The following is a 44,510-nucleotide window of genomic DNA, read 5'->3' as shown; positions in this document are numbered from 1 at the left end:
TTATATTTTTATTTAATTATATTAAATTTAATAATTATTTCTATAATTAATATAACTATTTTGAATATATAGTTCTGTATTTAATAAAAAACACCATAACAATAATAAAAGTTAAAACTTCTGTAATAGGCATAACATACCATATACTGTCTTTAACAAATATTAAAGGCATTATAAATATTAAAATACCGCTTATTACAAGTCCTCTTAATACAGCAATTATAAAAGAAGATGAAGGCTTCATTATCGCTTGGAAATAGTAAGTTGCATATACATTGAAAGGTAGTATTAGAAATGATATAAAGTAAGCTCTCATAATATTTTTTGATATAGACAAAGCTTCTTCCGAAGGCTTCATAAATGCTTTCATTAAAAAATCTGTATTAAAGTATGTAAATAAAGTATATACTATGCTAAGAACCAAAGCTGAAAATATACTGCATTTTACTGCTGATTTTATTCTGTCCATTTTACCGGCACCTAGATTCGTTGATATTATAGGCTGAGCAGCTTGTCCTATTGCATAAGCTGATGACTGAACTAATATATTAATATTTATTATTACAGAATAAACTGCCAAAGCTGATGTTCCGAAATATTTCATTATTTGCCTATTAAACATTAAAGCCAATATTCCCATTGCTATATCTATAAAGAATGTAGAAAAACCAATAGAAGCAACATTCCTTGACAATGAAAATAATTCTCTAACCTTTTGAAATTTTAAAGTATTTTTCTTACTAAATAAATGCGATATCAATATAGAAGCGGTAATAATTTGTCCTATAGCAGTTGCAAGTCCAGCACCAAATATACCCATGTCGCATACAAATACAAAGAAATAGTCACCGAATACATTGAAAACTCCTCCTGCCATAACTCCTAAAGTGGCTTTCATAGGTGCATTATCATTTCTAAGGAATGCGGCAAAAAACTGACTGAAAGCAAATAAAGGAAGAATAATTTTTATAGGAAGAAAATATCTTTTAGCTAAATTTAATAAAACTTCATCAGCACCAAAAAAATAAAGTATATTATCTTCAAATATTAATGATAAAATCCAAATTATAAATATTACTATTGATAAAGCAATAAATGATACAGTAAAGAAAGTATTTGATTTACCATATTCTCCAGAGCCTTTTGCCTTACTAAAAAGTACAGAACCTCCTATACCAAATAGTAAACCTATACCATATATTACATTCCATATTGGAGCAAATACGGCCAAAGCGGCAGCCCCATTATCACCCTCATATTGTCCTACCATAGCAACATCAACTATAGAATAAATGGCAGCTATCAAAGCACTTCCAAAACTAGCAGATAAATACTTAAAAAATATCTTTTTCATGTCTGTTTTAAGCATATCCATAAATAAAACTCCAATATTAAAAGTTTAAAAACAAAAAAGGCTGAATAAGAAATCTAATAATTAGACATCTTATCCAACCTTTGGTATTTTTATTTCCAATAAGTCCTCCGATGAACTTGGCTTGTATTATATCATATACGATTTATAAGTCAAATTTTGGACTAAAATTCTTTAAATTATTAAAATCTATTAAATAATTCAATTATTTATAATTTGAAATCAATATTTATTTATTGATATTTTTTAGATAATATATTATATTAGTATACATATTATTATATTATTATACATGTAGAAGATGTAATACTATGAAAAAGATTGTTTTTACATTTATTTTTATGTTGCTGCTGTCAGTATTTCTTTATTCTTTTCCGTATAAAATGTATACGGGAATGACAGGAGCTTTGCGTCTTGGCGGTACTCTTTACGTTAATAATGATAGGATAGGTGTTAAAGGAAAGTACACATTATCAAGTCCTATTATGATAAATTTTGGTATACTTAGAAATTTTGATATATTTGCGAGGGTTTTACCTATAACATATATTCCAGAACTTGGTGTTGGAGTGGAAGGTCAGCCTCAATTTTCTATAATGCCTAGATTCCAGTTTTTTAATGGATTCATAGGTGCTGTAGAAGTTCTTTTTCCAGGATCATCCAAACAGAAATTCGGACTTAATCCTCAGCTTCATTATTTGGTAGGATTTGGCGACTTTTTTACCATATTTTTAAATTTTGAAGTTCCAATGTATTTTAATGATCCGCACGGAGTAGTTGAGTCTGTTAGATTGAAAACTGCATTTGGTGTATATCCAGGTGCTTTATTTGGGTTTTCCCTTGCCGGCATATATTTAGAGTATCATATAGGGTATGATTTTTATAATAACGCATTTCTTTATTTAAATCATTTAGGTTTGGGAGCATATTTAGTATTGAACAGCGATGCTAGTCTTTCTCTTAACTTTACTCCGTATTTAGAGCAATTAGCAAGCGGATTCTATTTTGGTATAGGTGCTTATTTATCATATACTTTTGATTTTAATAGATTTATAAGGTAAGTTTTTTTATATTGACTTTTTTTTATTTTTTATATAATCTACATTAATGGTTAAATATTATATTTTTTTAATAATAATTATGACAAATGTACTATATCCTATAGTAATAGTTGAAGAGAAAGTAAATAAAAAGAGTATATATGAATGGCAGACTATAGAGTATTCTCTTTTATTTACTGGCGATGCGGGTAAATTCAAAGTTGAAGGTTTAAATGAAAATGCTATAAGTGATTTTGAGGTTGTTAATAAAAAAATAGAAAGCGAAACTATACATAAAGACAATGAAATTTCTACTATGAATTATAAAATAACATATACATTAAAACCAATTACTAAAGGCAAACTTAAGATACCGGAATTAGAAGCTAGATATTATAATATAGAACGCGGAAATAGTTTGGTTCCGGAAGAAGAGATTATAAAAGAGTATGATATAAGAGTTTTCAGTTCTTGGTTTATACTCATTATGATAGGACAATGGATTGTAATATTGCTTATTGCTTTTTTAATTTATAAATTTATAATAGACCAGCATAAACAAAATAAAAAATCTTTAAAAAACATATAAATAGAAACAATGAAGGAAAAGGAAATTGATACATGGTAGACAGTAATTCAAAAGATTTACAAGTAATTTCAGAAGCGTCAAAAATGGCACTCGATGTTGTTCAGGCTATAAAAGGTGAGATAAAGAAAGTTATAATCGGTCAGGAAAATATGATAGATAAACTTCTTTTAGGTATTATATGTGATGGGCATGTATTATTGGAAGGAGTACCTGGGCTGGCTAAAACATTAACTGTAAAATCATTGGCTAGTACAATAGATGCTACATATAAAAGGATACAGTTTACACCAGATTTACTTCCTGCAGATATTGTAGGAACAGAGATTTACGATATAAAAAATTCTGTATTCGTACCTAAGCAGGGTCCTATATTTTCTAATATAATACTTGCAGATGAGATAAACCGTTCTCCTGCTAAAGTTCAGTCAGCATTGCTTGAGGCTATGGGTGAACATCAAGTTACAATAGGTGATACTACATATCAATTACCAGATGTATTTTTAGTATTAGCTACACAAAACCCTATAGAACAAGAGGGTACATATCCTCTTCCGGAAGCACAGGTTGATAGATTTATGCTTAAAGTAATAGTTCAGTACCCTACAAAAAGCGAAGAAAAAACCATCATAAAAAATATGTCATCTTCAAAACCGGAAGAATTAAAATCTATAACAACTATAGAAACTATAGAAAAATTAAGAAAATTAGCTAATCAAATACATATAGAAGAAAGACTTATAGATTATATAGTAAATATTATAGATGCTACTAGAAATCCAAAAGAGTATAAACTTCAGTCAGAGTATATAGAATATGGTGCTTCCCCTAGAGCAGGCATATATTTAACTAAGGCAGCTAAAGCAAATGCTATGATGCAGGGCAGGGGATTTGTTATGCCTGAGGATATCAGAGCCGTTGCTTATGAGATATTAAGACATAGAATAAGCATAAGCTATGAAGCACAGGCTGAAAATGTTAATAGCGATATGATTATAGAAAATTTACTTTCAAATATCAATGTTCCTTGATTTGTTAATGTTAAAAAAAACAGCCTATATATAATTATATATAGGCTCGGTTTGAAAAGTTAGTAGAATTATTTTGTTTTATATACTTTTTCTATTTCTAAAAAACGCTGTATTCTAATTTTCTGTAATTCTGCAGATGATTGTGTTTTACTATCTATGGCTTTATTTATAATATTTTGATCTGGTGTTTCTTTGGCCATTTCTGATCTTATAGTATAAATTTGATTATGAATATCTAATTTTAGATCTTGTATTTGAGTATAATATTTATTTTTTATATCTTTTATTTGAGATATTTGTTCAACTGTTAATTGAACATCAGGAAGTCTTTTACCGTAAACACCCCTTCTGCAATAATCAAATTTTTTTTCGTATCCTCTAGCAAATAATGATATTGAGGATAACACCATAACAGCTGCAATTAATATTATTTTCTTATTAAACATATTCATAAACCTCCTTAATAAATATGGGATAAAGTTACTTTAAACGTATTGTTATAAAGTATCTTAAAATGAACCTCCAAAACATTTTAAGATAACTTAAATATTACCATAAACCTCTAAGTGTTCAAAGTAACTTTATTTATATAATATTAGACGTATCAATTTTAAAAAAGTTCCTGTATTACAAAATTAATTTTTATTTTTATAATTTTTTATTATAGATTTGTTAGAAGGATGTAACTTAAAAAGTTTTCAATTGAAAATTTTGGCTTGACAGTGTATGTGTGAAATATATAATGGTGTCCATAATATTTAAGGAGTATAATAAAATGGATAATAAGTTAAAGCCTATTTTTATATTAATATTTGTATTGATATTATCTATTTCATGTTCATCTTCAAAATCATCTGATGACAAAAATACAATAAATATAAATTTAGGTCCTCAGTAAAAACTATGGATCCTAGTTTAAGTTTAACATTAATAGGTTCATATTATATTTCTCATGCATTTGAAGGATTAACTAGAACTGATAAATCAGGCAATATAGTAGGCGGGGTTGCAGAAAGCTGGGAAGAGTTTGATAACGGCACTAGATATGTATTTCATTTAAGAACAAATGCTAAATGGAATGATGGTAAAATAGTTACAGCTAATGATTTTGTTTATACATGGAGAAGAGTTGTTGATCCTGTAACTGTAAGCGATTATAATTATTTAATGTCTCCTATAAAAAATGCTGATAAAATTATGTCCGGAGAATTAACACCTGATAATTTGGGAGTTAAGGCTATAGATGATTATACACTCGAAGTAATGCTTGAGCGTCCTACTGCATATTTCTTGGATTTAACAACATTCTCAGTATTCTTTCCAGTAAGAAAGGAGATTATAGAACAGTATGGAGATAAATGGAGTTTGGATGCAAAAACATATATAGGAAACGGGCCTTATACAACTATTGAAGTAAGTGCTGATGATAAAATAGTTATGGTAAAAAATACTAATTATTGGAACAGCGATTCTATTATAGCTGAAAAATTAAACTTTATTATAATGCAGAATGAAACAGCATCTGTTGCAGGAATTAAAGAAGGTTCTATAGATTTTTCTAAAATACTTCCTACACAGGATATTCCTACTTTACAAGATGAGGGTTTGCTTCAGATAAAACCTTCATTGGCTTCTTTCTTTTATTGTTTAAGCACAACTAATGAAGTGTTAAAAGATGTTAGAGTTCGTAAGGCTTTAGCTTTGGCTATTGATAGAGAGTATATAGTAAAACAAATAACAAAAGGCGGAGAGAAAGCGGCAAGTGTATTTGTACCTTATGGAGTAAAAGATGCAAACGGCGACTTTAGAGAGAACGGCGGAGAATATTTTGATGCAGGCAGTCAAAGTTATAAACAAAATGTAGAAGAAGCCAAAAAATTAATGGCTGAGGCAGGATATCCAAATGGCGATGGTTTTCCTGTATTTGAATTCAATTCTGATCCTGGAATAAATGTAGCAATTTTTGAGGCTGTTCAGCAGATGTGGAAAGAAAATTTAGGTATAGATACAAAAATAGTTCAAGAGGAGCTAGCAGTATTTTTAAGCAGAAGGTTTTCAAGAGATTTCACAATAGCAAGAGGCGGATGGTTTGCTGATTTTAATGACCCTATAAACTTCTTAGAATTATTTGCAAGTTATTCTCCTTATAATTTCTCATCTTTCAGTAATGCTCAATATGATGAGTATATAAAAACAGCTTTAAATACATCAGATCAAGCTGTAAGAATGGAGGCTATGCATAAGGCTGAGGCTATATTGATAGAGAATTTTGCTATAATACCTATGTATTTCTATTCTGAGCCTTTATTGGTTTCCCCTAAATTAAAAGATGTTATGTATGATCCTCTATCAGTACATAAATTCTATTATTCATATAAAGAATAAAATATTTTTATATATTAAATAAAAAAAGAGGGATTAATTCTCCCTCTTTTTTTATTGGTATTATTTTTATTTCAAATAATTAGATAATATCAAATAAGCCCCATACTCAAATCTGTTATCAGAATTTTTAAAATTAATCTTTATATTTGTTTCATCATTGTTGGCAGAACCGTAATACAGATTTGATACAGAAATATATATCAAAGCATTATTATATGAATCATGTATAAAATATCCTTCAATATATCCTCCGTCTCCTTCTTCCTTTTCCATTCCTAGTTTTTGTGCTGTATTTTTTATATTTCCTACAGTTACTTTTTTTGGAATCTTTGAAATTAATTCTTCTTTTGTATATTCTGATAATTGATTGAAAGGCTGTATTATATCATAATCTGAAAGCTGGTTTTTCCATTTTTCTATTAATTCTTTATTAATTTCTACAGGACTTACCAAACTTATTAAAGAATTATCATCTATTTTTATTTCCTCATCATCTATATTATTGAATGAACCGTCTTCCATATATCTGAATGTATTTAATAAATTATTGTTTTCATCATATATTCCCCAAATAAGTTTAACAGCAAATGCTTTCATAAGAGGATTTTCAAAAAATACTTCTTTCCATTCTGTGAGCGTCCATTTTCTAGCATCCATAAATACCAATAGCAGACGTTCTGTTTGTGTTTTTAATACTTTGTTTATTTCACTTTTAATTTTTGATAATTCTTTTTTTGCTTCTTCTGGAAAATCTTTTGGGAATGTTTTGAATTCTTTATTTTTTAATTCATCAAATATTGATATGGTAAAATCTGAATTTAATGTTATCCTAAATTTTTTACCATCGCTTTCTACAATTCTAATACCGTTTTTATTAAAATCAAAGTCAGGTATAATCTTATCAGCAAAAGCCTCTTTGCTTATTTTTAGTTTCTTAGTTATATTGTATAAAATCTCTGAACACGTGTTTCTTACGCTGTTTTGCTTGAATTTTCTTGATGCTTCATATACTAATCCTAAACCTTTCTTTGTACCGCTTAGAGCTATTGCCTCAAGCATGAAGCATGAGAGTTTAGCCCTGCTGCTTCCTATAGCTTTTGCTCTTTGATAGAGTTTATCAAGCTGAATATTATTTGCAAATATGCAGTATGGATAAAGTATAGATTTAGTTTTATTATCTTCATTCCAAATATTATATACATTTTCAAGGCATTCGCTTAAACTTTCACTGTCTAAAGAATATCCTATTAAATCGGCATTTCTTAGTCTGTATGCCTCTTTTATTTGTAAGTATTCTCCTAAAATATATTTTATAACTTTGCTTGGAACAGCTGTGTTTTTATCTTTTGTAAGAACATTTGATATAAGAGAATCATCTATGAATGAAGTAGTTTTATCAAATTTTTTATTATAGTTTTTTTCTGCCAAATTATTTATTTCTTCCAATGTTAATATATTATTGTCCATTTATAGTCCTAGAATATTGTTATTTATTTGTATTATAATTAACATCAAATTTTTTGTCTATATTATAAAAAACAAATTGACAAATAAAATAATTTCTATACAGTTTAAAAGGCTTTGAAAGTTTTAATGCTAAAAAAGAGGCATTAAAAAATAAATGATTTTATTAAATAAAAAGCCCAATACAATAATAGTACAGGGCTTTTAAAGATATATTAAAAATTTAGAAAATATAAATGATCATCTGATGTATCTTCTTCTTCAATTTCAGAAGTTAATACTAACTCTATAGTAACGTCTTTCTCTCTGGCAGTTTTAGCATTCAAGTCTAAGTTAGCTCTGCCTATAACTTTAGCAGGGGCATCAGTTATAACTATTATTAGTTTTTTATTATGAACAAAATTGAATTTTTCTAATGCCTCTTGTATAGCTTCATACATAGGTTCTGCTTTGTCTCCGCCTCCGGATGCAAAAAAGTAATTAACTTCTCTATTTATAAGGTTCATATTATCGCTGAAATCTATCATTTTTGTAAAATATGTATCTTTAACATCTCTGTAAAGCATGAAACCAATTCTAGCTTTTTTATGATTGTCAAATAACTGTCTTGCTATACCTCTGATTTCTTTTTTTATGCTTCTTATATAAGGATGCATACTTTCTGTTGTATCTAATACAATGACCAAATCTATAGTATCGAAATCTTTGTATCTATTAATAATATTTTTTAAATTATCAGGAAGTTTATTCTCATCATCAGCATAATTATTAGGTGTATGAAATACTTTGCTTGCATTATCCAAAGCATCCATAGCTTCTCCGTTATAAAAATTATTTTTTTTAAGATTATTATTAGCATTATCTGTAATTTTTATTACATCGATTTCTACATCATTTGATTTTACTGTTTCCTTAATCTCTTTTTTACTATTATTTTTCATAGGATTTTGCGAAAAACTAACAGGGTCATCTTTTTTTTCATTATCTATGCTGCCTATTATAATAGTATTTGTAGATGTTTCTATAACTTTATCTATAGGTCTTATAGGTACAGCTCCTTCATCTCCTCCGCTAGGCATTTGAGGAGGTATAACTTCAGGCTTCACATTAGTTGTTTCTATAACATAGTCTATAGGATAAGTGAAACTTTCTCCTCTTGTATTAAATACATTAAATGATAAATATCTGTCTTCCGGAAGCTGTTTAAAATATGCTTTAATGTATAATTTTTTTCCTAATACTCTGTTGTAAGTATTTTCTAGTATTATAGCACTATTATCAACATTTACTGTGCTTCCATAAGAAGTATTTATTAATTTATATGCTGTATTTGTTTTTCCTTCTCTTACATAGAAAGCATACTCTCCGTTATTTCCTCCTGAATAATACAAATAGAATGCATATAAATCGCCTTCTTTTTCAACATTTCTTAATGTTATAGTAGGTCTTGAAGTATTTGTATTATTTATTCTGAAAACAATTTCATTATCCAATAATTTATTTCCATTATTATCATAAGATTCTAATACTATATTAATATTATCACTTAATCTAAAAACAGAATTATTATTTCTGCTGTCTAAATATAATGTTTCAGGAATGAATACTTCAAATACTTCTCCAAGTCTGTTATGAAAATCAACATTCTTTATATTAACTATAGAATTAGAATTCCCTGTATTGTTAATATAAAGATAAGAGTTGTTTCCATTTGGAAGTTTTGAATATAATTTTAATCCGGCAGTATTGCCCTTTTTCTTTATATAAATTTGATAACCATTAGCCAATTTATCTATCAAAACATCTTCTTGATTAATACGTATAGCATAAGTATTTAGATTATTTTGACCATATAAATTTCCTAAAGTAGTTATTAATACTACCGATAAAATAACAAGCAAATATTTATATCTTATGTTTCTCATAGTTTATACCCTCTGCAAATTATTATCGGTTTTGTATGTTATAAATCTGCATTGTTATGTTAATTGAGCTGTAATATTTTTTCACTAATTATAATATTATCTCTGACTTTATTATTTCACTAGAGTTCATAAAATTATTTACTGTTAATAAATTTATATTTGTACCATCATTAGCTACAAAATAATAATTAATACCCTTTACAACTTGACTTGCAACATATAGCTCTCTGTTGTATTTTATATCTGTAACATTTTTAGCAGCATTATCGAATATTTTTATTATATCTTCTGCCTCTTTTGACTTAGAGGTATTTATTTTAGCTTCCTCATAGCTAGTGCATTTTATACCTCCGGCTGAATTCTGACTGCTTTCTATTATTTTTTCTATTTTTGATATAGATACTTTATTTTCATCTGATACATTACATATTATAATTTCATAATAAGGAAGTGCAGACGGAGTAAGTATTTGACTTCTGCAAATAAAAGCATAATTTGTTCTATTCTCAATTTGATTTCCTAAATAAAGCATTAGCTCTCTTTTTACTCCTAATAATTCTTTAGATGCATCAGTAAAAATTTTTTTTATATTTTCATCCATAGAATCAATTTGCTGAGTACTTATATTCCAAGAACCTTCTTTTGCGGCTGTTTGCTCAGGTTCGCTGTTTTTATTATTTGATTCTGATTTGCTGCTGCATGATATTAAAGATATTATCATAATAGAAATTACTGCAATTTTTTTTATCATGTTTATTCCCCATTTTTTATTATCAATAAATAGTTATAACAAAAAATATAAATAAATGAAATATTAAAAGATGCATATTTTTTAAATTTTAAAAAAATTATTTTTAGATTTTTATTTTTTTGATTAATTATTAAAATATTTTAAGTTGTTATCAAATAAATTATTGTTTTAATAAAATTATTTTAAATTTATATTTTTCTGAAAATCACTTTAAAATAGTAAAAATATGTACTAAAATTGTTAATTACAAAATATATTTTAAGAAAAAGAGTTTTTATATAAAAAATAAAATACTCTTTTTTCTTAAAGTCAAATATTAATGAACCTCTCCCCAGCTGTTTCCTTTATGTATATCAACAGTTATAGGTACATTAGCTTTAACGGAATGCTCCATTATCTCTTTCATTATAGTCATAGCCTTATCCGCCTCTTTTTCAGAAACTTCCACTACTAATTCGTCATGCACCTGCATAACTATTTTGGCAGTTTTAAAATGGTTTTTAAACTCTTTATGTATGGCAATCATAGCAACTTTTATCATATCAGCAGCACTTCCCTGAATAAGAGTATTTAAAGCCATTCTTTCAGCCTCATTTCTAGCCATAGCATTTGAAGAATTAATAGTCTTTGATAAATCTCTTATACGTCCGAGCATGGTGCGTACATAACCTTTACTTCTTACTTCCTCTACTACTTCCTCACAGAAAGGCTTTACTCTTGAATAAGTTGAAAAATATCCTTTTATAAAATCCTCAGCTTCTTTTCTTTTTATTCCAAGCTCTTTTGAAAGCCCGAATGCTGTTTTACCGTAAATGATAGAGAAGTTTATTATTTTTGCGATATTTCTCATAGAAGCAGTTACATGCTCTTTGCTAACAGAATATATTTTCATTGCTGTTTTTCTGTGAATATCATCATTATTTTTGAATGCTTCCACTAATGCAGGATCATTGCTGAAATGTGCCAATAATCTTAATTCTATTTGAGAATAGTCAGCAGCTATTAATAAATTTCCTTTTTCGGCTATGAATGTATTTCTTATGTCGCGTCCTTCTTCTCCTCTTACCGGAATATTTTGTAAATTAGGCTCTGATGAAGATAAGCGTCCTGTAGCTGTTACAGTTTGATTGAATGAAGCATGTATTCTTCCGGTTTTTTCATTTATTAAAGTTGGAAATACATCAAGATAAGTGTTTTTTAGTTTTGCATATTTTCTGTATGTAAGCATATACTCAGCAATTTTATACTTTTGTGATAATTCTGTTAAAACTTCCTCATCAGTAGAAAATCCTGTTTTAGTTTTTTTTGTCGGAGGTATTCCCATCTTATCAAACAATATATATTCCAACTGCTTAGGAGACTGAATATTAAACTCCTCTCCGGCCTCGGAATATATTTTTGATTTAGTTTTTTCCAATAAAATAGAATATTCATCGGATAATGCTTTCATTTTTTCACTGCTTATATATACGCCGTCGAATTCCATATCGGCAAGTACGCTTATAAGAGGCATTTCTATATTAAAAAATAGTTCTTCAAGATTATATGTTTTTAAAAGAGGAGCAAAGCATTCATAAAATCTGAAAGTTATATCAGCATCTTCGCATGCATACTCAACAACATCTTTTAAAGGTGCATCTAATAATGTCTTTTTAGCATTATCAGTTAAATCGCTGTATTTGATAGTATTGTATGAAAGATAGGCCATAGCTAAATCGTCCATATTATATCTTCCTCTTGTAGGATTAATCAAATATGCAGCAACCATAGTATCAAAATACATATTGCCTAAACTTTTGCCAATAGCTCTCATCATCTTGTATTCATATTTAAGATTATGCCCTATAACCTTTATATCTTCTTTAGCTAAAGTATCAAATACAAGATTCATACATTTATCTTTATCTATATTTGTTCTTCCGCTTACATCCAAATAAAATGCTTCATTTGATTTTATAGCAAAAGAAATTCCTATAATAGTATCTTTAAAAGTATCAAGTCCTGTAGTCTCAAAGTCAATACATACTAATTTTTTATTGTTAATATCATTTAGAAGGTTTTTAAGTTCTGTTTCATTTTCTATTAAATAATAGCTTGCATTATTGTTTTTAGCACTTAGTATAGGACTTTCATCTTTTTTATCTTCTGATGCATTATTTTCACTATTTGATATTTTTACTTTTTCTTCTTTTTTGGATGAAGCTCCGTATATATAAGAATTAATTTTATCTCTTATTTGCTTCAATTCAAGTTCATCTAATATTCTATTAACTTCATCAATATTGATTTTATTGCTTGCTATCTCATTGTAATCTAAATTAAAATCTTTTATATCTCTTTCAATAGTAGCAAGTTTATAACTCATATATGCCGTATCTTTTGATTCTAATAATTTTTCCTGAACTTTTCCTTTTATAGAATCAATATTTTTATATATTCCGTCTAAACTTTCATATTCTTCAAGAAGTTTTAAAGCAGTTTTTTCTCCTACTCCTTTAACACCCGGTATATTATCAGAAGCATCACCCATTAGGGCAAGTAAATCTATTATTTGATTCGGATATACGCCTCTTTTTTCTTTTACAGTTTCTCTGTCATATTCCATAAGCTCATTATCTTTATTGCTTGCAACTACTCTTACATCATCATCTACAAGCTGAAGTATATCCTTATCAGGAGAATAAATAATAGTTTTAATATTTTCTTTTTTATTTCTTTCGGCAATAGTGCCTACAATATCATCAGCCTCATAATTATCTAATACAATTCTCGATATTCCCAATGCATCTATAAGTTCATAAAGCATGGGAATCTGACTTCTTAAATCATCGGGCATGCTCTCTCTATTCTCTTTATACTCTTTATATATTTCATTTCTAAAAGTTTTTCTTGAACTATCCAAAGCTATGGCAACATATTCTGCAGGATATGTATTAATAAGCGAGAAATAAGTTCTCATAAAACCATTGATAGATGAAACATTCTGCCCTTTAGAGTTTAAAAGAGGTCTTTTCAAAAAAATAAAGTGGTATCTGTAAAGTATACCAAAAGCGTCAATAATAAGAAATGTCTTTTTCATAATATGTCATTATACTATTTTATAGAAATAAGTAAATATAGAATTATAGTTTATCTTAATTTTGCTGATACATTAATAAAATATTCTCTGCTTGATATAGGATATCCTTTTATATTTTCATATTTTACATCTAATATATTTTTGACTCCGAATTTTAATGATATATCTTTTTTGAAAACAAATGAGCTAATAATATCAAAAGTTGTGTATGCTCTATCAAGCTCTGTCTGAGTGGCATTATTATATTCATCTCCTATATACTGCACATTAAAAAGTATACTTGATTCTAAATCCGTTGTTTTACTATATATATATTCTAATGATGTATTAAATTGATGTTTAGGAAGTCCAGGAAGACTGTTATTTTGAACGCTTACATTATATAAGTTTTTTCCAACCAAATAAGAATAATTACCTTTTATTTTTATAGTAGAATGAATGTTTTTTATAGGTATGCTGAATGTTATGCTGGTTCTATTTCCCTGTGTTGTTAAATAAGTATTGTTAGTTGCATCTAATAAGTCTTTTTTGCTGCTTATGAAATATAATGCTTCTATTGTTATCATACTTATAGGTTTTATAGATAATCCTATGTTTCCGCCTTGATATATATTTTGATTTTTTATGCTATTAGTATAGCCTTTATTTAATAAAGCAATATCCGTCTGCATATTTACAAAATATTTACCTGTTAGGGTTATTTCTTTTATAGGATTAAGATTAAAGTTAACATCTCCGTTTATATAGGATCTAAAATCAGCAGATGTACTTTTCTTTCCGCTGAATCCTCTTTCTTCCCCAGATGTATTTAAGTTGAACTTTAGGGAACTGTTATTTTGATTTTTTATATTATATTCCAATAAACTCATCTTTCCAGAGGATTTGCTTGCATTAGTTTGTGTCTTTTTATATCCTATAGTTTTCAATGACTCTAATTGAACATCTCTTGATAGGTTTAAATATAATACTTCTTCTGATTTAGCATATTGTTTGCTTAAAATATTGTATACTATTCTTCCTGTTAATATATGATAATTTATATCTATAGAGTCTATATTATTTTTATCATATAAAAACAAATATATTTTTTTCTTTTCGTTATTTAGTATTTCACCATTTAATATAAATGTAGATTGAGAATATACAGTTTTATTTTTTATATCTATATTAGCATATTCTTTTATCAGTTCAGCGATATTTTTTGATTTTGACTCTTTTATGTCTTTTTTTCTTATAATTATCATGCTGTCAACTAATAATTGTTTTTTCTTATGCATCGCTTGCACATCTGTATTATCTTCATCTATTATATTTTCTATAATATCAGCGTCATCATATATTTCATAATCATTAGTATCCATATCATATTGGATGTTTGTATATTCTTTATTTGTATCAATATTTATAACATTGGTATAATCTTTATTTACATAAAGATATATAGTTGTGTTTGTATTATTTTCATTAGTATTAATATATAGATTATTGGTATTATTATTTTCGTTAGTGTCAATTTCTTCAGAAAGAAGTGAAGAATATGCAGATAACAATATAAATAATACTAATAAAAATCTCATATTTTATCTTCCTATTTCAACACCTTGCATAATTAAATAAAAACTCCCAACATATATTATAACATTAATATTGTTTTTTTCATTCATTAACGTAAAAAAATCTACATAAATTAAACCATACCAATATAAATATATAAAAATAATTGATGTTGTGTCAAATATAAAATTACAAAATGTATTATTTGTGTGATTAAATGTGTATTTTATGGTTTTGGCCCGAATCTAAATCCTATTTGTAAACCTATGTCAAAGCTGCTGAATCCGATAGTATTCTTATATTCATTTTTACCTTTTAATCCGAAATCATATAAAAAATATGCTCCTATATCTAATGCTAGAATATCTGTAAAAAATACATAATAATCTATACTAGCTTTTACATACCAAGAAAAAGAAGATGCAAAATAATTTTTCATACTAGATTGATTTATAACATGATTATTTACTATTGAGTTATTATTTTTTATTAAATAATTGACTTGAAGAGGAAATTTCATTCCTCCTCCTATACCTATAGAATATTGTTTTATATTGAATTTTGATAATAATCCCAATTGTATATTATGAGTTAAGCATGAAACTAATTCTGTAATATTATTTTCTTTTTTATATACAGAAAATGAGTCGTAATAATATCCTATTTCTCCTAATATGCTTATAGCAAAATTATCAACTACTGAAAACATATATCCTGTTTGAAAAAGTACTGTAGCATCTACATTAGGAGCCATTTGATATCCTAAGTTTTTTATATGTTCGTTTGGATATGATAATGTTATCCCAAAAGGAATATTTAACATAGCTTCAAAACCGCTTTTAGCAAATACAATGTTAAATGATATTATAAAAACTATTATATATAGTTTTAATTTATTAAAAAGTATCATAAGATATCCAACCAATTTAGTAAATAAACAATAATTTATGTAAAATATAGTGTCAATGTATTATATATAATATCAAAAAAAAATCAATAATTTCATATTATAAAATTTATGCTTAATAGTTTATTTTATGTTTTGCATTATTCTAATAAATAGGTATAAATTACTGTCATAGTTGTATGTGAAAGGCTCTGTATTTGGAAAAAGCATTATGAATCTTACTACATATACTGCTATAAATATTATTAATACAGTAATTGTAATAAAATTATTGTTGTATATGTAATTTGCTATTTTTGATTTATTTCTTAGCATTACAACTAAAAAAATTATACTCGGCAGCATGAATAGCGGATGATAATGAAATGCTTTTTTAAAATTTAATTTTAGAACTTCTATATGTGCTCTAGTCATTCCGCAGCTTGGACATGGAAATCCAGTGTTATTTCTTATAATACATAAATCATCTATTGGTATGCTATAAGCTGCTTTATGATTTTTATTATCATAATTTATAAATAATACCAATAATGCTATTAATATAATTTTTATGATTTTAAACATTAATTTATAATATATTTAAAATACATTTATTCAATAGCTTTATATATAATAAATTTTATAATTAATTATAAGTAAATAAAAAAGGAGCTGTAAAAACAGTCCCTTTTTCTGGTTAAAAAATAATTATTTTATTTTAAAGCTTTTGAAAATTCTGCGTATCCTCCATCTTTTAGATAATGCACATTTTTAAATCCATTATCAAGTAAATATTGAACACTTTTTCCTGAACGTCCGCCGCTTTTACAATAGAACATGTATTTTTTAGTTTTATCTAATGATAATATTTTTTTTGAATATCCTTCAGCTCTATAGTCAATATTAATAGCCCCTTTTATAATTCCTGTTTCTTTAATTTCTTTAGGTGTTCTTAGATCAACTAATATTATATTAGGATCAGATTTCCATAATGATATAAAATCATTAAGAGCCAAGCCGTTTTTACCCGCAGCTTTTACATTGTCAAGTTCGTATGCAGCTTCATTAGTTTTTGCTGTCTGAGCATTACATACAAATGCTGTTAATAATAGCGTAAAAATAACAAAAATATTTCTTTTCATAGGTGTACTCACTAGTAGTATATTTAATTTATTAGTTAGACGAATATTATTTTATGAAAGTTCCTCAAAATTTAATTTTTTATAGTTAATTAATATATTTAAATATTTTTATGAAGCTTATAATAAAAAAGGGCTGTAATAAACAGTCCCTTTTATTTTGAAATTCTAATTATTTATGCTTAAGAATTTTTATTTGTTTCCTTGATTTTCATAGTTATTTGAATTATCTGTTAATACCATATCGCTTAAATAGTTAAGCAGTCTATTAAAATTATTCATGGTTTCTTTATCTAATTCTCTATTAAGAATATTATTTTTAAATAATGAAGAAAGGCTTCCGCTTTTATTTTGTATCATTTCTATATACCTTTTTTTATCGTTATCACTAAATAGACTTTCTATTTGTTTGAAAGATGGATCTACTTCTTTTAATTGAAATACTGTCAATCTCTCTTTCATTAAAGAAGTTGATTCTGAAGCTTTTTTGAATAAATTTGCTCTCTCATCACTGTCTGTTAATATAATAGCCTCTCTAAACTGTACTAGATGTTCTAATTTCTTATTCATTTTTTCATCATCTTTTCCAAGTCCGCAAATAGGTAAGAATACTAAATTGATTTTTTTATTTTCTTTTTCCTCTTTTAATTTCTTGAAAGCTGTAAGGTAATTATAATCCATAAGTCCTTCAACAAATATTACTTTATTATTAGGATTGGTTATTATATCCCTATGAAGAATCCCAAAACCATTTATTATTTCATTTAATGTATCAACTTCATTTTCGGCTATAACAGAAAAATCATTCTGTATTTCAACACCTGTTTTATCTTTTTTGAATTTTACGATTCTAAGCTCATCTAAATAATCAACATCTATAAATGAAGGATTATGAGTAGTAACTATAAATGTTATGCCGTTATTTCTGGCAAATTTTTTGATAAAATTCCTTAAATCTCTTACAGCAGGCAAAGCTAAATGAGCATCAGGTTCATCTATTAAAACAATATCACCAGTATTTAATTTATTAGAATATAAAAAGTTAAAGAAGAAGTTAAAGAACCATTTAAATCCTACAGACTGATTTTGTAATGAAATTATATGTCCGTTTTTTTGTATGTATAAATAAATTTCATCTTTTTCAAATTTTATGTGAAAATTATATTCCTGTGTATTTAATCCCTGAAAATATAAATCATTAAATTTTTTACTAACTACTTTGTTTAGTTTTTCATTAATATTATTTTGGAATTGATCCTTATATCCTCTTATTTCTTTATCTTTTGCATAAGAAATTTCTACAGTGTCTACATCTTTATCTATGGCTTTAAATAGGGAATTAAAAAAACTAGAATTTTTAATGTTTTCGGGTGTAGTAATCAAATCACTATTTTTTAGTTCTTCTTCTTTGTAATAAATAATATTAGGTATAAAGTTAATATTATATTTTTCTTGATTCTTTTCTAATATTTGTTTATGATGTTCATCAGGGTCTAAATCTTTAAATGATATTTTAGAGAGATTTAGATTATATTTTTTTATACATTCATTATATTCATTATTTACTTTTTCTAATTTTTTTAATATCATTTTTATTTCATCTATTATATTAGAATGATTATTATTTAATATATTATCATAATTTTCCAATATATTATTAATTTTTAATTTATAGGTATTAATTATGTTTATATCTTGAGATAATTCTATATTATCTTCTAATAATGTAATATTTATTTCAAATTCTTTTTTAAGATATTCTAATTCTAAATATGATAATTCTTTAGGATTATTAAATTCATATTTAATATTTTTATTTTCATCTAAAAAATATTCTATTTTTGGGCTTTCGTTTTTATCAGCATAAATAAGTTTTATTCTAGGCTTTGCATCTTCATAGTCCATAAAGTCTGGAATATCTTTTTTTAAATCTATACTTTTTATGTTTTCTATAGGGCTTATTACATTAACAGCATCTAGTATATTTGATTTACCAACATTGTTTTCGCCTATAAGTATTATAAGCTCTCCAATTTCATCTTTATTCAAAGTGTTATTTAAATAAAGTGTTTGAAATTCTTCCAAGTTTTTTGTAACTCCTATATTTCTAAAGTTTTGAATTTTTAGAAATCTTCTGCTCATTTGCTGCTCCTTTTTTTATTAATTTTTATTTTAAAGCCTTGAGTTTTATATAGATTTTCTAAAGGTTTTATAAATTCGTATTCTTCATTAGTTATTTTTTTATCAGCTATATTTTTGCATTTTATTAAATAATCTAAAATAGGGTCAAAGAAATTATCTTCCGAAATAAGATATATGAAATCTTCTTTGGTTTTATTTTGATGCTTTAATAAATTTCTTATTTGAATTTTTTTCTTTTCTGTTTCGCTGATATTTTCTTCTATTTTTGATATATTTTCTAATATGAATTTTATAACATTAGTCTTGCCTATATTATCATTATTATCAATGTATTCAAAAACAGTTAAAATTTTTGATTCTATTTCATTGCGATGTCCTGTTTCGTACATTTCTATATACTTGTAAATAGTAGGTCTTGACATTTCCATATATTTGGCTAAGTCCATAATTCTAATATCAAGCTCTTTTATTTTTTCTCTTAATAGTTTGTTTTCCATTTTTATCTTTCTCTTTTATTAAAATAACAATGAATTTTCAATACATTTATAGTATAGTATATTTACAAAAAATGTAAAATTTTTAATTACAAAAAGTGTAAAGTGTGTTTTGTATAAAAAATGATTTGATAGTATAGATTTTTATATGCAATTATTATAGATTTAATATATAATAATATTAAAAGGATATAGTAAAATGACAGAGTTAAGAGAAAAGACATTAAATTTAATCAAAGAGCTACCGGAAGATAAACTTTTATCAGTAATAAATTTTATAAAAAGTGATTCAAATGAAAAAATAATAAATGATAAAAAACAGGCTTTAGAAAACTTAAATAAGTATCAAGGAAGACTGCCTGAAAATTTTGATTATAAAAAAGAGTTAGAAGAATATAGAAATGAAAAGAATTTTAATTGATACTAATATCATTTTAGACTATTTAATTAACCGTAAACCATTTTTTGACAATTCAAAAAAAATAATAGATTTATGTGTTAATAATACTATAGAATGTTATATAGCAGCACATACAATAACTAATTTATTTTATATACTTAGAAAATATTATTCATATGATGAAAGAAAAGAAATTATTTTAGAATTATCTAAAATATTTACTATTATACCTATAGATCATAAAAAAATTAATTTGGTGCTTATAGATAAAAGCTGTAAAGATATAGAAGATGGATTACAAATAGAATGTGCTAAAGAATATGGTTTAGATTATATAGTAACTAGAAATATATCAGATTTTTTAAATTCTAAAGTAAAAACATTACAGCCTGATGTATTTATAAATTTGATAATAAAAGAGTAAGATATTATAATATCATTTTTTATTATATGTTTGATATACTGTTATAATTAATAATATTTTAAAATAAAAACTATTAAGCAGTTTATTTATATATAGAGGAAATATGCCGGAAAATAAAACAGTAAGCAAAGAGAAAATAGCCAAATCATCATTAAAAATGTCATTGGTAACTACAGTAAGCAGAATATTCGGACTTGTAAGAGATCAAATACAGGCTGCTTTGCTTGGTACTACATTTATAGCTGATGCTTTTGCCATAGGATTTATACTTCCAAATCTTTTAAGGCGTTTATTTGCTGAAGGTAATATGGTAGCTAGTTTTATACCAGTATTCACTGAACTTGAAAAAGAAAAGGGTATAGAGGAATCAAAGAAATTTTTTAGAGCTGTATTTACTCTTCTTGGATTAATACTTATAGGTGTTGTAGGAATTGGAATAATAATATCTCCTTTGCTTGTAAAAATACTTTATAAATCAGCACATAATAATATAGAAGCACTTAATCTTGCTGCTGATTTATCAAGGATAATGTTTCCTTATTTATTATTCATATCATTAGCCGCTTTGATGCAGGGAGTGCTTAATATAAGAGGATATTATTCCATATCAGCGGCAAGTCCTATTTTGTTAAATACTGTTATTATATCTATGGCATTGTTTTTTAAATTCTTTTTGCCTAACTTTTTCAATAATATGGCTTATGTATTTGCTTTTGCTGTATTGCTTGGAGGGTTCGTTCAATTTGCATATCAAATGCCTTTTGTACATAAGCAGGGTTTTAGTTTCAAGCCTTATTTTCATTTCAAAGAACCTTATGTTATAAAAATGATAAAATTATTCGCTCCTGGTATTTTTGGGGCAAGTATATATCAGATAAATTTACTTGTTTCTACTGCATTTGCCGGAGCTATAGGGGAGGGCAGGGTTTCAGCTGTTACTTTTGCTACTAGAATACATGAATTTGTTTTGGGAGTTTTTGCTGTAAGTGTTGCTACTGTTATGCTTCCTACTTTAAGTAAATTAATAGCTGATAATAAAAAAGATGAGGCTGTTGAAAATTTATTTTATTCTTTAAGACTTGTAGCATTAGTTACTATTCCGGCTGCTTTCGGATTTGTAGTATTAGGTAAGGAAATTGTAAGAATGATATTTGAATATGGTGCTTTTTCTTCAAAATCTACATATTTAGTATCAAGTGCTTTAAGATATTTATCTATATCATTATTTTTTGTAGCAAGTTATAGGATATTGGTTCAGTCTTTTTATGCTATGAAAGATATGAAAACTCCTGTTTATGTGGCATTTTTTACATTTATAATCAATGCTGTTAGTAATTATTTATGTGTTTATATATTTAAATTCGATATTATAGGAATATCAATATCAAGTGTTATTGCAAATATTGTATCTTTTTGTATACTATATATATTGCTTATGAAAAGAATGGCTATTAAATCTGTAATTAATAAAAAGATTGAGGTAGTGAAAACTATTATATCAAGTTTATTTATGGCTGCTGCTGTTTTTGGTGTAAAATATTATTTATTGTATAATAATAGTGATTCTAGGATATTTTTTATATTTAAAGTTTTTATACTGATATTGCTTGGAATATTAGTATATTCTATAACTAATATAGTATTGAGAAATGATGATTTTGTATCCTTTATTAATATGTTTAAAGGAAAACTATTAAGAAAGTTTGTCAAAAAATAAATATATATTTTTTTATAGCTCTCAATAATATATTAAAAGTATCCGACAATTTAAGTAATAATTTTTTAATAAAATAATAAGGTTTTTATATGAGTTTAAAGAATAAGGTACTTCTTTTGGTTGTCATAGTAGTCATTTTGGCATTATCTCCTACTATCTTTATAAATACAAGAACAAATAAGAAGGCATTGTATGATTCAGCGATGTCAGTATCTCAGAACTATTTCTATGATATGGTATCTACTTTTGATAATATATTTGCCTCTACAAGTGTTGGAACAGTTTCTTTATCAGATATTGCCACAGTATCTTATGACTTATATTCTACAGGAGCAGTTAGAGATGTAGCTACAAACCTTAGAAAAATTATTTACCGCTTTCATAAGTCTCAAACAGCTTTACATCATGTAATTGCTAATGGTATATATTTTGAACCAAATATTATAGAAAATAATCCTTATATGAGAGATATTTATTCATTATATTTATACGATGTAGGCAATACAGGAAATATGCAGCCTAAAATTGAAACAGCTAGCGATAATTATACTGAAGAGGAGTTTTATTCTCTAGCTTTGCCTAATAATTGGAATAGAGAAGCTAAAAGACCAAGCCCTATATATTTTTCTTCTCCATATCTAAAAAATATAGATAAGCCGCAGAAAGTTATTTCTTTCTCATCTCCTATATATTCAAGTATTAATGATCATCTTATAGGAGTTTCATTATCTGATCTTTCTTTAGATATAGCTTATGAAATGCTTACTAATATAGTTAAAACAGGTCCTTTTAATACAATAATTTTTGATTCTAGAAATAAAAAAATAGTTTATCATGATGACCCTAATTATATACTTTCAAACATAACAAATATAGATTGGGTTAATAATGCCGTTGATAATACAACGTTTTATACTAATACAAGAATAAGAGAAAATTATATGGTTGGAGATAATTCTTATTCTTTATTTTTCAGACAATTTGATAATGGTTTTTATAATATTTTCATGTATGTTCCTACAAATTTCTTCTATAATGTTTTAACAGCTACCAATAATACAATATTCCTAATATTGATAGTTGCTATAATAATAATTATAGTTGTATTGAATGTTACAATACCTATATCATTAAAACCTTTGGATAAAATATCACAAGAGTTGGAATCAGGTGTATTTGATAATAATATATTTGTAAATGTAAGCAGAATTAATTCTAAAGATTCTCTTGGTGATTTGAGTACTTGGATAAGAATATTTTTTGATATGGTTCAGCATGTATTTTCAAGTGTATCAAAAACTCTTAAAATATCCAAAGAGCAAAGCAATGCTTTAAAAGAAAAGATGATAGATATATCTGAGTCTGCAGGATCAATGACAGAATCTGTAAGTTTAATAGTAGACAATATATCATCTCAGCAGACAGAGTTCAAACATGTAGAAAGCAGTAATTTAGAGATATATAAGATTATAGCTTCAAGTTTGGCAGAATTAATTTCTATCGATGATATGACTAATAATCTTCAAAGAAAAATTGATGATCAATCTGTAAGCTTGAATCAGATTAATTCCTTAACAGTAACTATGCAAAAGGATATTCAGGAAGTATCAGCTTCTGTAGGAAAGGCAAAAGAAGAATCTGAAAAAATGGTTGCTTTAACAGAAGATAGTAAAGAAAAAATAATGAAAACAGAGACCATTACAAAATCTCTTATTACTTCCATAAGAGGTATAACAGATTTCGTAAATTCAACTATAGATATTTCTCAGCAGACAAATATGTTGGCGATGAATGCTGCTATTGAGGCTGCTCATGCCGGCGAGCAAGGTAAAGGTTTCGCAGTTGTTGCTGAAGAGATTAGAAAATTAGCTACAACTACAAATTCACAGTCTGAAAAGGCTTGGAAAATACTTAGAGATATAGAAAAAGAAATGAACCTTATTATGTCTAGTATGACTGACAGAATAATAGGCATAGAAGATATGCTTAATAAAATGCAGAATTTTGTTAATACTATGACGAAGGTAAAAAAGGTTTCTGATGAAAAATATATTTCTACTAATGAAATAACAAGTTCTATAGAAAGTTTATATGATGCTGTAAAAGATATTAAGGAACAATATACTGCTTTGCATGGAAGAATATCTATTGCTAAAGATGATTTGGTAAATCTTTCCGATTTGTCTAAGAAGAATGATGAAGCTATGAAAATGGTATCTCAGAATACTGATGATATAGTTTCTAAAACTCAGAATATGAGCGAAAGTATAGGAAATGTATTCGGACTTATTAAAGAGATAGAGCAATTATCTAATGTTGCTAATGATTCTGTGGACAATTTGGAAAAAGAAATGTCCGATTATGTTATAAAAGATTTTGAAGAAGTTATCAAAGAAAAGATTAAGATTATTAATGAAGGCGACAGGGCTTACGGAAGACGTACATTTGTTCAAAGTATATATAAATTTGTAGTAGGAAATTTTGGTAAAGATAAATATCAAAAAATGCTTGATAGTTTACCGGATGATTCTAAAATTCTATTTAAAGATATTAAAAAATTGAAATTTAGAAAGAAATATCCTCTATCTTCTTCATGCTTTATACCAATGACTAGCATAATGGATGAATTCTATGAAGGATCAAGAGACGGTATAAGGGAAAAAGCTAGATATGACTTTAAAAAATTCAGTCTTCTTACTAAAATAAAGATAAAAATATCTCAAAAACGCAGTTTAGCTGATGTGTTTATTAACTTCAATAAAAAGATGTTTAAAAATATTAATATTGAAGTAGTTAAAGCAGAGAGAAAGCGTATAATTTATCATTTACATTATTTCCCTAACTATGATTCTATGATAGAAACATATTATGATGAAATGATAAAAAATATAATTAGATATAAATACCCTAATAGTTCTAAAGTAAAAATGACTAAATCAATAAGTAAGGGGTATATTTATACAGAATATATTGTAACTTGGTAATTTATAAACAATAAGGCTTAAATCTTTAATGATTTGAGCCTTTTTATTTAACTAAAAATATACTAATGTCTTTATTAACTTTACCGATAAAATTCTATATATTAACGATTTGGATTAAAATAATGAATATAACTGATAAATATAATTTAAGCATGAATACGGCTAATATTTCTAAATTAGAAAATACTAAGAAACAATATGGAAATGCTAAGTTTTCTATAGAAGAAACTTCTTCTGTAGAAAATAATAATATAAGAAAATATGATAAAGAGTTTGAAAAAAAACGTTTAAGACAAGTATCCGAAGATTTTGAAGCATTAATGATTAATCAAATGCTTAAAGAAATGAGAAAAACAGTAGATAAAAGCGGTTTAATAGACGGCGGTATGGCTGAACAAATTTTTGAAGATATGCTTTATGATGAATATGCAAAAGAATTTTCAAAAACTAAAACTTTCGGTTTGGCTGATATAATATATCATCAAATGGAAAAATACGTTTAATAAATTTTTCTTATATATTTATATTAAAATTTATAATTCATATAATATCATTGTTTAATAAATAAATCAGATTTTTTAATTTGACTAAAATATAAATAGGTTTATCATATTAAAACTATATTTTAAATTATTTATGGGTTAAATATGAGTAATGAATCAGCATTAAATAGTAATAAGGCAGATGATTTAGCAAATAAACCTATTTTTCGATTACTATTCCAACTTTCTCTGCCGGCTATAGCCGCACAGATAATAAATGTTTTATATAATGTAGTTGACAGAATGTATATAGGGCATATTCCTAATATAGGAGCATCTGCTTTAACCGGAATAGGTGTAACAATGCCTGTTATTATTGCTGTATCAGCATTCGCATATCTTGTAAGTATGGGAGGATCTCCTCGTGCTTCTATTATGATGGGAAAACAGCATTATGATAAAGCAGAGGAAATACTCGGAAACTGTGCTTTGACTTTGATTATAATATCTATAGTTATAACAATATTATTGATAATATTTGCTGAACCTATACTAATGCTTTTCGGAGCTAGTGAAAATACAATTATTTATGCTCTAAGATATTTGAGAATATATTCAATAGGTACAATATTTGTACAATTAGCATTAGGACTTAATGCATTTATAACTGCACAGGGAAAAGCAAAAACCAGTATGTTTACTGTCTTAATTGGAGCTGTAACAAATATAATACTAGATCCTATATTTATATTTGTTTTTGATATGGATGTCAGAGGTGCAGCACTTGCAACTATTATATCTCAGGCTATATCTTGTATATGGATATTGACATTTATGACTTCAAAAAGAACAGTCTTAAAATTAAAATTAAGTAATTTAAAAATATCTGCTAATGTAATATTACCATGTTTGGCTTTAGGTTTTTCACCTTTTATAATGCAGTTTACAGAGAGTGTTTTATTTGTATCATTTAATACATCTTTATTGAAATACGGAGGAGATTTAGCAGTAGGTGCTATGACAATACTCAGCAGCATTATGCAGTTTTCTTTTCTTCCTATAATGGGACTTACTCAAGGCTCGCAGCCTATTATTAGTTATAATTATGGAGCTGGTAATATTGATAGGGTAAAAAGTGCTTTTAAAATATTATTGATAAGCTGTTTATCATTTTCTACATTAATGTGGATTATATCCGAATTTTTCCCATATCTTTTTGTGAGAATATTTACAAGCAATCAGGAACTTATAGATTATAGTATATGGGCTTTAAGAATATATATGGCCAGTTCTTTAATATTTGGGGCACAGACCGCATGTCAGCAGACATTTATTGCTTTAGGAAATGCTAAAATTTCTTCATTTTTGGCAATTTTGAGAAAAATCATATTATTGATACCGCTTATATTTATACTTCCCATATTTCTTGAAAATAAAGTTATGGCTGTATTATTAGCAGAACCTATAGCCGATTTTCTTGCTGTATGTACAACGGTAACATTATTTACAATATATTTTAAAAAGTTAATAAATTTAAATATCAATTAATGTTGCTGTAAATGTATAATTAATATAATTTTATTATCTATTTATTTCCTTAATGTATCAATTGTACATAAATATTAATAATTAAATTTCAATAAAATGTTATATTAATATATCATTTTATTGAAAATAAAGAAAATATTTATTATACTATAATTGATTAATAATAATACACATTTATAATCGGAGAGTTATTTATGATAAAGAAAATTGGATTGCAGTTTCAAATTACGCTTGTTATATTAATTCCTGTATTGATAATGATAATAATATCCAGTATTTTAACAACCTTGTATATGTATAAAGTTGGAAAAAATCTTTCTTATAGAATTTTGGAAGAAACATCTGATTCTGAAGTTAATCATTTAAAGATTAATTTTTATGAAGAATTGAATTATTTAATAGGGTTTAAAATAAATTTAGAAAGTATATATAAAAATGGAATTAGAGATAGAAATATTTATAAGGATAATGTAAATAATTTTTTTTCAGGGCTTCCTGATAATGTGAAAGGAATATTTATACTTTTTGCCACTAATGCAATGGGAAATGATTATGATTATATAAATTTAGATGAGTATAGATTATATAATGGTAAATTTAATTATTATATGACAAGGAAAGGACCGCAAATATTACCGGCAAATGAATTTCAGAATTCTCAATATATAAAACCTATTCAAACAGGAGAAAATTATATAACAGAAATATATGAATCAAATATAGATAATGAAAAGCTAATACTCTTCAGCTGGAGTGTGCCAATAATAAGCAGCAATAAAGTTATAGGTGTCATAGGAATAGATATAGATATAAAATCTATTTATCCTATTTTAGAAGCAATAAAACCATTTGAAGGTACAGAAGTGGCTTTCTTTGATGATAAGGGAGTTGCTTTATATAATAGTCTTAATGCAGCAAATGTATTTAAACGCATATATGATGCTTATCCTAATTATAAAGAATATAATGTATTAGAAAATATCAATAATAATAGAATATCTGTTTTTGAGACTTATGGTTTAGGTATGAAGCAAAATGTAACATACTTTTTTACTCCTATTGAAATGATAAAAGGAAAATATTGGGGGTTAGAAATAGTAGTTCCTAATAAAGTTATATTTAAAGATATTTATGTAATTATAAAAATAATGTCAATCATATCAATTATGATGATCATAATGATATCTATTATAGCACCATTTATAATAAGAAATAAAGTTACTACTATAATAGGATATATTTCTAAAGATATTAATAAAATGGCACGCGGTGATATATCTGCTAGAATATCAAAGAGATTTTTGAGTATGAATGATGAATGGGGAGATATAGCAAGAGGATTTGAATTAACATTGAGTAATTTAAATAAAGTTGTATCAACAGTTAAACATTCTGCAGAGCAGGTTTCTACAGCAGCCAATAAAGTTTTAGCAGGAAATAATGATTTATCTCAAAGAACAGAAGCACAGGCATCCAGTTTGGAAGAGACAGCTGCATCTATGAATGAAATGGCTAGTGCTATCAAAGAATCAGCTGAAGGAGTATCGCAAAGCACTTCTATGGTTTCTGAAGCTAAAGAATCTTTAAACAAAGCAGGAATTATAGTAGAAGACAGTGTAAATAAGATGAATGATGTTTATGAATCTAGCAATAAGATAATGGATATTACAAAGCTTATAGAAAACATCGCTTTTCAAACTAATATACTTGCTTTAAATGCTTCTGTAGAGGCAGCAAGGGCTGGAGAACAGGGAAGAGGTTTTGCTGTTGTTGCAAGCGAGGTAAGAAATCTTGCTCAGAATACTCAGGAATCAGTTAAAAATATTACTTCTTTAATAACTGATAGTACAGATAAAATACATTTAGCAGCTCAGAGTGTAAAAGAATCAAAAGAAATATTTGATGATATATTTGCAAAAATGGATAGTGCATCAAATATAATGGAGAGAATAAATATAGCAGCTCAGGAACAGCAAAAAGGAATAGATCAGGTTAATAATGCTATTAATAATATGGATGCAGCTGTTCAGAAAAATGCTTATTTAGTAGAAGAAGCTACTGCTGCTTCTGAGTCATTGCTTAACGAAGCTAATGAATTGGTAAAATCAATAGAATATTTTAAATTAAAAAAATAAAAAACTATGAAATTATTTTACTTTTAAAAATTAGTTTGATAAATATATATTATCTTAATTATTAAAAATGATTATAATAATATATTTTAATATAATTTTTTATCATGTTAAATGAAACAATATTGAAAATAATATAATAAGTAATATAATTATATGATAACACTATATTTTGTTGGGATATCTTTAACATGTTTAAAAAAGTAAGTTTACAAGTAAAAATAAGTTTGTTTATATTAATACCATTAGTTATAATGCTTATAATTTCAAATATGGTAAATATTATCTATGTAAGAAAATCTACGGTAGAGCTTATATACAGCATACTTAATAATAATGCTAAATATGAGGTATCTAAATTAAAATATTTTATGGAAAAAGACTCAGATTATGTAATTGGATTTGCAAGTACTGTATCGGGATTTTATAATGAAGGAATTGGAAACAGAGATTTTTATGAAAGAATGTCTGATAATTTTTTTAAAAATTTACCAGATAAAGTAATCGGACTATTAATAGTATTTGAACCAAATTTACTTGGAAATGATAATGATTATATAAACTCAGAAAAATATGCAGCAGCTGACGGGAGATTTAATTATTATTTATCAAGAAATGGAGAAAATATCGGGCAGTCATATTTAAATAAAGATATTTTTCAAAAAGAATATTATACGGAAGTTTTAAAAAATGGTAAAGTATATGTTACAGATGTATACAGCTCTCCTTTGCATAATAATGCTATGATTTATACTTGGGCTATACCAATAAAATCAGGAAATACTACAATAGGAGTAATTTGCATAGATATTCCTATAGACTCTATTTATAATATATTAGATAGTATAAAATTATTTGAAGGTACTACTACAACTCTATTTGATAATTCCGGATTTATAGTTTATGACAGTGATAAAAAAGAATATATATTTAAAGAGCTTCATGATATATATCCTTTTTATAAAGAGCATAATGTATTTGATAATATCATAAACGGTAAAGATGTATTGTTTCAAGCTTTCAGCGGAACATTGAAAAAGAATTATACCTATTCATTTACCCCAATGGAAATAATAGAAAATAAATATTGGGGACTAAAAATAACAGCCCCTAATTAAGTTATTTTAAAAGACAGCAATACTATAAGAAATGTCATGTTTTTAATATCTATGATAATAATTATTGTAATTTCTATAATAGTTCCTTTAATATTAAAAATGAAAGTTACTAATATAATATCAAAAATAAATGTTGATATAAAAAAATTATCTAATGGAGATATATCTTGGCAGACATCCAAACATTTTTCAATGAGAAATGATGAATGGGGAGATATAGCTAAAAATTTAGATGCAACAATAGATAATTTAAACAATATAGTATCAACTGTAAAGAATTCTGCAGATAGTGTATCAAATGCTGCAAATGATGTTTTGATGGGAAATAATGATTTATCCCAAAGAATAGAAACACAAGCCTCTAGTTTAGAGGAAACAGCTACTTCTATGAATGAAATGGCTAGTGCTATAAAAGAATCTGCTGAGAGTGTATATGAAAGTACTTCTATGGTATCAAATGCAAAAGAGTCTTTGAATAAAGCTGGATTAATAATAGAAGAGAGCGTAAATAAAATGAATGATGTTTATGAATCCAGTTCTAAGATAATGGATATTACAAAACTTATAGAAAATATTGCTTTTCAAACTAATATACTTGCTTTAAACGCTTCTGTAGAGGCTTCAAGGGCTGGAGAACAGGGAAGGGGTTTTGCCGTTGTTGCAAGCGAGGTAAGAAATCTTGCTCAGAATACCCAAGAATCTGTAAAAAATATCACTTCATTAATCACAGATAGTAATGATAAAATAAAGTTGGCTGCTGCAAGTGTTCAGGAATCAAAAAATATTTTTAATGAAATATTTGAAAAAATGGACAGTGCTTCTTCTATAATGAATAGAATTAATATCGCAGCTCAGGAACAGGAAAAAGGAATTAATCAGGTTAATATGGCTATAAGCAGTATGGATTCTGCTGTTCAAAAAAATGCCGCCTTAGTATCAGAAGCTACATCTTCATCAGAATCATTATTAAGCGAGGCTAATAAATTAATTAAATCTATAGAATATTTTAAATTAAAATATTAATGAATATTATAATTATTTTATCTAAAATAAAATAATTATTATTGAAATATATATTTAATTGTATATAATTATTGTGATTAATTTTAATTGTTTTAAATGAAAAATTAAAGTTTAATATTTATTATGCTTTATATTAAATATAAAATAATTGGGGCTATAAGATGTTTAAGAAAGTAAGTCTTCAAGTAAAAATTAGTTTGGTAATATTAATACCAATATTAATAATGATTGCTATATCTAATATAGTTAATATCATTTATGTTCAAAATATTAGCAGTAAATTATCTTATAAAATTTTAGAAGAGGTAGGAAAAGGAGAAGGAAGTAAATTAACTGCTGTTGTAAAAGATGATCTTTATCAAATAACAGGGCTTAAATATACATTAGAAAATATGTATAATTCAGGTGTTACAGATAGAAGAGCTTATGAAAATGTTACCAGAAATTTTTTCAATATATTACCTAATACTGTAATTGGAGTTATGATAGCTTTTGAAACTAATGCTTTAGGAAATGATATTAATTTTATAAATGATTATCCTTTGACAGACGGGCAGCAAACATATTATGTATCCAGATCATCTGATAATAAAATAAATGAAAGAGCTTTATCCAAAGAGGATATAAGTGCTGATTATTATGTAGAGCCTATAAGAAAGGCTAAAGAATATTTATCTGGAATATATGAATTTAATGTGGGTGATAATAAAATAGTTAAAATGTATACTTGGGCTATACCTATAATGTATAAAAATAAACCTATAGGTGTTATAACTGCAGACATAAATGTAGAAACATTAAAAAGCACTATGGAAGCTATAAACCCATTTGAAACTTCAGAGGGACTTTTGTTTGATCATAAAGGTAATTTATTATATGATTTAGTAGATGATGAAGATTTGGGAAGAAATATGTATGACATGTATCCTAAATATAAAACTCATAATGTATATGAAATATTATCAAGCGGCAAATCAACATCATTTGAAGATTATACATCTTATTATAAAGGAGATGCTACCTATTATTTCATTCCTTTAGAAATTGTAGAAGGCCAGTATTGGATACTTGAAATAATGGCGGCAAGCAAAGATATATTTAAAGACAGCGATATGCTGAGAAATGTTATGATTATAATTTCTTTGGTAATAATTATTACAGCATCTATAATGGTTCCTTTTATAATTAGAACTAGAGTTGTGAGTGTAATAAAATCTCTATCTAATGATATGTCTAAAATTTCAAGCGGAGATATATCATTCCATATATCAGATAATTTTTTGAATATGAATGATGAGTGGGGAGATATAGCTACAAGCTTAGATAATATATTAAATAGTTTTAATAAAGTTGTAACAACTGTAAAAAATTCAGCTGAACAAGTTTCTATTGCTGCAAATCAAGTTTTAGCAGGCAATAATGATTTATCTCAAAGAACAGAGGCTCAGGCATCTAGTTTAGAGGAAACAGCGGCATCTATGAATGAAATGGCTAGTGCTATAAAAGAATCAGCCGAAAGTGTATATGAAAGTGCATCTATTGTATCTGATGCTAAAGAATCATTGAATAAAGCCGGTATAATAGTAGAAGAGAGTGTTAATAAAATGAATGATGTTTATGAGGCAAGTTCTAAGATAATGGATATTACGAAACTTATAGAAAACATCGCTTTTCAAACTAATATACTTGCTTTAAATGCTTCTGTAGAGGCAGCAAGAGCAGGGGAACAGGGAAGAGGTTTTGCTGTTGTTGCAAGTGAAGTAAGAAATCTTGCTCAGAATACTCAAGAATCTGTAAAAAATATTACGGCACTTATAATAGACAGTAATGAAAAAACTAATTTAGCTGCTGAAAGTGTAAAATCTTCTAAAGAAATGTTTATAGATATTTCTCAGAAAATGGATAGTGCTTCAAATATGATGGATAGAATCAATATAGCATCTCAGGAACAGCAGAAAGGTATAGAACAAGTTGATTTAGCTATAGGAAATATGGATTCTTCTGTTCAAAAAAATGCTGCTTTGGTTGAAGAGGCAACCGCTTCCTCACAGTCTCTTCTTAATGAAGCAAGCGAGTTAATAGAGGTAATTGGATATTTTAAATTAAGAGATTAAATTAAAAATTGAGAGAGTTTTTATGAATGATAAAGTAAGCTTAAATATAAAAATAAGTTTATTTATTATGATACCTGTAATAACGATAATATTAATATTTGGTATTATAAATACAATTTATATATATAATATAACAAAACAAATGTCGTTATTTGCTATATCTCAAATGTCTGATAAAGAAGTATTTGAAATAGAAGGTATAATTGATGTAGAATTAAACTATCTCAATAATATAAAACATTCTATAGAAAATTTATATGATTATAATATTAGAGAGAGAGAAGTATATGAAGATTTAATGCTAAAATTTGCAAATGAAATGAGTACTAATGCAACATCTGTATATTTAATATTTGCTTCTAATGCTATTGATAATGACAGTATGTATGTTAATAATCCCCTTTATCAAAATATTGATGGAAGATTAGGTATATATTTACTTAAAGATAAAGATAATAATGTATCTAGAACAGATATGAAAAAAACAGATTTAAAATATAGTTATTGGAATACTACTATAAAAAGCAGAAAGCCTCATATTACATCATTAAATTATTATCCTGTACGCGGAAAATATGTACCTATGTATACATACTCAATACCAATATTTTCTAAAGATGATAAAATAATTGCTGTATCTTCTTTAAATCTATCTTTAGATAATATTACATTTTATGAAGATACAAATGGATTTACAATTTCACTCTTTAATGAGAAAGGTAATATTATTTACTGCACTACAGATAGATACCGCATAGGTGAAAATATTACTAATTCATCTGATATATATGGAAATAATGATTTATTAGAAACAGTATATTCTAATAAGACTATATTAAAGGAATCATATAATAAACAAAGCTCAAGTAAATATTTTTATCTTTTCAAACCAATACATATGTTTGATGATGTGTATTGGGGAATAGAATTAGCTGTATCTGCTAAAGCAGAATTTTTAAGTAATTACAAAATAATAATAATGATATGGATTATAATATCAGCAACAATTATATTTATAGTAATTATTGTACCTTCTATTATAAATAAAAAAGTAGTATCAGTAGTTAATGTATTGAATGACAATCTTGTTAAAATAAAAGATGGAGATATATCTTGGGATGTTTCTGAAGATTATCTTAAATTAAATGATGAAATTGGGGATATGAGCAGAGGGATTAATAGTACAGTAAAATATTTAAATGATATAATTACTGTTGTAAAAGGTAAAGTTAATACTGTTTCAAATAATTCTGATAAAATACATGAATATGTTGATATGATTAACGATTCTAGTAAAGATGTTAACAATGCTACAGATTCTCAGTTTATTGATAAGGCTACCGAATCATCCAAATTTTTATCAGATGAAGTTAAAGAATTAAAGAAAATAATATCTTATTTTAAATTAAGAGAGTAAAAATACTATTTGACATTAATTTATATAGAATATATACTCAAATATATCATGTAATATTTATTGGAATACTGTATGCTAAAACATTATTTTTTATTCGCTGTATTTTTATTGTCCATTTCATGTTCTGAAATAGAAGAGGCTGTACCTTATAAACAGGTTAATAAAGATCAGGAATTGGTAATTAATATAGGTTCGGAACCTTACACAATAGATCCAAGTGTTAATGTAACAGCTGATACATTAATTTATTTAACTCATATATTTGAAGGTTTAGTAAATAAAGATAAGGATGGTAAGATAATACCTGCTGTTGCTAAAAGCTGGAATGTTAGCAGCGATGGACTTGTATATACTTTTCATCTAAGAAATGATGCTTATTGGAGCGACGGCAACCCTGTTGTAGCTAAAGATTTTGTTTATTCTTTCAGAAGATTATTCGATCCTCAAATAAAAAGTAAATATGCTTATCAATATAATATTATTAAGAATGCTAAAGCCATTAATAGCGGAGAAATAGAGACAAAATATCTAGGAGTTGAGGCTATTGATGACTACACTTTAGAAATAATATTAGAATTGCCTTTAACATATTTTTTAGAAATTTTGGCATATCCTACTTTTTATCCTTTAAGAGAAGATATAATATCTTTACATGGAAGCAATTGGACAAAATCTCCTGAAACTTTTATTGGTAATGGTCCTTTCAAAGTTACAAAAAGAGATTTTAATAAATCTATTGTTATGGAGAGAAGTGAATTTTATTGGAATAAGGCAGAAGTATATCCGAAAAAATTGGAATTTATATTAACTAATAACAATAATTATTCGGCTAATGCTGTATTAAATAATGAGCTTCATTTTTCTAGAAATTTTCCAAGAGAGAATATAATATCTCTAAATAAATCCGGATATATACACAATGTACCAAGAGTAGCAAGTTATTTCTATTTTATCAATATAACCAATAGCGTTTTATCTGATATTAATGTCCGAAAAGCTTTATCCTTAGTTATAGATAGAAACTATATAGTTGAAAATATCACAAAAGGTGGTGAGAGACCTGCAGGGGCTTTAGTTCCCTATGGAGTATCAGGATTTTTCGGAGATTTTAGAGAGAATGGCGGTGATTATATAGATTTAACTAAAGGAAGTTATGATGATAATGTTAAAGAAGCGAAAAGACTTATGATGCTTGCAGGTTATCCTAATGGTTCAGGATTTCCTACTTTAACTTTCAAAACTACTCATGGCGTACATAAGTATATATTTCAAGCTATACAGAAAATGTGGAAAGAACATCTTGGTATTGATGTTGTTTTGGAAGAATTAGAATGGTCAGATTTAGTTACTCAAAGATTCGATAAAAATATAGAAATAGCAAGCGGCGGTTGGAATGGAGATTTTGATGATCCTATTAATTTTTTATCTCTATTTTTGAGTTATTCAGCAAATAATAATAGTGTCTACAGTAATAATAGATATGATGATTTAATAAGAAGTGCCACTTTAATTACAGATCCTTCCCATAGAATGATCAGTATGCATAAAGCAGAAGAATTATTAATTAAAGATATGGCTATAATACCCATTTATTTTTATAATGAACCTTTATTGGTATCTCCGAAATTAAAAGGCGTTCAATATGATTCTATGGGTAAACATAGTTTTTCTAAGGCATATTTGGAATAATAAAAATCTACTTTAATTCAATAAATATTATTTAGGAGTATATTATGAATAGGATAAGTATAACATTTATTTTAATTATTATTATGTCGTTCATAACAGCATGTTCTTCATCAAAGACCGCTTCATCAAATGACGGCATATCTATATTTATAAACACAGGTCCTGAACCTAATACTATTGATCCAAGTATTAATGTTACTTCGGATGCAGTATTTTATTTAATACATACATTTGAGGGATTAGTAGAAAAAGATTTTAATGGTAAATTGTCGCCTGCAGTTGCAGAGAGCTGGGAAATTAGCGAAGATGGTCTTACTTATACATTTAAATTAAGAACTAACGCTAAATGGACAGACGGCAAACCTGTTACAGCCAATGATTTTGTGTATTCTTGGCAAAGGGTTGTTGATCCTGCTACTGGAAGTCAATACGGATATCAGCATGAACCTGTAAAAAATGCTAAGGCAATAACAGCAGGCGATATGCCTAAGGAAAGTTTAGGAGTAAAGGCTATTGATGATTATACTTTAGAAGTTACATTAGAAGCTCCTACAGCTTACTTTTTGGAGCTTTTAAGTTTTCCTACTTTCTATCCTTTAAGAAAAGATATTATAGATAAGTATGGAGACAAATGGACATTAAAAGCAGATACTTATATTGGAAATGGTGCTTTCAAACTTGTAGAGAGAAACAGAGATGAAAGTCTTGTTATGGAAAAAAATACTAATTACTGGAATATAGAAAACATAGTTCCTGATAAACTTACATTTGTTTTAATGGAAAATGAAACTGGTTCTGTAGCAGGAGTTAAAAGCGGAAATTTGCATTTTGCCAGATCTTTTCCTAGACAGGATATAAAAGCATTGCAGGAAGACGGACTTATAGTTATTAAGCCTAGAATATCATCATATTATTATTGCTTAAATTTAACTAATGATATATTAAAGGATGTTAGAGTAAGAAGAGCATTATCTCTTGCTATTGATAGAAATTATATAGTAGAGCAGGTAACTATGGGAGGAGAAAAACCAGCAGGTGCATTAGTTCCTTACGGTATATCAGATTATGAAGGCGATTTTAGAGAAAATGCCGGAGAATATATTGATGTAAGTAAAGAAGGATATGCTAAAAATGTTGAAGAGGCTAAAAGATTAATGGCTGAAGCCGGATATCCTAATGGAGAAGGTTTTCCTGTTATGGAGTTTAAAGCTGATCCTGGAATACATGTAAAAATATTTGAGGCTGTTCAGCAAATGTGGAAGGAGAATCTTGGTATTGATGTTACTTTAACACAGGAAGAATGGGCTGTATTTTTACAGACTAGATATGACAGAAACATTACTATGGCACGCGGCGGATGGAATGGTGATTTTGATGATCCTGTTAATTTTATGACTTTATGTGTAAGCTATTCTCCAAACAACTATAGTGTTTATAGTAATAAGGCTTATGATGATATGATTAATGAAGTTATGCTTTCCGGTGATCAAAAGTTTAGAATGGAGACTATGCATAAGGCTGAAGAAATGCTTATGAAAGAAGAAGCTATAATACCTATATATTATTATACAGAACCATTGCTTGTATCTCCAAAACTTAAAGATATTTATTATGATTCTTTAGGTTTGCATAGATTTCATAAATGTTATTTAGAATAAGTTTAATTGTTAAAAAATTTAGGCTAGAGTTTGATATAAACTCTAGCCTTTTTTCGAAGAATATATGTTAGTTATTTACGGGTTTCTTTATAAATCCAAGTATTACAGCAGTGATAACAGAACCTATAACTATAGCAAGCAGGTATAATGCCGGATTATTAACTATAGGAAGTACAAATAATCCTCCATGAGGGGCTCTAAGTTCTATATGAAAAGCCATAGATAAAGCACCTGAAATAGCAGCACCTATTATACATGAAGGCAATACTCTTATAGGATCAGATGCGGCAAATGGTATAGCTCCCTCAGTAATAAATGATAATCCCATAATATAGCATGTTTTTCCAGCATCTTTTTCATCAGCTGTGAATTTATTTCTGAATATTGTAGTAGCTAATGCTATTCCCAAAGGCGGAACCATACCTCCTGCCATAACAGCAGCATGAGGGGCATAATCTCCTGAAGCTATCATTGCTATTCCGAATGTGAAAGCAGCCTTGTTTATAGGTCCTCCCATATCAGTTGACATCATAGCTCCCAATATAGCACCAAGAAGTATTAAGTTTCCAGTTCCCAAACTTTTTAAAAATACTGAAAGTCCTGAATTGATTGCTGCTATAGGCTCTACTATAAATAGGTACATAATAGCACCTGTAAAGAATATACCGAATAATGGATATAATAAAACAGGCTTTATTCCTTCCAAACTGTCAGGCAATTTGCTGGATATTTTTTTTAGTAAAAGTGTTATATATCCGCCTAAAAATCCTCCTATTAAACCGCCTAAGAAACCGCCGCCGCTATTTAAAGATATTAAGCCTCCAACCATAGCAGGAGCAAATCCAGGTCTGTCGGCAATACTCATACCTATAAATGCAGCCATTACAGGTACCATTAAGAAGAAAGCATTGCCGCCGCCTATATCATTTAAAAGCTTCGCAAAATAATTGTAAGAAGGATCATTAGGATTGCTTGCATTAATTCCAAACATAAATGAAAAAGCTATAAGTATACCTCCTCCTACAACGAAAGGAAGCATATTTGATACTCCTGACATTAAATGCTTATATACTCCGGTTTTAGGTTTTTTAGCAAATCTATTATTTGAAGTAGAAGCATCATTGCTTGACTGATATATTGGTGCAGTTTGATTTACAGCATTTCTTATTAACTGTTCAGGATTTTTTATAGCTTCCTTTACACCTACTATATCAACATTCTTTCCTGCAAATCTTTCCATAGCAACATTTTTATCAGCAGCTACTATTATGCCTTTTGCATTTTTTATCTCTTCTTTTGTAAGTTCATTTTTTACACCGCTTGAACCATTAGTTTCCACTTTAACAGTAATTCCTAATTCTTTTCCTTTTTTGAGTAATGCATCTGCTGCCATATAAGTATGTGCTATTCCGGTAGGACAAGCTGTTACAGCTAATACTTGATATGTATTTTCAGAATTATTTTCCTGATTTAGAGATGAATCTTCATTATCCTTTTCAGCATTTTTCATTAATATATCTAATACTTCTTCTTTGCTTTTAGCATTTAATAATGCTTCTCTTATATCATCTTCAAGAAGTAAAGTAGTTATTTTGGATAATAATTCAATATGAGAATCGTTAGAGTTTTCCGGAGCTGCTATCATAAAAAATAAATGAGAAGGCTCGCCGTCTAAAGATTCATAATCAACACCTTTTTTTGAAATTCCTATTGCCACAGTAGGAATTTTTACAGCTTTAGTCTTTCCATGAGGTATAGCTATTCCTTCTTCCATACCTGTTGAACTTTGTGCCTCTCTTTTAAGAATTTCTTTTTTATACTCTTCTCTGTCATTTAATTTACCATTATTATAGAGAATATCAACCATTTCATCTATAATTTCTGATTTTGTTTGTCCCTTTAAATCAATATTTATACAATCTAAAGTTATAACGTCTTTTAGCATTGCTAGCCTCCATTTATTTATAACATTAATTAATTTTTTTTATTTCTACTTTTTCTAAAAAGTTATTCATATTCTCAAATGTTGTCAGTCCCTCAGAACATGCTGTAGAGCTTCCGCTTGCTATAGCATATTTATAAGCATCAGATAAACTTAAATTTTTACTTAGTCCGTAAACTATTCCTGCTACCATAGAATCTCCTGAGCCAACAGAACTTATCAATTTGCCCTCAGGAGCATTTCCTATATATACTTCATCTTTTGTTACAAGAACAGAGCCTTCTTTACCCAATGATACTATTACATTTTCGCTTCCTTCTTTTATTAATTCTTTTGCATACTTTATGATATCTTCTGTAGTTTCTATTGTTTTATTAAAATATTCTCCTAATTCCTTTTTATTAGGTTTTGTAAGAAATACTTTTTCTTTTACTGCAATTTTAAATGCTTCATCTCTGGCATCTAATATTATTTTTATATTTTTGCATGATTTATTTATTATTTCTTTATATATGGAGCTTGAAACAGAATTTGGAACGCTTCCGGATAATACTAATATATCATTTTCTTTTATATTTGTATTTATAAATGTTAATAATTCATCTGATTTTTCTTTTGGTACATTAGGAGATTTTCCTGCTATTTCGCTTTCTGTTTTTTCAGTTTTTAATTTTATATTTATTCTTGTATCTTCTTCTAAATAAATAAAATTTTCTTTTATGCCGTATTCTTTAAGATGTTTTTTTATATAATCTCCTGTAAAGCCTCCGCAGAATCCTAAAGCTATAGAATCAACATTGAAATTTTTAAGAACTTTTGAAACATTTATGCCTTTACCTCCGGCTAATGTATAGGCATTATTAACTTTATTTAATTCTCCCTCTTCAAAGTTATTCATATCTATATAATAATCAACAGCAGGATTTAATGTTAAAGTATATACCATAAATAATCTCCCTATTTTTATTAATTAAATAATATATAATCCTTTTAATTTATTTTTTATATCATCATTGATTTCTTTGGCATTAGTTATTAAATATGTGTCTTCCAAATTACAAAAATTTATTAAATTTTTTTTATTAAATTTAGATTCATCGCATAAAAAATAAGTTTTATCAGCTTTTAAAGAAACCTCATTTTTTATTAATGCTTCTTCAGGATCCGGAGTTGAATATCCGTTAATATCTATACCGTTTGCTCCCATAAATGCTAAATCAAAATTGAAGCTTTTAATTGATAAAGCAGCACTTGCTCCGACTAAAGCACCTGTAAGCATTTTTATCTTTCCGCCTATTAAATACGTTTCTATTTTTTTATTATAAAGTTCTTCTACATGAGTAAGTCCGTTTGTTATAACTTTTATATTTTCTATACCGGCTAAATATTTAATCATTGCAAATACTGTAGTTCCTGCATCCAAATATATAATACTGCCTCTTTCAACAAAAGAAGCTGCAAACTTTGCTATTTTCTCTTTTTCTTCAGAATGAATTTCTTTTTTATATATTAAACTTTCTTCTTCAGAATCAATTAGTATTGCTCCTCCATGAACTCTTCTGATTTTTCCGGCTTCTTCAAGAAATGTTAAATCTCTTCTTATGGTTGCCTCAGATACATTAAGTTTTTCAATTAATTCTTCCAGCTTAATATTTTTTTTATCTTTTATGAGTTCTAATATTAATTCGTATCTGCTTACTTTAAGCATTTAATTCAGCCTTTATTTAATCTTTATATTAATAATTATATAAAAAAAAACATAAAAATCAATCAAATTCAATCAAAAACAATCATAATCAATCAAAAAATATATAAAAAACAATATAAATGTAATATATGTTTTATAAAAAATATGTATTTTATAAAACACTTTACAATTTGTATTCATTTTTGTATAATCTACATATTAAAGTTTGTAAGGAAATTTTTTATGAATGAAGAGTTAATTAAACTAAGAAATGAAATTGACATAATAGATAAGCAAATAATAAATTTAATAGATGAAAGAATGAAAATTAGCTTAATGGTTGGGGAAACTAAGAAAAAAAACAATATTCCTATATTTGATCCTAAGAGAGAAAAAGAGGTTATTGCAAGTAAGATTGAATTGCTTGAGAATAAAGAATTATCATCTCTTATTACAACTATGTATAATGATATAATGTATACATCAAAGCAGCTGCAGAAACATTTAATTGATGAAGCAAAAACAGAGAGTGATAATAAAAATAAAATAAAGTATGATGAAACGGTTGTTTATCAGGGACGCGAGGGAGGAAACGGACATGAAGCTGCTTGTAAATTTTTCGGAGATAATGCGAAGTTTATAAAAAAAGCATATTTTGATGAGGTTCTAGAAAGTATAAGAAACGGTGAAAGTTATTACGGAGTTCTTCCTTTAGAAAATTCTTCTACAGGCATGGTTAATGAAGTATTGGATATACTAGCTGACTATAATTGCAAAATTGTAGGAGAAATTTATCTTCCTATAGAATACGGACTTATGGCAAAGAAAGGAAGCAGTATAAAAGATATCAAAAAAGTTATATCTCATCATCAGGCTTTAAAGCAATGTTCAAATTTTATAAAAGAAAACGATTTTGAAGAGGCTGCAGCATCAAACACAGCTGAGGCTGCATATATAGTTGCAAATGAAAATGATAAAACTATTGCTTCTATTTCAAATAAAAATGCATGCAAAATTTATGGCTTGGAAATGTTAAAAGAAAATATTGAAAACATAAAAGGAAATACAACTCGTTTTATAATAGTTGCTAACTATGATAATTCTTTAAGAACTGGAAATAAAATGACTATAAGATTTTTGCTTCCGCATGAGAATGGAAGTTTAGCTAATTCTCTTGATAAGTTAAAATGTTTTAATTTAACTTCTATAGTAAGCCGTCCTCATAGCGATAGAAAGTGGCAGTATTATTTTTATATTGATATGACTGGTGATTTTGATAAGTATAATGATGAGTTAATGGATTTTGAAAGAAGCGTTGAGAATTTAGTAATATTGGGGCAGTACGATGAATAATAATTACAGCACTATATTTATAATAGGATTGCCGGGATGCGGTAAAAGTGTATTATCTAAAATGCTTGCAAAACATTTAAATTATACTTTATATGATATGGATTCATTTATAGAAAAAAGAGAAAACAAAACTATAACGAATATCTTTGCTGACAGCGGAGAGACTTATTTTAGAGATATTGAAAGCAATGTTTTAGAAGAGCTTAGTAATTTAAATAATACTGTAATATCAACGGGAGGCGGTATAGTATTAGCAGAAAAAAATAGAAAAATTATGAAAGAAAAAGGATTAACAATTTTTATAGACAGAAGCCCTAATATTATACTTGATAATATAGATCCTAGAGAAAGACCTCTTCTTGCCAAAGATAAAAATAAATTATTAGAACTCTCAAAACAAAGAGATCCTTTATACAGAGAGACAGCTCATATAATATTTACTCATAATACTTGGGAAGATAGTATAAATAATACTTTCAAAAAATTTTTGGAAGAAATAAAAAGTTATATATAAATAAAAGGCTGATATATATTATCATATACCAGCCTTTTTTATTTTTAATGTTTAAATATTATTTATTTTTTATTAATGGATATCCCATTTTTTCTCTTGATTCTATATAAGCAGCAGAAACTTTTTTCATAAGTTCTCTAACTCTTGCTATATATCCGGCACGTTCAGTAACACTTATAGCATTTCTAGCATCAAGCATATTGAATACATGCGAACTTTTCATAACCATATCATAAGCAGGAAGAACGCATCCGTTAGCTAAACATCTGTCGCATTCTTCTTCGTATTCTTTAAAATGTCTGAAATACATATCTGTATCAGCTATTTCAAAATTATATTTAGAGAATTCTCTTTCACTTTGTAAATGTACATCTCCGTATTTTATGCCATGTCCCCATTCCAAATCATATACATTATCAACATTCTGAAGATACATACATATTCTTTCAAGTCCGTAAGT

32 protein-coding genes and 2 pseudogenes are annotated in these 44,510 nt (G+C 26.9%); 18 read left to right on the top strand and 16 right to left on the bottom strand.

The features are described from left to right. Positions 1-55: 55 nt before the first annotated feature. Positions 56-1,375 (bottom strand): MATE family efflux transporter, encoded by a 1,320-nt coding sequence (locus tag Q0J90_RS06515; protein WP_297277127.1) that lies wholly within the window; start codon positions 1,373-1,375, stop codon positions 56-58. Between the two features lie 308 nt (positions 1,376-1,683). Here Q0J90_RS06515 and Q0J90_RS06510 point away from each other — a divergent pair, with 308 nt between their 5' ends. The 3 genes from Q0J90_RS06510 (at position 1,684) to Q0J90_RS06500 (ending at position 4,029) form a co-directional block, all read left to right on the top strand. Next, complete coding sequence (locus Q0J90_RS06510; protein ID WP_297277126.1) at positions 1,684-2,433, top strand: hypothetical protein; 750 nt, start codon at positions 1,684-1,686, stop codon at positions 2,431-2,433. Between the two features lie 73 nt (positions 2,434-2,506). After that, complete coding sequence (locus Q0J90_RS06505) at positions 2,507-3,001, top strand: BatD family protein (RefSeq protein WP_297277128.1); 495 nt, start codon at positions 2,507-2,509, stop codon at positions 2,999-3,001. Between the two features lie 83 nt (positions 3,002-3,084). Continuing rightward, positions 3,085-4,029, top strand: a complete 945-nt coding sequence (locus tag Q0J90_RS06500; RefSeq protein ID WP_367173858.1) for an AAA family ATPase — start codon at positions 3,085-3,087, stop codon at positions 4,027-4,029. A 68-nt stretch (positions 4,030-4,097) separates the two neighbouring features. Here the strand turns inward: Q0J90_RS06500 and Q0J90_RS06495 are convergent, their stop codons facing one another. Then, positions 4,098-4,475, bottom strand: coding sequence for a hypothetical protein (locus Q0J90_RS06495; RefSeq protein ID WP_297277124.1), 378 nt, complete (start codon positions 4,473-4,475; stop codon positions 4,098-4,100). Positions 4,476-4,804: 329 nt separating this feature from the next. Between Q0J90_RS06495 and Q0J90_RS06490 the strand changes: the two are divergent. Continuing rightward, a pseudogene (locus Q0J90_RS06490) lies at positions 4,805-6,414 on the top strand (peptide ABC transporter substrate-binding protein). 66 nt (positions 6,415-6,480) lie between these two features. Here the strand turns inward: Q0J90_RS06490 and Q0J90_RS06485 are convergent. The 10 genes from Q0J90_RS06485 to Q0J90_RS06440 form a co-directional block, all read right to left on the bottom strand. Beyond that, complete coding sequence (locus Q0J90_RS06485; RefSeq protein WP_297277123.1) at positions 6,481-7,881, bottom strand: DUF4132 domain-containing protein; 1,401 nt, start codon at positions 7,879-7,881, stop codon at positions 6,481-6,483. Between the two features lie 212 nt (positions 7,882-8,093). Further along, positions 8,094-9,803, bottom strand: a complete 1,710-nt coding sequence (locus Q0J90_RS06480; RefSeq protein ID WP_297277122.1) for a vWA domain-containing protein — start codon at positions 9,801-9,803, stop codon at positions 8,094-8,096. 88 nt (positions 9,804-9,891) lie between these two features. Next, entirely contained in the window at positions 9,892-10,554 is a 663-nt protein-coding gene (locus Q0J90_RS06475) for a hypothetical protein (protein ID WP_297277121.1), read from the bottom strand. A 316-nt stretch (positions 10,555-10,870) separates the two neighbouring features. Then, positions 10,871-13,633, bottom strand: coding sequence for a DNA polymerase I (gene polA / locus Q0J90_RS06470; protein WP_297277120.1), 2,763 nt, complete (start codon positions 13,631-13,633; stop codon positions 10,871-10,873). Between the two features lie 50 nt (positions 13,634-13,683). After that, positions 13,684-14,994, bottom strand: coding sequence for a TonB-dependent receptor (locus tag Q0J90_RS06465; RefSeq protein WP_367173857.1), 1,311 nt, complete (start codon positions 14,992-14,994; stop codon positions 13,684-13,686). Positions 14,995-15,413: 419 nt separating this feature from the next. Then, positions 15,414-16,097, bottom strand: coding sequence for a PorT family protein (locus Q0J90_RS06460; RefSeq protein ID WP_297277118.1), 684 nt, complete (start codon positions 16,095-16,097; stop codon positions 15,414-15,416). Positions 16,098-16,217: 120 nt separating this feature from the next. Then, the gene (locus tag Q0J90_RS06455; RefSeq protein WP_297277117.1) at positions 16,218-16,658 is read right to left on the bottom strand and encodes a DUF2752 domain-containing protein; all 441 of its coding nucleotides are present in this window, start codon (positions 16,656-16,658) and stop codon (positions 16,218-16,220) included. Positions 16,659-16,786: 128 nt separating this feature from the next. Further along, positions 16,787-17,215, bottom strand: a complete 429-nt coding sequence (locus tag Q0J90_RS06450) for a rhodanese-like domain-containing protein (protein WP_297277116.1) — start codon at positions 17,213-17,215, stop codon at positions 16,787-16,789. A 189-nt stretch (positions 17,216-17,404) separates the two neighbouring features. Then, positions 17,405-19,354, bottom strand: a complete 1,950-nt coding sequence (locus Q0J90_RS06445; RefSeq protein WP_297277115.1) for an AAA family ATPase — start codon at positions 19,352-19,354, stop codon at positions 17,405-17,407. Continuing rightward, entirely contained in the window at positions 19,351-19,851 is a 501-nt protein-coding gene (locus Q0J90_RS06440; RefSeq protein WP_297277114.1) for a hypothetical protein, read from the bottom strand. The genes Q0J90_RS06445 and Q0J90_RS06440 overlap by 4 nt, the downstream gene beginning before the upstream one ends. Positions 19,852-20,047: 196 nt before the next feature. On the opposite strand from Q0J90_RS06440, the gene Q0J90_RS06435 reads away from it, so the two are divergent. The 12 genes and pseudogenes from Q0J90_RS06435 (at position 20,048) to Q0J90_RS06380 (ending at position 38,554) form a co-directional block, all read left to right on the top strand. Beyond that, the gene (locus tag Q0J90_RS06435) at positions 20,048-20,269 is read left to right on the top strand and encodes a hypothetical protein (RefSeq protein ID WP_297277113.1); all 222 of its coding nucleotides are present in this window, start codon (positions 20,048-20,050) and stop codon (positions 20,267-20,269) included. Next, complete coding sequence (locus Q0J90_RS06430) at positions 20,250-20,672, top strand: PIN domain-containing protein (RefSeq protein WP_297277112.1); 423 nt, start codon at positions 20,250-20,252, stop codon at positions 20,670-20,672. Before Q0J90_RS06435 ends, Q0J90_RS06430 begins: the two co-directional genes overlap by 20 nt. 103 nt (positions 20,673-20,775) lie before the next feature. Further along, the gene (gene murJ / locus Q0J90_RS06425; RefSeq protein WP_297277111.1) at positions 20,776-22,389 is read left to right on the top strand and encodes a murein biosynthesis integral membrane protein MurJ; all 1,614 of its coding nucleotides are present in this window, start codon (positions 20,776-20,778) and stop codon (positions 22,387-22,389) included. 89 nt (positions 22,390-22,478) lie between these two features. Further along, entirely contained in the window at positions 22,479-25,373 is a 2,895-nt protein-coding gene (locus tag Q0J90_RS06420; RefSeq protein WP_297277110.1) for a methyl-accepting chemotaxis protein, read from the top strand. A 122-nt stretch (positions 25,374-25,495) separates the two neighbouring features. Next, positions 25,496-25,876, top strand: a complete 381-nt coding sequence (locus Q0J90_RS06415; RefSeq protein ID WP_297277109.1) for a rod-binding protein — start codon at positions 25,496-25,498, stop codon at positions 25,874-25,876. Positions 25,877-26,020: 144 nt separating this feature from the next. Beyond that, positions 26,021-27,403 (top strand): MATE family efflux transporter, encoded by a 1,383-nt coding sequence (locus tag Q0J90_RS06410; RefSeq protein ID WP_297277108.1) that lies wholly within the window; start codon positions 26,021-26,023, stop codon positions 27,401-27,403. A gap of 194 nt (positions 27,404-27,597) precedes the next feature. Then, a complete protein-coding gene (locus tag Q0J90_RS06405) occupies positions 27,598-29,538 on the top strand; it encodes a methyl-accepting chemotaxis protein (protein WP_297277107.1) in 1,941 nt (646 codons plus the stop codon). A gap of 188 nt (positions 29,539-29,726) precedes the next feature. After that, positions 29,727-31,676, top strand: a pseudogene (locus Q0J90_RS06400) (methyl-accepting chemotaxis protein). Between the two features lie 161 nt (positions 31,677-31,837). Then, on the top strand, positions 31,838-33,790 hold the full coding sequence (locus Q0J90_RS06395; protein WP_297277106.1) for a methyl-accepting chemotaxis protein: 1,953 nt from the start codon (positions 31,838-31,840) through the stop codon (positions 33,788-33,790). Positions 33,791-33,812: 22 nt separating this feature from the next. Next, complete coding sequence (locus Q0J90_RS06390) at positions 33,813-35,207, top strand: methyl-accepting chemotaxis protein (protein ID WP_297277105.1); 1,395 nt, start codon at positions 33,813-33,815, stop codon at positions 35,205-35,207. A 72-nt stretch (positions 35,208-35,279) separates the two neighbouring features. Beyond that, positions 35,280-36,896 carry a peptide ABC transporter substrate-binding protein gene (locus Q0J90_RS06385; protein WP_297277104.1) on the top strand — a complete coding sequence of 539 codons (1,617 nt, stop codon included), beginning with the start codon at positions 35,280-35,282 and terminating at the stop codon, positions 36,894-36,896. Between the two features lie 44 nt (positions 36,897-36,940). Beyond that, positions 36,941-38,554 carry a peptide ABC transporter substrate-binding protein gene (locus tag Q0J90_RS06380; RefSeq protein WP_297277103.1) on the top strand — a complete coding sequence of 538 codons (1,614 nt, stop codon included), beginning with the start codon at positions 36,941-36,943 and terminating at the stop codon, positions 38,552-38,554. Between the two features lie 67 nt (positions 38,555-38,621). On the opposite strand, the gene Q0J90_RS06375 is transcribed toward Q0J90_RS06380, so the two are convergent. The 3 genes from Q0J90_RS06375 to Q0J90_RS06365 are packed head-to-tail and all read right to left on the bottom strand — an operon-like array spanning position 38,622 to position 42,204. Next, positions 38,622-40,499: a fructose-specific PTS transporter subunit EIIC gene (locus Q0J90_RS06375; protein WP_297277102.1), complete on the bottom strand. Its 1,878-nt coding sequence runs from the start codon at positions 40,497-40,499 to the stop codon at positions 38,622-38,624. A gap of 25 nt (positions 40,500-40,524) precedes the next feature. After that, positions 40,525-41,442 carry a 1-phosphofructokinase gene (pfkB, locus tag Q0J90_RS06370; RefSeq protein WP_297277101.1) on the bottom strand — a complete coding sequence of 306 codons (918 nt, stop codon included), beginning with the start codon at positions 41,440-41,442 and terminating at the stop codon, positions 40,525-40,527. Between the two features lie 24 nt (positions 41,443-41,466). After that, positions 41,467-42,204, bottom strand: a complete 738-nt coding sequence (locus Q0J90_RS06365; protein WP_297277100.1) for a DeoR/GlpR family DNA-binding transcription regulator — start codon at positions 42,202-42,204, stop codon at positions 41,467-41,469. A gap of 222 nt (positions 42,205-42,426) precedes the next feature. Here Q0J90_RS06365 and Q0J90_RS06360 point away from each other — a divergent pair, with 222 nt between their 5' ends. Both Q0J90_RS06360 and Q0J90_RS06355 read left to right on the top strand, forming a co-directional pair. Continuing rightward, complete coding sequence (locus tag Q0J90_RS06360; RefSeq protein ID WP_297277099.1) at positions 42,427-43,536, top strand: chorismate mutase; 1,110 nt, start codon at positions 42,427-42,429, stop codon at positions 43,534-43,536. After that, positions 43,529-44,050: a shikimate kinase gene (locus tag Q0J90_RS06355; protein ID WP_297277098.1), complete on the top strand. Its 522-nt coding sequence runs from the start codon at positions 43,529-43,531 to the stop codon at positions 44,048-44,050. The genes Q0J90_RS06360 and Q0J90_RS06355 overlap by 8 nt, the downstream gene beginning before the upstream one ends. 58 nt (positions 44,051-44,108) lie before the next feature. Here the strand turns inward: Q0J90_RS06355 and Q0J90_RS06350 are convergent. Continuing rightward, on the bottom strand, positions 44,109-44,510 hold a 402-nt coding region (locus Q0J90_RS06350), incomplete at its 5' end, for a glycine--tRNA ligase subunit alpha (RefSeq protein WP_297277097.1).

The organism is uncultured Brachyspira sp. (genome assembly GCF_944390595.1).
In the GTDB taxonomy this organism is placed as follows: Bacteria; Spirochaetota; Brachyspiria; order Brachyspirales; family Brachyspiraceae; genus Brachyspira.
The sequence above is the reverse complement of the archived record's forward strand: the minus strand, read 5'-3'. Positions and strand labels throughout refer to the sequence as shown.

What these genes read in the sequence shown, in the direction of transcription:
- Q0J90_RS06515 (WP_297277127.1), bottom strand. Translation starts at nt 1,375, where the DNA reads ATGGATATGCTTAAAACAGACATGAAAAAGATATTTTTTAAGTATTTA.
- Q0J90_RS06510 (WP_297277126.1), top strand. Translation starts at nt 1,684, where the DNA reads ATGAAAAAGATTGTTTTTACATTTATTTTTATGTTGCTGCTGTCAGTA.
- Q0J90_RS06500 (WP_367173858.1), top strand. Translation starts at nt 3,085, where the DNA reads ATGGCACTCGATGTTGTTCAGGCTATAAAAGGTGAGATAAAGAAAGTT.
- Q0J90_RS06495 (WP_297277124.1), bottom strand. Translation starts at nt 4,475, where the DNA reads ATGTTTAATAAGAAAATAATATTAATTGCAGCTGTTATGGTGTTATCC.
- Q0J90_RS06485 (WP_297277123.1), bottom strand. Translation starts at nt 7,881, where the DNA reads ATGGACAATAATATATTAACATTGGAAGAAATAAATAATTTGGCAGAA.
- Q0J90_RS06480 (WP_297277122.1), bottom strand. Translation starts at nt 9,803, where the DNA reads ATGAGAAACATAAGATATAAATATTTGCTTGTTATTTTATCGGTAGTA.
- Q0J90_RS06475 (WP_297277121.1), bottom strand. Translation starts at nt 10,554, where the DNA reads ATGATAAAAAAAATTGCAGTAATTTCTATTATGATAATATCTTTAATA.
- polA (WP_297277120.1), bottom strand. Translation starts at nt 13,633, where the DNA reads ATGAAAAAGACATTTCTTATTATTGACGCTTTTGGTATACTTTACAGA.
- Q0J90_RS06465 (WP_367173857.1), bottom strand. Translation starts at nt 14,994, where the DNA reads ATGGATACTAATGATTATGAAATATATGATGACGCTGATATTATAGAA.
- Q0J90_RS06460 (WP_297277118.1), bottom strand. Translation starts at nt 16,097, where the DNA reads ATGATACTTTTTAATAAATTAAAACTATATATAATAGTTTTTATAATA.
- Q0J90_RS06455 (WP_297277117.1), bottom strand. Translation starts at nt 16,658, where the DNA reads ATGTTTAAAATCATAAAAATTATATTAATAGCATTATTGGTATTATTT.
- Q0J90_RS06450 (WP_297277116.1), bottom strand. Translation starts at nt 17,215, where the DNA reads ATGAAAAGAAATATTTTTGTTATTTTTACGCTATTATTAACAGCATTT.
- Q0J90_RS06445 (WP_297277115.1), bottom strand. Translation starts at nt 19,354, where the DNA reads ATGAGCAGAAGATTTCTAAAAATTCAAAACTTTAGAAATATAGGAGTT.
- Q0J90_RS06440 (WP_297277114.1), bottom strand. Translation starts at nt 19,851, where the DNA reads ATGGAAAACAAACTATTAAGAGAAAAAATAAAAGAGCTTGATATTAGA.
- Q0J90_RS06435 (WP_297277113.1), top strand. Translation starts at nt 20,048, where the DNA reads ATGACAGAGTTAAGAGAAAAGACATTAAATTTAATCAAAGAGCTACCG.
- Q0J90_RS06430 (WP_297277112.1), top strand. Translation starts at nt 20,250, where the DNA reads ATGAAAAGAATTTTAATTGATACTAATATCATTTTAGACTATTTAATT.
- murJ (WP_297277111.1), top strand. Translation starts at nt 20,776, where the DNA reads ATGCCGGAAAATAAAACAGTAAGCAAAGAGAAAATAGCCAAATCATCA.
- Q0J90_RS06420 (WP_297277110.1), top strand. Translation starts at nt 22,479, where the DNA reads ATGAGTTTAAAGAATAAGGTACTTCTTTTGGTTGTCATAGTAGTCATT.
- Q0J90_RS06415 (WP_297277109.1), top strand. Translation starts at nt 25,496, where the DNA reads ATGAATATAACTGATAAATATAATTTAAGCATGAATACGGCTAATATT.
- Q0J90_RS06410 (WP_297277108.1), top strand. Translation starts at nt 26,021, where the DNA reads ATGAGTAATGAATCAGCATTAAATAGTAATAAGGCAGATGATTTAGCA.
- Q0J90_RS06405 (WP_297277107.1), top strand. Translation starts at nt 27,598, where the DNA reads ATGATAAAGAAAATTGGATTGCAGTTTCAAATTACGCTTGTTATATTA.
- Q0J90_RS06395 (WP_297277106.1), top strand. Translation starts at nt 31,838, where the DNA reads ATGTTTAAGAAAGTAAGTCTTCAAGTAAAAATTAGTTTGGTAATATTA.
- Q0J90_RS06390 (WP_297277105.1), top strand. Translation starts at nt 33,813, where the DNA reads ATGAATGATAAAGTAAGCTTAAATATAAAAATAAGTTTATTTATTATG.
- Q0J90_RS06385 (WP_297277104.1), top strand. Translation starts at nt 35,280, where the DNA reads ATGCTAAAACATTATTTTTTATTCGCTGTATTTTTATTGTCCATTTCA.
- Q0J90_RS06380 (WP_297277103.1), top strand. Translation starts at nt 36,941, where the DNA reads ATGAATAGGATAAGTATAACATTTATTTTAATTATTATTATGTCGTTC.
- Q0J90_RS06375 (WP_297277102.1), bottom strand. Translation starts at nt 40,499, where the DNA reads ATGCTAAAAGACGTTATAACTTTAGATTGTATAAATATTGATTTAAAG.
- pfkB (WP_297277101.1), bottom strand. Translation starts at nt 41,442, where the DNA reads ATGGTATATACTTTAACATTAAATCCTGCTGTTGATTATTATATAGAT.
- Q0J90_RS06365 (WP_297277100.1), bottom strand. Translation starts at nt 42,204, where the DNA reads ATGCTTAAAGTAAGCAGATACGAATTAATATTAGAACTCATAAAAGAT.
- Q0J90_RS06360 (WP_297277099.1), top strand. Translation starts at nt 42,427, where the DNA reads ATGAATGAAGAGTTAATTAAACTAAGAAATGAAATTGACATAATAGAT.
- Q0J90_RS06355 (WP_297277098.1), top strand. Translation starts at nt 43,529, where the DNA reads ATGAATAATAATTACAGCACTATATTTATAATAGGATTGCCGGGATGC.